The sequence below is a fragment of the Curtobacterium sp. MCBA15_008 genome, from assembly GCF_001865065.1.
In the GTDB taxonomy this organism is placed as follows: Bacteria; Actinomycetota; Actinomycetes; order Actinomycetales; family Microbacteriaceae; genus Curtobacterium.
Map to the genome: position 1 here is coordinate 90761 of NZ_MJGN01000001.1, position 57671 is coordinate 148431.

Here is a 57671-nt window from a genome sequence, read left to right on the forward strand (position 1 = left end):
ACCGTGCCTCCCGTCCGTCATGCGTCACCCACCGCACGTTCCTGCCCATCGCACTCGACCTGGGTTGCCGTTTCGCGCGTAGGGGGCCAGAAGATCCGACCTCCTACGCTCGATTCGACATCCCACGCGCGGATCGGCCCCGCCCACCCTGTCCGTCAACTCAGGTTGACAGATGTCGGAGCGTCAATGTAGGTTGACAGCCATGGACCGACCGACCATCACGAGCCTCGCCGCGGGGGCCTCCGGAGACGACCCGTTCTCCGCCCTCGCCAGCGTGCGCGAGCTCCGACGTGAGCTCGAACGGACCGAGGAACTCGCTGCCCGCCGCGCCCGGAACGCCGGCGCCTCGTGGCAGGAGATCGCGACGCTCCTCGGCGTCAGCCGACAGGCAGTGCACAAGAAGTACGGCAGAAACTAGGACCACGATGAGCTCCCCCTTCGCACGACCCAAGAAGACCGACGGCCCCCGCGCCAGCTTCGGCCGACTACTGGGCTACCTGTTCGAGAACAAGCCCGCGATGGTCGTCATCATCGTGCTGAGCATCCTCGGCGCGGGTGCGTCCCTCGCCCAGCCGCTCCTGGTGAACCAGGTGGTCACCGCGGTGCAGCACGGCAACACGCTGAGCATGCTCGTGTGGGCCCTCGTCGCCCTCGTGCTCGTCTCCGGGGTCCTCAACGGTGTCCAGCACTTCCTGCTCCAGCGCGCGGGTGAGGGTGTGGTCCTCTCCACGCGCCGCAAGCTCATCGCCCGCATCCTCAACCTGCCGATCTCCGAGTTCGACACGCGTCGCACCGGCGACCTGGTGTCCCGGGTCGGCAGCGACACCACGCTGCTCCGTGCGGTGCTCACGCAGGGGCTCATCGAGTCCATCGGCGGCGCGCTCACCTTCATCGGCGCGGTCATCGCGATGGCGATCATCGACCCGCTCCTGCTCGGCATCACCGTCGTCATCGTGCTCGTCGCCATCGTCGTCGTCGGCGGCCTGAGCCGACGCATCCGCATCGCGTCGAAGAAGGCGCAGGAGAAGGTGGGCGACCTGACCGCCGCGGTCGAGCGCGGCATCGGTGCCGTCCGGACGATCCGCGCGGCCGGCGCCACCGAGCGCGAGGTGCACGAGGTCGACTCGCACGCGACCGAGGCCTACAGGCGCGGCCTCGACATCGCGAAGATGTCGGCGTTCGTCGTGCCGGTCGCGAGCATCGTCATGCAGGTGGCGTTCATCGCCGTGCTCGGCGTCGGCGGCGCGCAGGTCGCCGCCGGCACCATCACGATCGCGACCCTCATCACGTTCATCCTGCTGCTGTTCATGATGATCATGCCGCTCGGCCAGGCCATGGGTGCGGTCGTCGCCGTCGCCCAGGCTCTCGGCGCCCTCGGGCGCATCGAGGAGATCCTGCACCTGCCGACCGAGGCCCAGGACGACGGCGCGGTCCGCGTCGCCGCCGCCGTCGAGACCGACGACGCCATCACCTTCGAGCACGTCTCGTTCCACTACCGCGGCTCCGCGGATGCCTCCGGTCCCGACGGCGCGGTCGCGTCCGCCGGGTCGACGGGCGGGCCTGGAGGCACGACTCGCTTCCCCGACACCGCCGACGACGAGCAGGCGGTGCTGCACGACGTGTCCTTCCGGGTGCCGCGCGGTTCGCGGGTCGCCCTGGTGGGGCCGTCCGGTGCCGGCAAGTCGACGACCCTCGCGCTCATCGAGCGGTTCTACGACCCGACCGACGGGGTGATCCGGCTGGGTGGCGTCGACGTCCGCGGCCTCGACCGCGCCGAGCTCCGCGCCCAGATCGGCTACGTCGAACAGGACGCCCCGGTGCTGGCCGGCACGATCCGCGCGAACCTGCTGCTCGGGTCGCCGAACGCGACGGAGGACGACTGCACCCGCGTGCTCGAGGCGGTGAACCTCGGCGAGGTCCTGCACCGCGATCCCCGGGGGTTGGACGCACAGGTCGGCGAGGACGGCGTCATGCTGTCGGGTGGTGAGCGCCAGCGTCTGGCGATCGCCCGTGCACTGCTCGCCGCGCCGCCGATCCTGCTGCTCGACGAGTCGACGTCGTCGCTCGACGGGGTGAACGAGCAGAAGATGCGGCTCGCGATCGACGCCGTCGCCGAGGACCGCACCCTGCTCGTCATCGCGCACCGGCTCTCCACCGTGGTGGACTCGGACGTCATCGTCGTGCTCGAGCACGGGCGGGTCGTCGGGGTCGGGACGCACTCAGAGCTCGTCGAGTCGACGCCGCTCTACCGCGACCTGGCGAAGCACCAGCTCCTCGTCTGACGCGCCCGTTCCGCAAAACGCAACGTCGGCGGTTCCTCGCAGCGGTATCTCGCTGCGAAGATCCGCCGACGTTGCGTTTTGCGAGGGGGAAGGGGTCAGGCGGCGAAGGGGTCCGGCGTCAGCACGTAGACCGTCTCGAGGTACTCCTCGATGCCCTCGTGCGACCCCTCACGGCCGAGCCCGGAGGACTTCACGCCACCGAAGGGGAACGCCGCGTTCGAGACGACCCCGGTGTTGAGGCCGAGCATCCCCGTCTCGAGGCGTTCCGCCAACCGCTGGCCACGGGCGAAGTCCGTCGTGTACGCGTACGCGATGAGTCCGAACTCGGTGTCGTTCGCCAGGCGGATGCCCTCTTCCTCCGTCGTGAACCGCGTGATCGAGACGACCGGCCCGAAGATCTCGGTCGTGAGGATCTCCGATCCGGGCTGCACGTCGTCGAGCACCGTCGGCGCGTAGTACGTGCCGGGCCGGTCCACGCGCTGCCCACCGGTGACGAGCCGGGCACCACGGGTGACGGCGTCGTCGACCAGCCGTGCGGCCTTGTCCACCGCGCGGTCGTCGATGAGCGGTCCCATCGTGGTGCCGTCCTCGCTGCCGCGGCCGATCCGGAGCTCTTCGACCTTCGCGGTGAGCGCCGCCGTGAAGGCGTCCGCGATACCCTCCTGCACGAAGAACCGGTTCGCGGCGGTGCAGGCCTCGCCCACGTTCCGGAACTTCGCCAGCATCGCGTTCGTGACCGCCGTGTCGAGGTCGGCGTCGTCGAACACCAGGAGCGGGGCGTTGCCGCCGAGCTCCATGCTCGTCTTGAGGACGTTGTCAGCCGCCTGCTTGAGGAGCGCCGACCCGACCGGCGTCGATCCCGTGAAGGTCAGCTTCCGCAGCCGTCGGTCGGCGATGATCGGCTCGGACAGGCCCTTCGCATCGAGTGACGGCACCACGTTGAGGACGCCGTCGGGCAGCCCGGCGCGACGGAACAGCTCGACCAGGAACAGGGTCGTCAGCGGGGTGAGTTCGGCCGGCTTCACGACGACGGTGCACCCGGCGGCCAGCGCCGGGCCGATCTTCCGCGTCGCCATCGCCAGCGGGAAGTTCCACGGCGTGATCGCGTAGACCGGGCCGGCGGGGCGCTTCAGGACGATGGCGCGGCCGGTACCCTCCGGGTTGGTGCGGTAGTCCCCGTGGATCCGCACGGCCTCTTCGGAGAACCACCGGAGGAACTCGCCGCCGTACGTCACCTCGCCGCGGGCCTCGGCGAGCGGCTTGCCCATCTCGAGCGTCATGAGCGCGGCGAGGTCGTCGGCGTGCTCGCGCACCAGGTCGAACGCCCGGCGCAGCAGGTCGGACCGCTGCCGGGGCGGGGTCGCCGCCCAGTCGTCCTGCGCGGCGACCGCGGCGTCGAGGGCCGCGATGCCGTCCTCGGGGGTGGCGTCGGCGACCTCGGCGAGGACCGCTCCCGTGGAGGGGTCCCGCACCGGGAACGTCCGGCCGCCGGAGGCCGCCCGCCAGCTGCCGCCGATGAAGAGCCCCGTCGGGACCCCGGCGACGGAGACGTTGTCGTCCGCGACAGTGGTGGTGGGTCCGGTGGTCGTGGTGGTGTCGGTCGTTCGGGTGTCGGTCACAGTACTGCTCCTCCGGGGTTCGCGAGCCCCTCGTCCATGTCGCTCGTGCCGATGTGGCCGCCGGCCGTCCGGATCTCGTCGAGGGCTCGCTCGCTGCGCTCCGGGTCCACACCGGCGACCAGGTCGTCGATGACCTCGACGGCGTACCCGGCGGTGAGCGCGTCGAGCGCCGAGGCCCGGACGCAGTGGTCGGTGGCGATGCCCACGACGTCGACGGACGTGACGTGGTGCTCGACGAGGACGTCGGGCAGCGGCACGCCGCCCTCGGTCCGGCCCTGGAAGGCCGAGTAGTCCGGCGTCCCCTGCCCCTTGAACACGTGGACGTCGATCGGCGCGGTGTCGAGGTCGGGGTGGTAGTCGGCCCCAGGGGTCCCTGCGACGCAGTGCACCGGCCACGTCGTCACGAAGTCCGGCGCCGCCGTGCCGGCGAAGTGGCCGCCGTTGTCGTCGTCGCCGTGGTGCCAGTCGCGCGAGGCGACGATGAGGTCGTACTCGTCGGCGTGCCGGCCGAGGAACGCGGAGATGCGACGAGCGACCGCCGCTCCCCCGGTGACACCGAGGGGACCGCCCTCGGTGAAGTCGTTCTGGACGTCGACGATGAGGAGTGCCCTGGCCATGGAGCCATCCAACACCCCGCGGATCAGGACCCGGTGAGCTTGCTCCCGCACGAGTAGGTGGCCGCGGTGACCCGGTCGAGTGCCGGCAGCGCAGCGGCACGCGAGGACCCGATCGCGTAGAACGCGAAGGTCAGCCGGGAGCCGTCCGCGGCGTCGATGTACCCGCCGAGCGTGTTCGCGCTGTCGATCCAGCCGGTCTTCGCGTGCACCTTGCCGCGCGCGACGGCGTTCGCACCGGTGAACCGGCTGGCGAGCGTGCCGGACTGCCCGGACACGGGCAGCGCGTTCGCGAGCGTGCCGAGGCCCTTCGCCCCCGCGGCGACCTGCACCATCAGGTGGGCGACGAAGTTCGGGGACACCGCGTTCGCCGCGCTCTCACCCGAACCGTCCTTGATGACGATGCCGGCCGGGTCGACCCCGTACGAGCCGAGGGCCTTCTGGTAGACCGACGTCAGCGATGCTGCGGACCCGTCCGAGCCGGACTGCTTCGACGACACCCGTGCGAGCATCTCGGCGAGGGTGTTGTCGGAGTTCGGGATCATCTGGCCGATGAGCGTCGAGACCGGCTGCGACGACACCGTCGCGATGGTGTCCGAGCTCGTCGTGGCGCGCTTGACGATCTGCGCGTTCGCCGCCCCGGCCACCCCGGCGTTCGCCAGCGCGGTGCGGAAGAGGGTGCCCGCACGACCGACCGGGTCGGTGGAGCGCGGCGAGGTGGCGGCACCGGGGTTCGCCCGGTCACCGTCGACCATCAGCGCGGTGACGTTCGGCTGGTACCCGATCGTCCGCTCGCTGACGGGCCAGGTCGGGTCCCACGCGTCGCCGTCGTTCCAGTACGTGTCGTCCGTGACGATCGTGGTGACCGGGGCGTTGCCGAGCTTCGCCTTCACCTGCTGGGCGAGCTGGCCGAGCGTCGGTGCGCCCGGGTAGACCGTGGCCCCGCCCGCCGACAGGGTCGCGTCCCCGTGGCCGACGAGCGCGATCGCGCCACCGGACTCCTTCGTGACGGTGGTCGGGATCCGGTACCCGCCGCCGACGACGGCCAGCGCGGTCGCCGTCGTCAGGGTCTTCATGACGCTGCCGGTCTGTGCTGCCTTGTCGCCGTTGCGCGAGAACAGCACCTGGCCGGTCTTCGCGTTCATGACGTAGCCCTCGAACGCGCCGAGGCCGCTCGCCGAGGCGGCACCCGAGATCGTGCAGGTGCGGAGGGCGGAGGGCCCGGTGGTCTTCTCGGGGACCGTGCGGCCCGTCGGTGTCGGGGTGCTCGACGGCTTCGTGGTGGTCGGCGAGGCGGTCGGGGTCGGGGTCCGTGTCTCCTGCTCGGCGACGGCGGACGCCGAGGACCGGGGCGCGGGCATCGTGGCAGCGGCCACCGCGACGGCGCCGCCCGAACCGAGCACGAGGACGGTCGCCAGGCCCCCGGCGATCCACGGCACCGGACGGCGGGCGGCGGAGCTGCGGGCGGCGGTGAGCGCGTGGCGGAGGCGGTCCGCGACGGAGCGCGACGGAGGCTGGTGGTCGGACATCGCGATCGATCCTACGGAACTGCGGGAGGAGCCTCCAGGCCGTCGACCGGATCCGTCGTGACGGGACGGTCGTCGGCGGCGTACCGGACGCCCACCTGGCGACGTGCCTCGTCCATCAGGGCCATGATCGCGATGGTCTCCTCCGGGTCCATCGGACCGCCCTCGTGGGTGCCGGACGTCACCATCGACTCGAACGCACGGGCCTCGTGCGCGTAGCCGGTCAGTTCCTCGCGGCCGTCGTACTCCTCGACCACGACGCCGTCACGGTCGCGGATCCGCCACGTCGTCGGCGTGTACCAGGTCGCGTCGAGGTCGATGCGACCGTCCTCGCCGATCACCGACGCGGTGTTCGGGCTGCGGAGGTCGAGCCCGAAGTGGATCATCGACTGCGTCCCGCCCGGGTGCGTGAGGACGAGGCCCATCTGGGTGTCGACGCCCTGCTCGCTCAGCGTCCCGGCGGCGACGACCGACGTCGGCACCCCGAGCACGTCGACCGCGAACGAGATCGGGTAGACGCCGAGGTCGAGGATCGCGCCGCCGCCGAGCTCCGGGTCGTTGAGCCGGTGGTGCGGATCGGAGGGCAGCGCCTGGTGGTGGGTGGCCTCGACCACCCGGACGCGGCCGATCCGGCCCTCGGCGACGAGCTCGCGGATCATCGACATCTGCGGGAGGAAGCGGGTCCACATCGCTTCCATCACGGCGACGTCCGCGCGTCGGGCCGCGTCGACCACGCGGCGTGCCTCGTCGGCGGTGATCGTGAACGCCTTCTCGACGAGGACGTGCTTGCCGGCCTCGATCGCGAGCAGGGCGTCCTCGGCGTGACGGGAGTGCGGGGTGGCGACGTAGACCGCGTCGACCTCCGGGTCGGCGACGAGTTCCTCGTACGAGCCGTGCGCCCGCGGGATGCCGAACTCGTCGGCGAACGCCTGCGCCCGGTCCGCCGTGCGGCTGCCGACCGCGACGAACTCCACCCCCGCGGGGACGCAGTCCCCCACGAAGGAGCGTGCGATGCCGCCCGTGCCGATGACTCCCCAGCGAACCGTCATGGTCCCTGTCTACCAGCGGGGTGGGCCGCCATGCCGTTGTCCTTCTGCAGCACTTTGGTATGGACTCCACGGACGATTGCCAGCTAGCGTGCTGCCAGGTCCCCCGAACAGGGGTGCCGCTTCCCCCGGGCCGGGCTCCGGCCCGGGGCCCTTCCCCGAGATCCGCCCAGCAGAAAGCGATCAGGTCTCCATGCGCCGATCCGTCCTGTCCGTCGTCGCCACGAGCGCGGCGATCGTCCTCACCTCCACCCTCGTCGGCGTGAGCCCGGCGAACGCACACGGATGGGGCGCACCGGGTCACTCCCCCGGACACTCCGCCGATGCCCGTCTGACGCCGCGGACGCACTTCACGATGGCGGCCGACGGCTCCTCGGGTGCGACGCAGGGTGGCGAGGGCATCCCGAACATCGACTCCGTGAAGAAGACCATCGCCACGTACTACGGCGACCCCGGCACCGGTCTCGCGAACCGCACGGACTCGCCGTACATCCGCGAGATGCGCTCGATCGTCGCGCGGCAGTCCGCCGGCCTGCAGCGCATCCACGACCAGGCCGTCCGCCACGGTGAGAAGCCGGCGATCGTGCTCGACGCCGACGACACCACGCTGTGGACGTACGACATGGAGGTCGCGGACATGCACTTCGTCTTCGACCCCGCCCGCCAGGACGAGTGGGTGCAGGACGAACGCTTCCCCGCCACCCCGTCGATGGTCGGCTTCGTCAACCGCGCACAGGCGATGGGCTTCACCGTCTTCGGGCTCACCGGTCGGAACGACGACCAGAAGGCCGCGACCGTGCAGAACCTGACGAAGGTCGGGTACACCGCCTTCACGCAGGACCGCTTCTTCACGAAGTGGACCGGGGTCGGTGCGTCCCAGCAGCCGTCGTACATCACCTGCGCCACCGCGAAGTGCACCACGGTCGAGTACAAGGCACTGACCCGGAAGCACATCGAGCAGGACCTCGGCTACGACATCACGCTCAACATCGGCGACCAGTGGAGCGACCTGCAGGGCGGGTACGCCGACCGGTCCCTGAAGCTGCCGAACCCCACCTACTACCTGCCCTCCGCCGACCTGCCCGGCGTCTCCGAGCCCCGGCTGTCCCCGCGGACGCAGTTCACCATGGCGGCGGACGGCTCCTCCGGCGCGACCCAGAGCGGTGAAGGCATCCCGAACATCGACTCCGTGAAGTCCACCATCGCCACGTACTACGGCGACCCCGGCACCGGACTCGCGAACCGAACGGACTCGCCCTACATCCGCGAGATGCGCGCGATCGTGTCCCGCCAGGCGCCCGTCATCGCGGCCCAGTGCGCCGTCGGACGGAAGCTCCACCGCAACCCGGCGATCGTCCTCGACGCCGACGACACCACGCTGTGGACCTACGACATGGAGGTCGCCGACATGCACTTCGTCTTCGACCCCGCCCGCCAGGACGAATGGGTGCAGGACCAGCGCTTCCCCGCCACCCCGTCGATGACCTCGCTCGTGTCGATCGCCCAGCGCTCCGGCTGCACCGTCATCGGGCTCACCGGACGCAACGACGACCAGAAGACCGCCACGATCGCGAACCTCGTCAAGGTCGGGTACCCGCAGTTCACCGCCACGAAGCACGGCACCCAGACGTACTACACGAAGTGGACCGGGGTCGGCGCCTCCCAGCAGCCGTCGTACATCACCTGCGCCACGGCGAAGTGCACCACCGTCGAGTACAAGTCGCAGACCCGCGCGCACATCGAGTCCCGCTCGGGTGGACGCTACGACATCGTCGCGAACGTCGGTGACCAGTTCAGCGACCTGCTCGGTGGCTCGGCGGACCGCAGCATCAAGCTGCCGAACCCGACGTACTACCTGCCCTGAGCGGCCAGCCCCGGCACAACGGGAAACGGCCCCGATCCCCACTCTGGTGGGGATCGGGGCCGTTCGCGGAGCCGCCTGTCGGAATCGAACCGACGACCTATTCATTACGAGTGAATCGCTCTACCGACTGAGCTAAGGCGGCGGACGCCCCGGTCAGACCGGAGCGGCACGGGTCACGACTATACAGGTTCAGACGAGAGAACGCGAAACGAGCGCGTCGAGGTCGGCGAAGGACCGCTCGAGCTCGTCGACCAGATGCGTGTCGCTGTCGCCGTCCGACCACTCCCACCACGCGTGCCGCAGGGTCGCGAGGGCGACGAGGGACGCGAGCCGCGCCCGGCGACGCAACGTGGTCGGGTCGGCCCCGAGCACCGGGTCCGGCCCGATCACCGGTTCGGCCTCAGGTCCGGCCAGACGTTCCACCACGGCTCGTTCGACCTCGGCCTGGAACTCCTTCATCGACTCCATCCGACGGCTGAACAGCTCCGGCGCCGCGCGGAGCACCTGCTGCCGTTCCTCGATGAGCCCGCGTTCCTCGATGAGCTCGCGGGTCGAGTGGACGAGCAGCGTGCCCAGGTCCGCCAGGAGGTCGCCCCGGGGCCCACCGGCCACGAACGCCGCACGGGCCTGGTCGTCGGGCAGGGTCGGGTCCTCGCCGAGGATCGCGCCTTCCTTGTTCGGGAAGTAGTTGAAGAACGTGCGCGGGGAGACGTCGGCGCGGCGTGAGATCTCGTCGACCGTCACCGCCTGCAGGCCGTCCTCGATCGCGATGCGGAGCGCGGCCTGCTGGATCGCGAGTCGGGTGGCGCGGCGTTTCCGCTCGCGCAGGCCGGGTTCTGCGTCGGACATGTCGCGATTGTCCCATGCTGGGCAGCGTCTCGGCGGGCGTTCTGGCTGGCGTTGCGGCTGGTGTTGCGGCATGCGTTGCGGCTGGCGTTCCGACTGACGTTCCGGCTGGCGTTGCGGCCGGCGTTCCGGCTGGCGCTGCGGCTGGCGTTCCGGCTGGCGGACGGCCGGGCCTGGAGGCGCGGCTCGGCTCCGGGGCGCACGCTCGGTCAGGACGTGGTGGCGGTCAGGACGTCGGTGCGGCCCGGACGGTTGGTCCGGCAGGTGCGGCCCGAGCGGTGCGGCCGGGCGGGTGCGGCCGGGCTGGGGCAGCCGGGCAGGTGCGGCCCGGGCGGTCGGGTCGGGCGGGTGCGGCTTGGCCGGCGCAGCCGGGCGGGTGTGGTCTGGCCGGCGCAGCCGGGTCAGTGCGGCGCGGCCGGCGCAGCCAGGTCAGTGCGGCGCGGCCGGCGGTCAGCGGCTGGCGCGGGCGACCGTGACGAGCAGGGCCTCGAGTGCCAGGAGCGCCGCCACGTTCGCCGCGATGCGCTGCCGTGCGAGCGCGATCGCGTCGAGGACCTCGAGCGCGGCCGCCGGCGTCACCGACTGCAGCGCGTGGTCGAGGTGCTCCCGCATCGCGAGGTTCACCGGTTCGGCCGGTGCACCGAGCCCGAGGAGCAACAGGTCGCGGTACAGCGAGGAGACGTCGACGAGGATGCGGTCGAGGCCGTCCCGGAGGCTCCGGGTCGCCCGACGCTTCTGGTCTTCCTCGAGGCCGCGGAGCTGCGATCGGAGCGCCGGCGGGACCGTGCCGCCCGGCTCGACACCGAGCGAGCGCAACGCCGCGTCGCGCTCCTCGGAGTCGCGCTGCTCCGTGATGGCCTTGGCGTCCTCGTCGGCAACGGCGAGGAGGTCGGCGGCGGCCATGACGGCGTCGCCGACGGTGCGCACACCGAGCACGGTGGTCAGGGTCCGGCGCCGGCGGTCGCGGGCGTCCGGGCTGGTGGCGAGGCGCTGGGCCATGCCGATGTGGCTCTGCGCCTGCCGCGCTGCGTCCATCGCGAGGACCCGGTCGACCCCGGTGCGCGCGACCAGCAGGTCGGCGACGGACTCGATGCCGGGCACCCGCAGGCGCACCGAACGGACGCGGGACCGGATCGTCGGCAGCAGGTCCGCCTCACTCGGGGCGCAGAGGATCCACACCGTGCGCTCCGGCGGTTCCTCAAGCGCCTTGAGCAGCAGGTTCGAGGTGCGCTCGGTCATGCGGTCGGCGTCCTCGATGATGACCACGCGGTAGCGACCCACCGAGGGCGAGTAGTGCGACGAGGTCACGAGCTGCCGGATCTCGTCGATGGTGATGATGACCCGCTGCGTCGTGAGGACGGACACGTCCGGGTGGGTCTTCGCGGTGATCTGCCGCAGGGTGTGGTCGTCGTCCGGTCCGCTGCCGACGAGCGCCGCCGCGAACGCCGACGCGACGTTCGACCGACCGGAGCCAGGCGGGCCGGTGATCAGCCAGGAGTGGGTCATGCCACCCGTGCCGTCCGGGGACTCGGCGGCATGCCGGAGCGACGCCACCGCTTCCTCTTGCCCGGTCAGGCCGTCCCACACGCTCACGACGTCATCCTGTCAGCCACCACCGTCATGTCGCGTCGATGCCGACGAGCGGGCCGACCCCGGCACGGATGGCGCGCTGGACCTCGGCCGCCGGCGCCTCGGCGTCGACGACGAGGAACCGCTCGGGCTCTGCGGCCGCCATGTCGAGGAAGGCGTACCGGACGGTCTCGTGGAACGCGGCGGCCTCGGACTCGAGCCGGTCGAAGGTGTCCCCCCGGGCCGCGGCGACGCGAGCGCGGCCCACGGTCACGTCGAGGTCGAGCAGGATCGTGCAGTCGGGGACGAGTCCGTCGGACGCCCACTCCGAGACCGACCGGACGTGCTCGGCGCCGAGGCCCCGAGCAACACCCTGGTACGCCACCGACGAGTCGATGTAGCGGTCCTGCAGCACGACGTCTCCGCGGGCGATCGCGGGTCGAACCAGCGTCTCGACGTGGTGTGCCCGGTCGGCCGCGTAGAGCAACGCTTCCGCACGCGGTGCGATGTGCCCGCGTTCGTGCAGGACGATCTCGCGGATCCGGACGCCCAGCTCGGTGCCACCGGGCTCGCGGGTGCGGACCACGGTGCGGCCGTGCTCCTCGAGCCAGGCGGTCAGGAGCTCGGCCTGCGTGGTCTTCCCCGCACCGTCGCCGCCCTCGAGCGTGATGAAGCGGCCGGTCACTTCTTCTTGGCAGCCGGCTTGCGGGCCGGAGCCTTCTTCTTCACCGGGCCCTTGGCGCGCTTGTCCGCGATGAGCTGGACCGCGCGGGCGTGGTCCACCGCCTCGACGTCCTCGCCGCGCGGGATGGTCGCGTTCGTCTCGCCGTCGGTGACGTACGGACCGAAGCGGCCGTCCTTCATCTTGATCGGCTTGCCGGACACCGGGTCGGCGTCGAACTCCTTGAGCGCGGCGCTGGCGGCACGGCGTCCGCCGTACTTCGGCTGCGCGAAGAGCTCGAGCGCCCCGGGCAGGTCGACGTCGAAGATGGCGTCCTCGCTCGGCAGGGTCCGGGTGTCGGTGCCCTTCTTGAGGTACGGGCCGTAGCGACCGTTCTGCGCGGTGATCTCGTCGCCGGACTCAGGGTCGTTGCCCACGGTGCGCGGCAGCGCGAGCAGCTTCAGCGCCGTCTCGAGGTCGACGGTCTGCGGGTCCATCGACTTGAAGAGCGACGCGGTGCGCTCCTTCGGCGCCGCGGCCTTCTTCGTCGTCTTCTTCGCAGGGGCCTTCTTGGCGGCGGTCTTCGTCGCGGTCGCCGTCGCGCCGGCTTCGGCCGGCGCAGCCGCGGTCGCGCCAGCCGTGGTCGCTGCCGCCGTGGTCGCGTCGAGTACCTCGCCGGTGGTCGGGTCCACAGCGGGCCCCGGCTCGGGGGTGCGCTCGGTCACGTACGGGCCGAAGCGACCGTCCTTCGCGAGGACTTCCTTGCCGGACTCCGGGTTGATGCCGACGACGCGGTCGCCGAGCACCGGGGCGTCCACGAGCTCGCGGGCCTTCTCGGCGGTGAGCTCGTCGGGTGCGAGGTCCTCGGGCACGTTGACGCGCCGGGGCTTCTCGGGGTCGTCGCTCGGGACCTCGATGTAGGGGCCGTAACGACCGATGCGCAGGGTCAGGCCGGGCGCGAGCTCGACCGAGTTGATCTCGCGCGCGTCGATCTCGCCGAGGTTGTCGATGACCGTCCGGAGGCCGCGCTGGTCGCCGCCGCCGAAGTAGAACTCCTTGAGCCAGTCGACCCGGTCCTCGTCGCCGCTGGCGATGCGGTCGAGGTCCTCTTCCATGCCCGCGGTGAAGTCGTACTGCACCAGGTCGCCGAAGTGGTCTTCCAGCAGCCGGACCACGCTGAACGCGATCCAGTTCGGCACGAGGGCACTCCCGCGCTGCGTCACGTACCCACGGTCCATGATCGTCGAGATGATCGCGGCGTAGGTCGACGGACGCCCGATCCCGAGCTCTTCCAGCGTCTTGACCAGGCTGGCCTCGGTGTAGCGCGGCGGAGCCGACGTGTCGTGGCCCTTCGCCTCGACGTCGGTGACACCGAGGTGGTCGCCCTCCGCCATCTGCGGGAGCTTCGCGTCGTCGCCGCCGCTGTCGCCTCCCGAGGCGCCGTGGCGGTCCTCGTCGCGGCCTTCCTCGTACGCGTTCAGGAAGCCGCGGAAGGTGATCACGGTGCCGGACGCGGTGAACTCCACGTCGGTGCCGGACACCGTCGACGGGATCCCCTCCACCGACTCGGTCGACGTGACGCCGAGCACGACGGAGGCCGTCGAGCCCTTCGCGTCTGCCATCTGCGACGCGACGGTGCGCTTCCAGATCAGGTCGTAGAGGCGCCAGTCGTTGCCGCGGAGCACGCCCTCCATCTCGGACGGCGTGCGGAACGTGTCGCCGGCGGGACGGATGGCCTCGTGCGCCTCTTGCGCGTTCTTGCTCTTGCCGACGTAGCTGCGGGGCTTGTCCGGGATCGTCTCGGCGCCGTACAGGGATGCGGCCTGCTTGCGTGCCGCGGTGACCGCCTGCTGCGAGAGCGAGGACGAGTCGGTACGCATGTAGGTGATGTGCCCGTTCTCGTAGAGCGACTGCGCGACGCTCATCGTCTGGCGCGCGGAGAAGCGCAGCTTGCGAGCTGCCTCCTGCTGGAGGGTCGACGTCGTGAACGGTGCGGCCGGGCGACGGGTGTACGGCTTCGAGTCGACGCTGCGGACGGTCGCGTCGCCAGCGCGCTCGAGCACGGCGGTCAGTGCTGCCGCCGCGCCCTCGTCGAGGCGGACGATGTCGCCCTTCAGCGCACCGCGGTCGTCGAAGTCACGGCCGGAGGCGACACGGGTGCCGTGGATGCGTGCGAGTCGAGCGGTGAAGGCGGTGTCGCCCTCCTTCTCGAAGCGCGCGCTGAGGTCCCAGTAGTTGGCGGACACGAACGCCAGGCGCTCGCGCTCGCGGTCGACCACGAGGCGGGTCGCAGCGGACTGCACGCGACCGGCAGACAGGCCGGGGCCGATCTTCCGCCAGAGGACCGGCGAGACCTCGTACCCGTAGAGACGGTCGAGGATGCGGCGGGTCTCCTGCGCGTCGACGAGGGCGGTGTCGAGTTCACGGGTGGCCTCCTGCGCACGCTGGATGGCCTCCTTCGTGATCTCGTGGAAGACCATGCGCTTCACCGGCACCTTGGGCTTCAGCACCTGGAGGAGGTGCCACGCGATGGCCTCGCCCTCGCGGTCCTCATCAGTTGCGAGGTAGAGCTCGTCGGCGTCCTTCAGTGCTCGCTTGAGCTCGGAGACCGTCTTCTTCTTCGCGTCGGAGACGACGTAGTAGGGCTCGAACCCGTTGTCGACGTCGACCGAGAACTTGCCGAGGGAGCCCTTCTTGAGCTCCGCGGGCAGGTTCTTGGGCTCGACGAGGTCCCGGATGTGTCCGACGGACGCCTGGACCTCGTATCCGTCCCCGAGGTATTGCGCGATCGTCTTCGCCTTCGCGGGGCTCTCGACGATGACGAGCTTCTTCGTGCCTGGCACGTGTCTCCTTGATCGATGGTGCGCGTCGGCCCTGGACGACGAACGCGTCCGGGTCGACCGGGGCACCGGTGACCGGGGGCCGACAGGCACACCATACACATAGTGTTCGGGCTGGTCGTCCGCCGGACCGGCGACCGCGACTGCGCCCACGGCGAACGGTCCGCCGTCGACCACGACCCCGACCCGGGCGCTCGCAGCGGCGGTCGAACAAGCCTCGACGACGGCGCCGTTGGCGCGGGCGACGGCCTCGGCGACCCGGCAGGGATCGCCCGGTACGAGGCCGACGAGTGCGGACGCGGTGGCGAGCGCGGCGGCGTCCGCAGCGGCCTGCGCCCGGACTGTCCCGACACGCACACCGGCGGCCGCGAGCGCGGCGGACACGACCAGCAGCGCGACGGCGACCGCAGCCGTGACGAGCAGCGTGGCCGACCCGCGCTCCGAGGCCGTCCGGTCCGGGGCCGTCCGGTCCCGCACGGTCACCGACCGCCCTCGGCAGCGCACGCCGTCGCGCGCAACGGCACGGCTGCGAACGGTCCGGCCGCGCCGCGCGATGCCTCGACGCACACGACGTCTCCCCCGCGCCGCACGGTGACCGACGCCCCCGGCGCGATCCGTTCGGCGGCGGCACGACCGCCACCGTCGTCCCCGCGGCCGATCGCCCGTGCCGCCGTCGAAGCGGCCAGCTGCAGACGGCCCACCCCGTCCACGACGATGACGGCCGCGACCAGCGACGTCAGCACCAGGGCGACGACGGGGAGCACGACCGCGAACTCGACGCTCACGGTGCCGCGCTCCCCGGCCGCCGCGCCGTGACCACGCCGGTCAGAGGGAGAGCGCACCGCGGACGAGTTCGGTGAGGATGTCCTGCACCTCGCCGGAGCGCATCACCGCGACGAGCACGCCGGCGAAGGCGACCGCGGCGAGGATCACCACGGCGTACTCCGCCGTGGCCGAACCGCGGTCGTCGCCGAGTCGTCGCCGGAGTCCGGCACCGCGGGCGGTGCCGGTGCGCGAGCGGCGCGGAGTGGGTGTAGTGGTGGTCGGTGTGTCGGTCATGGTCCGTCCTTCCTGAAGGGGTGCACCCAGCCTCGCGTCCGGCAGTGTCCGATCGGGCCGGTCGCTGCGATCTGTGGACGGTTCAGCCGACGTCCACGACGGTGGAGGAGAGGACTCCTACCACCACGGGCACGACCCCCACGAGGACGAAGGCCGGCAGCACGCAGATCCCGAGCGGCAGCACGAGCCGGACCGCCAGGCGTTCCGCGGCGGCGAGGCCCGCGGCGGCGGCATCGTCACGGACGTCCTCTGCGGCGGCTCGCAGCAGGGTGGCGGCGGGGACTCCGGCACGTCGGGCGAGCTGCAGGACCTCCTGCAGGCGTTCGCCCTCGGCGTCGCCGACCCGGGGTGCCCCGGACACCCCGACCCCGTCGAACGCCGCCTGGACGGCCGCGCCGCTCGACACCCACGACCCACCGCCGGACACCGCGACCGCCCAGGCGTCGAGCAGCACACCGGGCACGTGCCCGTCCGGGGTGGCCGCGCGGACCAGCCGTGCCGTCCACGTCCGGCCGAGACCGACCAGGACGGCGGCCACGACGCAGCACGTCCACCCGACGGGCGTGGCGAAGAGGACCTCGACGGCGCCCGCTCCCCAGGTCGAGCCGAGCGCGAGCCCGAGGGCCGGGAGCGCCAGCACGACCCGGGCACTCGCGCGCGGTCCGGCGAGCGCCACCCGCACCGCCCGGTCCGAGGCAGCCGTCCGGCGGAGCGCTCCGGCGAGCGCACGGAGCGCCACCGCGGCCGGCGCCCCGGTGTGCGCGGCGACGCGGAGCACGGCGGTGACGTCCTGCCACGCGGGCTCGTCGTCCCTCGGCAGCCCGCCGACCAGGTCCCAGGCGCGCGGCGGCGGCACACCGGCTCCGACCAGGGTCGCCACGCGGTCCAGTGTCCGAGCGGTCGCCGCGGCACCCTCCGCCCCCTGCGCACCGGAACGACCTGTCCCGGACCAGCCCGTCCTGGATCGGCCTGCCCCGGACCGACGCTCCCCGCCGCCCGGGCGAGCCGCGCGCCCGCGCGCCGCACCCCGGGAAGTCGCCGAGGGCTCTGGAGCCGCTCGCCGTCTCACCGCAGCCGGTCCACCGGGCGGACCTCGAGCCTCCCGTCCGAGCCGACGCGGAACGTCCCCACACCGCTCAGCCGTCGTCGCCCACCGCGCCGCTCCACGTGCAGGACCGAGTGGAAGGCGCTGACCGCCTGTCGGGCGAGCGCCTCGGGGCCGAGTCCGGCGAGCGCACCGAGCGCTTCGAGTCGCGCCGCGACGTCGGTGAGGCCGTTCGCGTGCACGGTGCCGGCGCCGCCGTCGTGGCCGGTGTTGAGCGCGGAGAGCAGCTCGCGGACCTCTGCGCCCCGGCACTCCCCCACGACGATCCGGTCCGGACGCATCCGCAGGGCCTCGCGGACGAGGCGATCGAGCCCCAGTGCTCCCGCCCCCTCGGCGTTCGCCTGACGGGCCTCGAGCGAGACGACGTGCGGGTGGTCGATCCGGAGTTCTGCCAGGTCCTCGACCGTGACGATCCGTTCGGTCCGGGGGACGGCGCCGAGCATCGCCGCGAGCATCGTGGTCTTGCCGCTGCCCGTGGCCCCCGTGACGAGGACGTTCCGACGCTCGTCGATGACCCGCTCGACGACCGACCGCGGCACCCGCGAGAACGCACCGAGCCGTTCGAGCGCTGCGAGGGTCGGCAGCTCCGGGCGGGGCAGCCGGATCGACACTGCGGTCCCGCTGACCGAGACGGGAGCGAGCACGACGTGGACGCGGATCCCGTCGCCGTGCCGGACGTCGGCGCAGGGCGTGGTCTCGTCGACGTGTCGACCACCCCGCGCGACGAGTTCCGTCGCGAGGTCGCGCACACGGCGTTCCGGGAGGTCGGGCGCCACGCGTTCGAGCCCACGCCCTCGGTCGACCCAGGTGCCCTGCCCGCCGAGGACGAGCACGTCCGTGACGGTGGCGTCACCGACGAGCGCCGCGAGTTCTTCGAAGTCCGCCGCGGCGAGTTCCCGCCGTCGCGCGGGTCGAGACGCGCCGGGCAGGAACGGTGTGGCGGCACGGTGTCGGTGCATGCCTCAGAAGGTAGGTGCGGACGGTGCCCCGACGGTCACAGTGGTCAGCTCGGTGCAGAAGCGACGCGGACCCACAGCAGCGGACAGATTTGTACCCCGAACCACATTGCCGTACCCCACTCGGTGCCAGCGGGTCCAGCACGCTCCCGGCACCGCGAGGGGCGTCACCATCGGGTTGCCGAAGACAACAGCAGGGGCGAGGTACGAGGACGAGGTCTATGCAAGAGCATGGACAGGTCTGTCCACGCTTTGGCTTGCCCATGCGGATCGAGGGCGTTCGTCCGACGCGGGAGACGCCCGTCAGAGTGGTACGCGTCCCGGAAAACAGAAGAGGCGGCACCGGTTGGGGGGAACAGGTGCCGCCTGGACATCGGTGGATTGGGGGGAATCCGAACCGTTGCCGCCGGAAACGAGTCCGGCGGGTACTACTGTACCCCATGAACTGCCCCACCGGGCAACCCCCGACCCGACTTCCGGGCGCGCCGGGCGCCCGCTGAGCGCGATGCGGGCCATCGACGATGCGGAGTACTGGCGATCGACGATGCGCGATGCCGGGCGGACCATCGGCATCACGACCGCCGGCACCGGGCTGGACGCCTGCCGGCACCGGGCTGGACGCTTGCCGGGTCGCACCCCCGTGTGGACGTCGCACCCCCGCACCTCGGGGCGCGATGTCCGTGGCGGGGTGCGACCCGCAGCCGACCCCGCGACCCCCGCACCCGCACCCGCACCCGCACCCGACCCGCAGCCGAGCCCGCACCCCCGTGTGGACGTCGCACCCCCGCACCTCGGGGCGCGATGTCCGTGGCGGGGTGCGACCCGCAGCCGACCCCGCGACACCACCGCCGCACGGGCCACGCCGGCCTCCGGCCGAGGGGTAGTCTCCCGACTGCACCACCGCAGCAACAAACCACCCGCACCACAGCACCACCCGCACCACCGCACCACCCGCCGCAACGACGCGAAAGGACATCGATGTCCACTCCGACCCAGACCGATCCCCGTCACGACGACGATGCCGCGACCTTCCCGCCACCCCAGGAGTTCGTCGCCGACGCGGTCGCGCACGAGGACCTGCACGAAGCCGCCGCCGCCGACCGCGAGGCGTTCTGGGCCGAGCAGTCCCGCACCCTCCTGGACTGGCGCACGCCGTTCACGCAGACCCTGGACTGGTCCGGCGCACCGTTCGCGAAGTGGTTCGCGGACGGCACGCTCAACGTCGCCGAGAACTGCCTCGACCGCCACGTCCGCGCGGGCAACGGCGACCGGGTCGCGATCCACTTCGAGGGCGCGCCCGGCGACACCCGTCGGATCACCTACGCCGAGCTCACCGCCGAGGTGCAGCGCGCCGCGAACATGCTCACCGACCTCGGCGTCGGGCACGGCGACCGCGTGGTCGTCTACCTCCCGCTCATCCCCGAGGCCGTCGTGACGATGCTCGCCGTCGCCCGCATCGGCGCCGTGCACTCCGTCGTCTTCGGCGGGTTCAGCGCCGAGAGCCTCCGCGCCCGCATCGAGGACGCCGGCGCGAAGCTCGTGGTCACGGCGGACGGCGGCTGGCGCCGCGGCGCGGTCTCAGCGCTCAAGCCCGCGGTGGACGAGGCGCTCGAGGGCGAGGGCACCGACAGCGTCGAGCACGTCCTGGTCGTCAAGCGCGGCGGCAACGAGATCGCCTGGAACGACCGCGACCGCTGGTGGCACGACGAGCTCGCGAAGGCGGCGCCCGACCACACTGCCGAGGCGTTCCCGGCCGAGAACCCGCTCTTCATCCTCTACACCTCGGGCACGACCGGGAAGCCGAAGGGCATCGTGCACACCTCCGGCGGGTACCTGACCCAGGCCGCGTACACGCACAGGAACGTCTTCGACATGCACCCGGAGAAGGACGTCTACTGGTGCACCGCCGACATCGGCTGGATCACGGGGCACTCCTACGTGGTCTACGGTCCGCTCGCGAACGGCGTCACACAGGTGCTCTACGAGGGCACCCCGGACGAGCCGAAGCCCGGTCGCTGGTGGGACCTCGTCGACGCCTACGGCGTGACGGTCCTCTACACGGCGCCGACCGCGGTGCGCGCGGCGATGAAGGCCGGCCGCGAGATCCCGGAGGCGCGCAGCCTCGAGACCCTCCGCCTGCTCGGCAGCGTCGGCGAGCCGATCAACCCCGAGGCGTGGAACTGGTACCGCCAGGTGATCGGCCACGACCGCACGCCCATCGTCGACACGTGGTGGCAGACCGAGACCGGCGCGATCATGATCTCCGCCCTGCCCGGCGTCACGAAGCTCAAGCCCGGCGCCGCGCAGACGCCACTGCCCGGCATCGTCGCCGAGATCGTCGACGACGACGGCAAGCGCGCCGACCCCGGCGAGAGCGGCTACCTGACGATCACGGAGCCCTGGCCGTCGATGGCACGCGGCATCTGGAACGACCCGGACCGGTTCGTCGAGACGTACTGGTCGCGCTTCCCCGGCCGCTACTTCGCGGGCGACGGCGCACGGCTCGACGGTCAGGGCGACATCTGGATCCAGGGCCGTGTCGACGACGTGATGAACGTCTCCGGCCACCGTCTCTCGACGGCCGAGATCGAGTCGGCGCTGGTCGGGCACGAGGGCGTGGCCGAGGCCGCCGTCGTCGGTGCCGCCGACGAGACGACCGGGCAGGCGGTCGTGGCCTACGTCATCCTGACCGCCGAGGCTGCCGCGGACGTCGACCGCGACGCGGCCGCCACGGAGCTCCGGAACTGGGTGGGCAAGCGCATCGGTGCGATCGCGAAGCCCCGGCAGGTCGTCATCGTGCCCGAACTGCCGAAGACGCGTTCCGGCAAGATCATGCGGCGCCTCCTCCGCGACGCGGCCGAGGGCCGCCGCATCGGTGACACGACGACGCTGGCCGACCCGACGATCATGGCGACCATCGCGGAACTCATGTGAGTCCGCTCACGTGAGCAGGGCCTCCAGTCGGTACGGACTGGAGGCCCTGCTCACGTTCGCGGTGCAGCTGACGGTCCGTCAGTCGGTGAGCTCCACCACCAGCTCGACCTCGACCGGCGCGTCCAGCGGCAGGACCGCGACGCCCACCGCGCTCCGCGCGTGGACGCCGGCGTCGCCGAAGACCTCGCCGACGAGGGTGGAGGCGCCGTTCGCGACACCGGGCTGCCCGGTGAACGACGGGTCGGAGGCGACGAAGACCGTCACCTTGACGACGCGGGCGACGCGGTCGAGCGAGCCGGCGACCGACTGCACGGCGGCGAGCGCGTTGAGCGCCGCGGTGCGGGCCTCGGCGGTGGCGGTCTCGGCGTCGACCGACTGGCCGACCTTGCCGGTGACCGGCAGCGCGCCGTCGACGAAGGGCAGCTGCCCGGCCGTGTAGACGTACCGTCCGCTGACGACCGCGGGGACGTAGGCCGCCACCGGCGCGGCGACCGGCGGCAGGGTCACCCCGAGCTCGGCGAGGCGCTCCGCGACGCTCATGCGTCGGCCTTCGGACGCTTCAGGTACGCGACGAGCCCGCCTTCGGGACCGGTGACGATCTGGACCAGCTCCCAGCCCTCGTCCCCGTAGTTGTTGAGGATGGCGGTGGTGTTGTGGATCATCAGGGGCGTGGTGAAGTACTCCCAGCGAGTCATGCGGTTCCTTGCCAGCCTTTCAGTCGGGGGTGTCGTTTAGGCTGCATCCTATGTCTGCCCAGAAGACGTCTGCCTCGCGGACCAAACCCGTCTCAGCAGTCGGCGCCTTCATCGGTTTCGTCGGTTTCAGCGTGCTCGCCGGTCTGCTCGTCACGATCGGTGTCACCCCTGCGATCGCGGTCGCCGGTGTCACGACGACGTCGACGATCGGCGTGTTCGAGTCCCTGCCGGAGTACATCGAGATCGGTGACCTCCCGCAGCGCAACGAGCTGTACGCGTACCAGGGCGGCAAGTCGGTGCACTTCGCGACGGTCTACGACCAGAACCGTCAGGAACTGAAGTTCGACCAGATCAGCGACCAGCTGAAGAACGCGGCCATCGACGGCGAGGACAAGCGCTTCTACGACCACGGCGGCGTCGACATGACCTCGCTGGTCCGCGCGGGTGTCGGCTCGCTCGCCGGTGGGCTCGGCGAGTCCGGTGGTGGCTCGACGCTGACGATGCAGCTCGTGCGCAACATCAAGATGAACCAGGCGCTCGAGCTCCCCACGAAGGAAGCGCAGCAGAAGGCCTACAACGAGGCGGTCGAGCAGACCATCCCCCGCAAGCTCGAGGAGATGAAGCTCGCGATCGGCCTCGCGAAGAAGTACACCCACAAGGAGATCCTGACCGGGTACCTCAACATCGCCTACTTCGGCGACCAGACCTACGGCGTGCAGGCCGCCGCGCAGCACTACTACAACAAGAGCGCGACCGACCTGACCCCGGCAGAGGCCGCCTCGATCCTGGCGATCGTGCAGTCCCCGAACACCCGCAACCTGTCGAACCCCAAGTACTACGAGGCGAACGTCGCGCGACGCAACGTCATCCTCAAGTCGATGTACGCGCAGAAGCACCTGACGAAGGCCGACTACGACAAGGCCGTCGCGTCGAACCCGAAGGACTACGTCCGTCTGACCGAGCCGTCGCAGGGTTGCCGCGCCTCGGTCGGCGACGGCTCGCAGTTCTTCTGCGACTACGCGGTGCAGGTCGTCAAGGAGATGTCCCAGCTCGGAGCCACGCAGAAGGAGCGCAACACCGCGTGGCGCAACGGTGGCTACAAGATCCAGACGACCCTCGACATCGACGGCAACGCGACCCAGAAGAAGGTGCTCAACACCTACGACAACAAGGCCGAGACCGCGTTCAAGCTCGGCGCCGCACTCGACTCGGTCGAGGTGGGCACCGGCCGCATCCTGACGATGGCGCAGAACAAGGACTACGACCAGGCGCTGCAGTCCCCGCCGACGTCGACCTCGATCAACTACAGCGTCGACAAGAAGTACGGCGGCGGCATCGGCTTCCAGGTGGGCTCGACCTACAAGGTCTTCACCCTGCTCGACTGGCTCAAGGCCGGGCACGGGCTGAACGAGGTCGTCAACGGCACCCCGCACAACACGGCCGTCTGGCAGCACTGCGGCGAGCCGACCTACACGAACTGGGCTCCGAAGAACGACTCCGCCGGAGAACGCGGCAACTTCACGGTCGCCCGTGCCACCGCGCTCTCGGTGAACGCCGCGTTCGCCTCGATGGCCGCCAAGCTCGACCTGTGCGACATCAAGCAGACCGCCCAGGACCTCGGCGTCCACTCCGGTGACGACAAGACCGAGCTCAACTCGTACCCGTCGTCGATCCTCGGCACGAACAACATCGCGCCGCTGACGATGGCCGCGGCATACGCCGGCATCGCCAACAACGGCACCTTCTGCGCGCCGATCGCGATCGACAACGTGACCAACGCCGACGGCAAGAGCCTCGGTGGTCAGCCGAAGAGCTGCAAGCAGGTCCTCGAGCCGGCCGTCGCCCAGACCGCGATCTACGCCATGAAGGGCACGATCTCCGGCGGGACCGCCGTGGGCGCCCAGACCCCGGACGGCACGCAGCTGTTCGGCAAGACGGGCACCACCGACGACGCCGACCAGATCTGGCTCGTCGGTGCGAGCTCCCGCGTCGCGACCGCGTACTGGCAGGGCAACACCGACGGCGGGAAGAACAACCTGCGTCACTACAGCAACGGCGTCAACGGCACCTACGCCGGCGCCCGTGCCGGAGTGTGGCGCGAGGCCCAGACGCCGATGAACGCCCACTACCCGGCCGGACCCTTCACCGACCCGTCGGCATCCGCGCTCCGTGGCAACAGCAAGGCCGTCCCGGACGTCAGCGGCAAGAGCGCAGCGGACGCGAAGGCGACCCTGGCGGCCTCCGGGTTCACCTACGTCGACGGCGGCGCCCAGCCCGGCGCGCAGAAGGCCGGCACGGTCACCTCGACCTCGCCGTCACCCGGGTCGCTGCTCTCCAACGGCTCGAGCGTCACGGTGTACACCTCCGACGGCTCGCAGATCGTGATCCCGTCGGTGCCCGGCAAGAGCGTCGACGAGGCCCGGTCGCAGCTGAACCAGGTCGGCTTCACGAACGTCGAGATCTCTGACCGGTACGCGAAGGGCGGCGGCGGCAAGGAGTGCCGTGTCGCCGCGGTCGACCCCGGTGTGCACACCAACGCCGGCAAGGACTCCACCATCACGCTGACCCTGTACGGCGACAAGAACGGCAAGGCGCCCAAGGACTGCAAGTGACCCGCGGTCGCGCAGCGCTCGGGGTCGCCGCAGCGGGCGCGGCCGTCGGTGCTGCGACGGCCGCCTGGGGCACGCTCGTCGAACGACGTCGCTTCGGCATCCGGTGGGAGACCGTCCCGGTCCTCCCGCCGGGGTCGCGCGACGTGACGGTCCTGCACCTGTCCGACATCCACATGGCTCCGTGGCAGGCCGACAAGCAGCAGTGGCTGCGCGACCTGAGCCTGGTCGAGCCGGACTTCGTCGTGAACACCGGGGACAACCTCGGGCACGCCACGGCCAACGCTGCGGTCGAGTACGCGCTCGAGCCGTTCCGCGGCGTGCCGGGGGCGTTCGCGTACGGGTCGAACGACTTCTACGGCCCGACGCCGCGGAACCCGTTCAAGTACTTCTCCGGGCCGAGCCGGCACCACTCCGACAGCCGTCCGGTCGAGCTCGACATCGACCGCCAGACCGCGTTCTTCGAGTCGTTGGGCTGGCTCGACGTGAACGACCAGGCGCACGCGATCGAGCTCCGCGGCTCGCGGTTCGAGCTGTTCGGCACGTCGGACGCCCACCGCGACTGGGACCGGCTCGACCTGCTCCCCACCAACGTCGACGAGATGCGCAGCGACGTGCCCTGGTCGGAGGACGAGGACGGCCCCTCCCCCGTCGCGATCGGCATCACGCACGCGCCGTACCGCCGGGTGCTCGACGCCTTCGTCACCCAGGGCGCCGACATCGTCTTCGCGGGGCACACCCACGGCGGCCAGGTGCAGGTGCCCGGCGTCGGTGCCCTCGTCACGAACTGCGACCTGCCGCGTCGCTACGTCAGCGGCCTGCACAAGTGGCAGCACCGTGGGCACTGGTCGTGGCTCGAGGTCTCGGCGGGCCTCGGCACGTCGATCTACGCGCCCGTCCGGTTCTCCTGCCGGCCCGAAGCAGTCGTCGTCACGCTCACCGCGCGCACCGCCTGAGACGCCCCGGCACGACGCGCCCGGGAGTTCCCCCGGTGTCACGAGCACGTGTGATCATCGGGTAGACTTCTGGGGTTGCTCCGGTACGGAGTGACCACACCGCGGGGTGTGGCGCAGCTTGGTAGCGCGCCTCGTTCGGGACGAGGAGGTCGCAGGTTCAAATCCTGTCACCCCGACACTGTGTTGAGACAGTACGAAGTAGGCCCTGGTTCTCCGGAACCAGGGCCTACTGCTTTGTGTCCCGAGGTACATCCGCCGGCTGCGCCCGCTGGGGAGCACGGACACCGGGATACGCTCGGGACGCCATGGAGATCTCCGCACCGCTGACCGCCGTCCTGACGCAGATCGGCGCCCGGTTCCCCGAGCTCGCCCACGACCCGGTCCTCGCGCAGAACCTGTACGAGAACGTCACGTCGATGGTGGCCGAGGCGCACGAACGGTACGCCGCCGGAACGGACGGCAGTGTGGTGAGCGACCGGTACCTCGACCCGGCGCACCTCGCGACAGGTGCGCTGCACGCCGAGCACGCGCAGCACCCCGCCGGTGCGATGCTCGCCGCCGAGGTCCTGTACGACGCGTACCTGCCGGTGTTCGTCGACGAGGTCCGGGCGACCACGACCGACGAGGTCCTCCGTGCCACACGCGCCCTGCACGCGGCGATCTGGAGCCGCTTCCCCGCCGGGGCGATCGCCTACACCGAAGCCCTCCGGCAGCGCGTGACCACCGCGAACCTCGACTCCCGGACCCGGATCGCCCGCGACCTGCACGACCGCGTCGCCCACGGCGTCCTGGCGGGTCTGCAGCGGCTCGACCTGGTCCTGCTGACCGACCCGCCCGCCGACGGCCGCACGGAGCAGCTGGAGGCCGCCGGGCGTCTCCTCCGCGGTGCTCTCGCGGACGTGCAGGACCTCGCGGTCGCCCTGCACGCCCGCGTCGGGGACGACCTGCTCGACGACGCCGTCCGCCGCCACGTGGCCGACCTGTTCCCCGACGACGAGCGGCTGACGGTCACCACGGCTGGATCCCCGACGCCGCTGCCGAACTGGAAGGCCGAAGAGGCCCTCACCATCGTGCTCGAGGCGCTCACCAACCGCCGGAAGCACGCCCCGGGCTCCCGGTGCCGTGTGACCTTCACCTGGTCCGACGAGGACGTGGTGGTCGCGGTCGCCGACGACGGCCCGGGCTTCGACGCCGGCAGCCGCCCCGACGGCCGACTCGGTCAGCACACGATGCGGGAACGCGCGGCGGTCATCGGTGCCGTCCTCGACGTCGAGAGCACGCCCGGCGCCGGTACCACGGTCCGCCTCACCGTCCCGAAGGGCTCGATGTGACCACCGCCACCGCCACGCAAACGCCCGCGGTCACGCACGTCGCGATCGTCGACGACCACCGGCTCTTCCGCGAGGGGCTCGCGACGATCCTGTCCGCCGTGCCGACGATCCGCGTGGTCGCACACGGCGAGCGTCCGGCCGACGTGCTCGACTCCCCCGAAGCGGCCGCCATCGACGTGCTGCTCCTCGACGTCGAGCTCGACGGACCGCCGGCGCGCACCACCATCGCGACGGTGCGGCGGAACCACCCGGGCATCGCCGTCGTCGTGCTGACGATGCACCGCGACGCCGTCCTGCGGCGGACACTGCTCGACGTCGGTGCGGTCGACTTCGTGACGAAGGACACCCCGAGCCGCGAGCTCGTCGACCGGATCGTCCGGGCAACGAGCACGGACGCGGCGCCGGTCACGTTCCCGATCGACCTCGTCACCGAGGCGCGGGCGGGGACGCCGTTGAGCGACCGCGAACTCGAGGTCCTGGGACTCGTCGCGGCGGCACGCTCCAACGCCGAGATCGCCGCGGACCTCGGACTGGCGATCGGCACGGTGAAGCGCCACGTGTACAACGTGTTCCGGAAGCTCGACGTGGGCTCCCGGGTCGCCGCGGTGGCCGCCGCGACCCGTCTCGGCCTCCTGGCTTAGACGCTCCCGACAGGGGTCGAGGGAGCAGAAATCGTCGGCTCTCTCGCGGCGACCAGACGATTTCTGCTCCCTCGACGCGGCGGCGACCGCATCGACCGCGGCGCCGCGGCGCGCACTAGACCGAGGCGCCAGCCCCCGCGGGCACGAGCCGACCGGCGGCGTGCAGCCCGGCCACGACGTCGAGCGCCTGGTGCCGGTACCGCGCCTGCGCGGCCCCGGGCGAGACGATCACGCCGTTCGCACCGGTCGACTCGACGAGCGCGTTGATCTTCGCCGCGACCTCGTCGGCGTTGCCGTACGCCTGGCGCTCGGTGCGAGCGGCGATGAACCGCCGCTCGAGGTCGGAGAACTCGTACGCGCGGGCCTCGTCCATGGAGACCGGTTCGGGCTTCGCACCCTGGCGCATCCGGATGAACGAGATCATCCCCGGGGCGCTCTGCTCCTCGATCACGGCGGGGTCCTCGTCGGTGACGACCTGCACGCCGATCAGGGCGTTCGGCGTCTGCCGGAAGCGCGAGGGCCGGAACGAGTCGCGGTAGAGGGCGAGCGCCGCCTCGGTGTTGTCCGAGGCGAAGTGGTGGGCGAAGGCGAACGAGACGCCGAGCGCCCCGGCGACCTGCGCGCTGTACCCGGAGGACCCGAGCAGCCAGAACTCGGGCACGTCGCCGTAGCCGGGCACCGCGCGGATGCCCGACAACGGGTTGTCCGAGGACATGCCGGTGAAGAACCCGATCAGGTCGGCCAGCCGGTCGGGGAAGTCGTCCACGTCGAGCCGGTCGGTGCGGCGGAGGGCCATCGCGGTCGCCCCGTCGGTGCCCGGCGCACGGCCGAGCCCGAGGTCGACCCGGTCCCCGTAGAGCGCACGGAGGGTGCCGAACTGCTCCGCGATCACGAGCGGTGCGTGGTTCGGCAGCATCACGCCGCCGGAGCCGATCCGGATCGTGGAGGTCGCGGCCCCCACGGCGCTCAGGAGCACCGCCGGCGCGGACGACGTGATGCCCGGCATGCCGTGGTGCTCGGCGACCCAGAAGCGCTCGTAGCCGAGCTTCTCGGCGTGCACCGCCATGTCGATGGAACCCTGCAGGGCCTCGGTGTTGGACTGGCCGTACTCACGCGTCGCCAGGTCCAGGACGGACAGGTGCAGGGTGTCGTCGCTCATGTGGTCAGCAACGCGCCCTGCGGCGCGCGCATTCCACGTGCCCTGGACGCACCCGACAGGCGGACGGGAGGCCCGTGGCGGGGCCGCAACGGGCCTCCCGTCCGGCTGCCGGTCACCCGCAGGACGCCACTCGGCAGATCGGGTCAGGCGCCGTCGAGCCGGCCGCCGGACTCCGTCAGGTAGCAGTTCGCGCAGAGCGACTCGTAGGTGACGTCGACGCCGTCGATGGCGACCTGCGAGCCGTCGAAGACGAACCGGCCGTCCACCTTGCGGGCGTTGAAGACGGCCTTGCGGCCGCACCGGCAGATCGTCTTGAGCTCCTCGAGGGAGTGCGCCACCTCGAGCAGGCGGGCGCTGCCGGGGAACGCCTCGGTCCGGAAGTCGGTGCGGATGCCGTAGGTGATGACCGGGACCTCGTCGAGGACGGCGATCCGGAGCAGGTCGTCGACCTGGCGAGGTGTCAGGAACTGCGCCTCGTCGACGAGCACGCAGCTCACCGGCCGGACCATGCCGTCGAGCCGGTCGGACTCGGGGTCGGTCGCACCCGCCTCGGTCACCGCGGCGCGGACGTCGGCGTCGGGACCGAACACGATGTCGACGGTCCGGGTCACCCCGAGCCGCGAGACGATCTCACGGTCGCCCTTGGTGTCCACCGACGGCTTCGCGAGCAGGACGCGGTGGCCCCGCTCCTCGTAGTTGTAGGCCGCCTGTAGGAGCCCCGTGCTCTTGCCGCTGTTCATCGCGCCGTAGCGGAAGTAGAGCTTCGCCACTACGCGAGGAACCCGTCCTCGGCGGCACGACGGATGAGGTCGGACTTCTTCGACGCCGGACGCCCGACCTTGCTGTACTTCTCGCGCACGCGACGCAGGTAGGTCTTCGCGGTCTCGTACTGCACGTTCATCTGCGCGGCGACCTCGTTCGTCGAGTAGCCCGACACGTAGAGGCGCAGTGCCTCTTCCTCGCCGTGGCTCAGCTTCGGCCGCTGGTGCGCGTTCGCCCCGGTCGGCAGCGGTCGCCAGTCGCGCTGCGGCGGGGTCTCGCGGGCGACGCCCATGATCTCGCGGGCGACGTCCATGACCTCGCGCATCGGCAGCGACTTCGACAGGAACGCGGCAGCTCCGGCGGCGAGTGCGCGGTCGCGGGACTCGCGGCTGTCGACGCTCGACAGGACGATCACCTTCGCGCCGGCGGCACGGCAGGTGCGCACGCGGGCCTCGATCGAGACGGGCTCCTTGAGCTGGAAGTCGAGGAACACCAGGTCGGTCGGGAAGTTCTCGCTGTGCACCATCTCGAGCCACGTGTGCGCCGTGAGGGCCAGGTCGAAGTCGAAGGCGTTCACCGCGATCCAGCTCGACAGGCTGTCCAACAGCACCTCGTGGTCGTCAAGGATCGCCAGCCGCACGCGTCGTGTCCCCGGGTTCGGCAGGGCGGGCGTGCCCTCCGTGATCCGGCTCGGGTCAGTGCTGGTCATAGGAGAACCTTAATGCGAGGGCGGAGGGTCGGACGGCGACGTCCAGATCGGGGAACGTCACGCGGAGCACCGCGAAGTACGGGTCGAAGGTGCGGTGGATGCCGACGTCGGAGGCAGCGACGGCGAGGTCGATGGCGACCGCGACGCGGCGACTGCTCGGGCCGCCGGGGCCGTCCGGGCCGTCGAGCGGGTCGGGGCCGCGCACCGGGGTGCCGTCGGCACCGGCCGCGCGGATCACGGCGCGGAAGCCCGCCGGGTCCACGGCGGAGGCGCGGAGTGCCGCTCGGACGAACGTCCGGAGCACGGTCCGCTGGTCGACGTCGAGCGTGGCGATGAGGCCGTCCGGGTCGTCGACGTGCGCCTTCCCGTCCCCGGCGACGGTCACCGCCTGCTCGAACCAGGTGCGGTCGGCGTCGGCGACCATCGAACGGCGGATGCCGTCCGCGATCGCCCGGGCCCGCGCCCGGTCTGCGTCGGTGATGACGTCCTTCGTGCGGAGCTCGGCGAAGAACGGCGCGACGTCACGCGTGAGGATCGTCGACCGGTCCTGCTGCACGCTCGCCGCGATGCCGTCCCGCTCGGCACGCTCCACCGAGTACGACCCGGCACGGATCTGCACGCGTTCGGCGAGCCCCGCGAACGTCCACGCGAACACCACCGACGCCGCGGTCAGCACGAGCGTCGGCGCCGCGGCGAGGAACGCGGCGACGGCCACCGGCACGTGGTGCGGGAACACGGAGGCCGACGCGCCCGCGGTCACCCCGGCGACGACGGCGAGCACCAGCCCGCCCACCGCCAGGTCGGCCCACGGCCGGTACGGCGCCGTCATCACGATGCCGGTCGCCGCGAGCAGCGTCATGAAGTCGTTGAGGGCGCTGCGGTCCGGGCCCCACTGCGCTGCGACGCTCGTCACGGTCGCCGCGGCCAGGAGCGCGACGTGCAGGACGAACGCCCACCGCGGGAACGGCGCGCGGAACGGGCTCGAGGCGACGAACACGACGGCTCCGGACGCGGCCACGAGCAGCACCGTCAGGGCGCTCAGCGTCGGGCTGCCCGCCACGTCGCGGCTGAACACCGACACCAGGAGCGCCCACAGGACGCCACCCACCCCGAGGACGATCGCGAGCGGTCGTGAGCCCATCGCGCCGAGCGGGTCGTACTGCTGCGCCGTGCGGGTCACCGGTCGGCCTCGTCACGGGCGACGGGGGTGACCGCGGGGACGGCGCCGGTGAGGGCGCCGTACGGCACCGACATCATGACGCTCGTGCCGGACCCGGGCGACGACCACACCTGCACGTCGCCGCCGACCCGGCCGATGCGCTCCCGGACGGAGCCACGCAGGCCCATCCGGTCGGGGCTCGTCTCGGCCTCGTCGAAGCCACGGCCGTCGTCCACGACCATCACGGTGCAGGCCACACCGTCGTCGAACACGCTGACCTCGGCCGCGTCCACGCCGGCGTGCTTGTGGACGTTCGCCAGGCACTGGGACACCGCACGCAGCACCGCCGTCATCGCGGGCTGGTCGAGTCGGGTGAACGCTGCGGGGTCGCCGGTGACCGTCACGTCGAGCCCGGCGTCGCGGTGCTCGTCGACCATCCGCTCGAACGCCTGCACCGCCACCCCGGGACGGGGCCGCTCCGGCGCCGCCTCGGGAGCGAGCCACTCCTTGCCGGTGAGCATCGCCACGTCGGCCTCGACCGTGCGCGCGAGCTGCGGGTCCATCGGGCCGTCCGGGGCGAGCGCGATCGCGCCGAGGTGGTTCAGCACCGTGTCGTGCAGGATCGCCGCCGCCTCGGCCTCGACGCCGGCGCGGTAGGCCGAGACGTGCTCCTCGCGCGCGGACCGGAGGAGCTCCGGCTGGACGCGCTCGGACCGCGCGGTGTTCCGGCTGGTGAAGAGCACCAGGGCGATGACGAACGCCAGCGTGATCCACGCGAGCACCAGCGGGCGGGCGGGACCGCCCTCTTGTGCGATGGCGATCGAGGTCGCCACACGACCGACGAGGAACCCCGCGACCGACCACAGCACCACCCGACCGGCGACCGCACCGGCGCCGCCGACCAGCACGAGCGGGACGATCGCCAACGACAGCAGGTACGACCCCACCCAGCCGGGCGGGACCTCGCGCTGCACGACGACGGCGAACCACCAGGCGCAGACCCCGCCGACCACGAGGAACGCGACGGCGGACCGCCAGGTGCCGAACTGCACGTGGACCGCGATCATGCCGAGCATGGGCACCAGGGCCAGCACGGCGCCGACGGCACGGACGTCGGGGTCGGCCAGCCGGAAGAGCAGGAGGGCGATCGCCGCGGCCACCACGGACCCGATCGCCGCCGCGTGGAAGGCCCGCACGGTCGACCACGCGTTGACCCGCGGAGCGAGATGCGTGGGGATGCCGAGCACGAGGAGTGGGTCCTTCCGGACGAGTGGGAACGCCGCCCACGATCCAACCACCGTTGGCGCGATCGTGTACCCCGAATGACAGAGCGATCGGCGACCCGCTCGATGATACCGGCAGCGCGATGATCCAGGTGTCCCCCGAACGCGGACCGACGAGTACTCAGAAGAGTCGCGGTGAACCCACGGTCACCGGGGGCGTGCGACGCCCGTCGAAGCCCGGATCGGCACGCTTCAGCGGCGACGTGACCGGCACGGACTGCTCGACGAACTGGTCCGGTCGTCCGGCCCGCCCGTCGCCGGCTCCGGTCCCCCCGCCGGCACTCGCTGCATCGGCGCGTGCGCCTGCGATCGGACCCGGGCGGTCTCCCGCTCGGTTCGAGAACCCCATCGAGCCGGTCGCCGGGTCCACCCGGCCGAGCCCCAGCCCGTGCGCCCGCAGGATCGGCCGCACCCGCTCGGCGAGCCAGCGCCGGTAGTCCGCCGGGGCGTACGTGTTGTCGAGGTACATCGCCCGGTACCGCGCGACCAGCTCGGGCCGGGTCCGCTGGAGCCACTCGAACCACCACGGCTTCACCCCCGGCCGAAGGTGCAGCGCGGAGTACATCACGCTCGACGCCCCGGCCGCCGCCGCCCGGCCGACGGCGTCGTCGAGGTGTGCCCGGGTGTCGGTGATGTACGGCAGGACCGGCATGAGGAACACCGAGCAGTCGAGCCCGGCGTCGCGGATCGCCCGCACCGTCGCCAGCCGCGCGGTCGTCGTCGGGGTGCCCGGCTCGACCTGCTGCTGCAGCTCGTCGTCGTACACGGCGATCGACATCGCGAGGTCGACCGGTACCGACTTCGCTGCCTCGACCAGCAGGGGCAGGTCCCGCCGGAGCAGGGTGCCCTTCGTCAGGATGCTGAACGGCGTGCCCGACTCGGCCAGGGCGCGGATCACGCCGGGCATCAGGCGGTACCGGCCCTCGGCACGCTGGTACGGGTCGGTGTTCGTGCCGAGTGCGACCGGGTGCCGGTCCCACGTCGGCTTCGTGAGCTCGCGGTGCAGGACGTCGGCCACGTTCGTCTTCACGACGATCTGCTGGTCGAAGTCCGCTCCCCCGTCGAACTCGAGGTAGGTGTGCGTCGGCCGGGCGAAGCAGTACACGCACGCGTGGCTGCACCCGCGGTACGGGTTGATCGTCCAGCCGTAGGTCCCGCTGCCGTCGGCCGCCGGCACGCGGTTCAGGGCGCTCTTCGCCAGGACCTCGTGGAAGGTGACATCGGCGAACTCCGGTGTCGTCACACTGCGGACGAACCCGCTGTTCGACTCCATGCCCGGGAGCGCGTCGCTCCGCGAGGCATCGATCGCCTGACCACTCCACCGCATGCCGTCATTCGAACACATGTTCGAACGCCGCGCAAGACGAGGAGCGCCGCGTGGGCCGCTCAGTGGTGCAGGCCCAGCACCTTCGCCGTGCGCTCGAGGGTCTCGTCGGCGAGCTGCGGGTCGCTGCCGAGGTCCTGCCCGTACGTCGGCACCATGACGCGCACCGCCGACTCCCACCGGTCCCAGCGGTCCGGGAAGCACTTCTGCAGCATGCTCAGCATGATCGGCACGGCGGTGGACGCCCCCGGGCTGGCGCCGAGGAGCCCGGCGATGGAACCGTCGGCCGAGGTGATGACCTCGGTACCGAACTGCAGCACGCCGCCCTTCGCCTTGTCCGGCTTGATGACCTGCACGCGCTGGCCGGCCGTGATCCGGTGCCAGTGCTCGGGCTCCGCTGCCGGCATGAAGTCCCGCAGGGCGTCGAACTTCGTCTGCTTCGACGCGAGCAGCTGCCCGATCAGGTACCGGACGAGGTCGAAGTTCGAGAACGCGACGCTCAGCATCGGCCGGAGGTTGTGCGGCTTGATCGACTTGACCAGGTCGAGGATCGACCCCTGCTTCAGGAACTTCGGGCTGAACCCGGCGTACGGGCCGAACATCAGCGAGGCACTGCCGTCGACGATGCGGGTGTCGAGGTGCGGCACCGACATGGGCGGTGCGCCGACGCTGGCCTTGCCGTACACCTTCGCCGCGTGCTTCTGCACGACCTCGGGGTCGTCGGTGCGCAGGAACTCGCCCGACACCGGGAACCCGCCGTAGCCGCGGATCTCCGGGATGCCGGACTTCTGCAGCAGGTGCAGCGCCCCACCGCCCGCACCGACGAAGACGAACTTGGCGGCGATGCGCTGCGTCGAGCGTCCGACGTCGTTGCGGACGTCGAGCACCCAGCCCTCGCTGACCTTCGACCGCGTGAGCTTGGTCACCTGGTGCGACGGCTCGAACTCGACGCCGTCGATCTCGAGCTGGTCGAACAACTGCCGCGTGAGCGACCCGAAGTCGACGTCGGAGCCGGCGGCCGAGTACGTCGCCGCGATCGGCTGGTCCTTCTTGCGGCCCGGGATGAGCGCGGGCGCCCACTGGCGGATCTGCGTCGGGTCGTCGGAGTACTCGATGCCGGCGAACAGCGGGTGGTCCTTCATCGCCTCGTACCGCTTCCGCATGTACTCGACGTTGTCGGCGCCCCAGACGAAGGAGATGTGCGGGGTGGGGTTGATGAAGTTGGTCGGCTCGGGCAGCGCACCCGTCTCGACGAGGTGCGCCCAGAACTGCCGGGACACCTGGAACTGCTCGTTCACCGTGACGGCCTTCGCGATGTCGACACGGCCGTCCGGGAGCTCGGGCGTGTAGTTCAGCTCACAGAGCGCGGAGTGGCCGGTCCCCGCGTTGTTCCAAGGGTTCGAGCTCTCCTGCGCGACGCTGCCGAGGCGCTCGTAGACGCGGATCTTCCAGCTCGGCTCCAGCCGGTGGATGATCGCGCCGAGCGTGGCGCTCATGATCCCTCCCCCGACCAGGACGACGTCGATCGGGTCCACCTGCTTCTCTGCCACCCGTCGATCCTAGCGGCGCGGGCTGACAAGGCGGCCACCCGACGGACTGGAGGCGCGGTGCCAGCTGGCACCGCGCCTCCTGTCCGGCAGCTCGTCGCGACCTACGCGGCGACCGTCCGACGCGCGACGATCGCCTCGGCGATCTGCACCGCGTTCAACGCGGCGCCCTTCCGGAGGTTGTCGTTGCTGACGAAGAGCGCGAGGCCGTGGCCCTCCGGTGCGGACTGGTCGGCGCGGATCCGGCCGACGAAGGTCGGGTCCTGCCCGGCGGCCTGCAGTGGCGTCGGGACCTCGGACAGCTCGACGCCCGGTGCGTCGGCCAGGATCTCGGTCGCCCGCTCCGGCGTCAGCGGCCGGTCGAACTCGGCGTTCACGGAGATCGAGTGTCCGGTGAACACCGGCACGCGCACGCACGTCCCCGCGACCAGGAGGTCGGGGAGCTCGAGGATCTTGCGGCTCTCGTTGCGGAGCTTCTTCTCTTCGTCGGTCTCGCCCAGACCGTCGTCGACGATGCTGCCCGCGAGCGGCACCACGTCGAACGCGATCGGTCGCACGTACTTGACGGGTTCGGGGAACGTCACCGCCGAGCCGTCGTGGGTGAGCGCCGCGGTGTCCTGCTCGAGCGCGGCCCGCGCCTGGCCGAGGAGTTCCTCGACACCGGCCAGCCCCGAGCCCGAGACGGCCTGGTACGTGGTCGCGACCAGTCGACGCAGCCCGGCCTCGGCGTCGAGGACCTTCAGGACCGGCATGATCGCCATCGTCGTGCAGTTCGGGTTCGCGATGATGCCCTTCGGAGCGGCGTCGATCGCGTGCGGGTTGACCTCGCTCACGACGAGCGGGACCTCGGGGTCCATGCGCCAGGCGCTGGAGTTGTCGACGACGAGCGCACCGGCGGCGGCGAACTTCGGCGCGAGCGCACGCGAGGCGGTGGCCCCGGCGGAGAACAAAGCGATGTCGATGCCGGACGGGTCGGCGAGCTCGGAGTCCTCGACGAGGATCTCCTCGCCGCGGAACGGCAGGGTCGTGCCGGCGGACCGGGCGCTAGCGAAGAACCGGACGTGGTCCGCCGGGAACGCGCGCTCCTCGAGGAGGCGACGCATGACCGCGCCGACCTGCCCGGTGGCGCCGACGACGGCGACGGTGAGGGTGCTCATGGACTGCTCCTGCTCGTTCAGCGGCCGGTGCCGGCGTAGACGACGGCTTCGGAGTCGGCGTCGAGACCGAACGCGTTGTGGACGACGCGCATCGCCTCGTTGAGGGTGTCGGCCCGGGTGACGACCGAGATGCGGATCTCCGACGTGGAGATCATCTCGATGTTGATCGACGCTTCGTGCAGGGCACGGAAGAGCGCCGCCGAGACGCCCGCGTTCGTGCGCATGCCGGCACCGACCAGCGCGAGCTTGCCGATCTGGTCGTCGTACTGGATGCCCTCGTACCCGATGTCGGCCTTGGCCACCTCGAGCGCGGTGAGGACTCCCTGTCCCTGGTCCTTCGGCAGCGTGAAGGAGATGTCCGTGCGACCGGTGACGGCCTCGGACACGTTCTGCACGATCATGTCGATGTTCGCGCCGGCGCGGGCGACGATCGTGAAGATCTCAGCCGCCTTGCCGGGGGTGTCGGGCACGCCGACGACGGTGATCTTGCCCTCGGAGAGGTCTCCGGCGATGCCGGTGATGATCGGTTCTTCCACGGTTTCCCCCTCTGCAGGGTTGTAGACGATGGTTCCCTCGGCGTTGCTGAAGGAGGAGCGGACGTGCAGGGTGACGCCGTGCCGACGGGCGTACTCGACGGCACGGATGTAGAGGACCTTCGCACCAGAGGCTGCGAGTTCCAGCATCTCCTCGCTGGTGATGCGGTCGACCTTCTGCGCCTTCGGCACCACGCGCGGGTCGGCGGTGAAGATGCCGTCGACGTCGGTGTAGATCTCGCAGATGTCCGCGTCGAGGGCGGCCGCGAGCGCGACCGCGGTCGTGTCCGAACCGCCCCGACCGAGCGTGGTGATCTCGCCCGTGGTGCGGTTGAAGCCCTGGAACCCGGCGACGATCGCGACGTGCCCGGCGTCGAGTGCTTCGCGCACGCGCTTCGGGGTGACGTCGACGATGCGGGCCTTGCCGTGCTGGGCGTCGGTGAGCATGCCGGCCTGGCTGCCGGTGTACGAGGACGCTTCGACCCCGAGGCTCTTGATCGCCATCGCGAGGAGCGCCATCGAGATGCGCTCCCCCGCGGTCAGGAGCATGTCGAGCTCACGGCCGGCGGGGATCGGAGTCACGGAGTGCGCGAGGTCGACGAGCTCGTCGGTGGTGTCGCCCATCGCCGAGACGGCCACGACGACGTCGTTGCCGGCCTTCTTCGTCTGGACGATCCGCTTCGCCACGCGCTTGATGCTCTCGGCGTCCGCGACGGACGATCCACCGAACTTCTGCACGATCAGGGCCACTGGCTGGTACTCCCGGGGACGACGGTTCCGCGAGGGTGACGCGGTCTGACAATGGTAGTCGGTGTTTCGCGGATGTTGCGTCGGAGCGGGGGCAGACGCAACGATCCTGCGTGGGCTGGAACGCCCGACGCCCGTCGCTTGGGGGCCCGGACAGGGCCGGGTCAGCCGCCGACGACCCGGCGTCCCTCGAAGGCGCGCCCGAGGGTGACCTCGTCGGCGTACTCCAGGTCGCCGCCGACCGGCAGCCCGGACGCCAGCCGGGTGGTCCGGATGCCCATCGGGACGAGCAGCCGACTGAGGTAGGTCGCCGTCGCCTCGCCCTCGAGGTTGGGGTCGGTCGCGATGATGACCTCGTCCACGGTGCCGTCGGCCAGCCGCGTCATGAGCTGCTGGATGCGGAGGTCGTCCGGGCCGATGCCGTCGATCGGGCTGATCGCGCCGCCGAGCACGTGGTACAGCCCGCGGAACTCACGGGTGCGCTCGATCGCCGCGACGTCCTTCGCTTCCTCCACGACGCAGATCGTGGCCGGCGACCGGCGCGGGTCGCGGCAGATGCTGCACTGGACGTTCTCGGTGACGTTGCCGCAGATCTCGCAGAAGCGGACCCGCTCCTTGACGTCCGCCAGGAGCTCGGACAACCGGCTCGGGTCGAACGACTCCGTCTGGAGGATGTGGAACGCGATGCGCTGCGCCGACTTCGGTCCGATGCCGGGGAGGCGACCGAACTCGTCGATGAGGTCCTGCACGATGCCGTCGTACATCAGGCGCCTTCCTCGTGGAGGGAGGTCTCCTCGATGAACTGGGCGTTCAGGATCTCACGCACGACCGCTTCGCCGTACCGACCGGCCACCGGCGTGCGGCGGACCTGGTGCGGAGCCTGGCGCTGCGGCGCTGCCTGCGACGCTGGAGCCGTCGCGGGGGCCGGTGCGGGCTGCCCCGCGGCTGGTGATCCGACGGCGGGTGCACTCGGCGCGTTCGTCGCGGGAGCCGCAGCGGCCGGCGCGTCCGGGTAGGGATCGCCGTCGCCGTAGGGGTCGTCGTCGAGCGGGTAGTCGTCGACGGGCACGTCGTCGGCTGGCGGTCCGGCCGGAGGCACGGCACCCGTGGTCGTCGCCTGCTGCGGTGTGGTGGTACCAGGGGCCGGGGCGGCGTCCGGACGCGTGGGCGCTGCGGGAGCAGCCGGGGCCGTTGCCCCGAGCGAGGACGCCGGGCGGAGCTGTGCCGCGAGGGCAGCGTCGACGTCCGGATCGGACACGGTCGGCGCGGGGGCCACCGGTTCGCCGGTGTCGGTGGTGCCGAAGGGGGCAGACCACGAGGGTTCGACGTGCTCGGGCACCGCACCGACGGTCGGGTCGGTCGCGGGGATGGCCGCGACGGCCCACTCGGTGACCGGGGCGCCCGTCGGCTCGGGGGAAGCCGGCTTCGCTGCGGGGGCCGACGCTGCCGGGGCACTCGGCGCATCCGGTGCCGACCGCTGCGACGCGGACCGCTCGGGTGCCTGCTGCTGCGCCTGCTGCTGCGGCGCCGAGGACTGGGAGGTCGGAGCTGCCTGACGCGGAGCGGACGCGGACGCCGGCGCTGACGCCGTCTGAGGTGCACGGTCCTGCTGCTGCGCCGGCTGCTGCTGCGACTGCTGTGCGGGCTGTGCCTGCGCCGGCTGTGCCTGCGCGGACTGCGCCTGCGCGGGCCGCTGCTGCCCCGGACCACCGGGACCGCGCGCCACGAACTTCACGCGGAGCCCGAGGACGTCGACGATCGCCGAGCGCAGGAGTTCGCTCACGCTCGTGGCGGGGTCGGACATCTCCTTGAACGAGGCCACGTCCTGCTGGCTCGGGAACGTCAGGGTGAGCACGTCCTCGCGCAGCGCGGTCACCTGTGCGGTCACCACGACGGACCACGCCGAACGCTTCGCGCGCTGGACGTGCTCGACGATCTGCGGCCACGAGTCGCGGAGCTGCTGGAACCCGACGGCCGCGACGGGTCGCACCGCGGGCTCGTCCCCCGCGGCGGTGCCCTGCCCGGTCGACGACGCGTTGGCGGTGCCCGACGGCGCGGGCGTGCTGGTCGGAGCAGCAGTGCTGGTCGGCTGCGCGGCATCCGACGGCGCTTCGGGAGCGCTCGGGACGGCAGCGGCCCACGAGGCTGCTGCTGCTCGCGCGGCGGATACGGAGTCGGTCGTCGGCGTCGCGGCAGCGGCCGGCTCGGGTGCTGCCGACGCCGGCGCAGCAACAGGAGCGGCGGCCGGTGCCGGCGCCGGTGCAGGTGCAGGTGCAGGTGCAGGTGCAGGTGCAGGTGCAGCGGACGCACGCGCACCCGGCGCGGGCGCAGACGCAGCCGCAGCCGCAGCCGCAGCCGCAGGCATCGTCTCGGGTCCGGCCTGGTGCCCACCGGCGTCCCCGACACCGACCCGGCGCTCGAGCCGCTCGACGCGGGCGAGTGCGCCGCGCTGGGTGTCGTCCGCCTCGGGCACGAGCATGCGTGCCGTCATCAGCTCGAGGTGGAGCCGCGGCGACGTCGCCCCGGTCATCTCGGTGAGCGCACGGTTCGCGATGTCGGCGGCTCGCGAGAGCCCCGTCGCGCCGAAGACCCCGGCCTGACGGGACATGGTGTCGAGCTCTTCCGGTGAGACCCCGCGCAGCACGGCGGCCGCGCTCTCGTTCGTCGCCGCGACGACGATGAGGTCGCGGAGCCGTTCGAGCAGGTCCTCGACGAAGCGCCGCGGGTCCTGCCCGGTCTGCACGACGCGGTCGATCGCTGCGAAGGCCGATGCCGGGTCGGCGACGGCGAGCGCGTCGACGACGTCGTCGAGGAGCGCGGCGTCGGTGTACCCGAGCAGCGCGACGGCCCGCTCGTAGGCGATGGCGCCGTCTTCACTGCCGGCCATGAGCTGGTCGAGCAGGGACAGGGTGTCACGGACGGACCCGCCACCGGCACGGACGACCAGCGGCAGCACGCCCGGGGCGACCGTCACCGACTCCTGCGTGCAGAGCTGCTCGACGTACTCGAGCATCGCGGCCGGCGGGACCAGACGGAACGGGTAGTGGTGGGTGCGCGACCGGATCGTGCCGATGACCTTCTCGGGCTCGGTCGTCGCGAAGATGAACTTGACGTGCTCCGGCGGTTCCTCGACCAACTTGAGGAGGGCGTTGAAGCCCTGCGGCGTCACCATGTGCGCCTCGTCGAGGATGAAGATCTTGTAGCGGTCGCGGGCGGGCGCGAACACGGCGCGGTCGCGGAGGTCACGGGCGTCGTCGACACCGTTGTGGCTGGCGGCGTCGATCTCGATGACGTCGAGCGATCCGCCACCGCCGCGTGCGAGCTCGACGCAGCTCGGGCAGACGCCGCACGGGGTGTCCGTCGGGCCCTCGGCGCAGTTCAGGCAGCGCGCCAGGATGCGGGCGGACGTCGTCTTGCCGCAGCCGCGCGGGCCGCTGAAGAGGTACGCGTGGTTGACCCGGTTCGTGCGCAGGGCCGTCCGGAGCGGATCGGTGACCTGCGACTGACCGATCAGCTCGGCGAAGTTCTCGGGCCGGTAACGGCGATACAGGGCGGTGACCACGCCCCAAGGGTAGCCGGGACGACCGACACCCCGCGGCCGGACGTGACCACCTGTGGGAAGCGGGTGGTGCGCACGGACGGCACCGCGCCTCCCGTCCGTGCAGATGACGGACGAGAGGCGCGGTGCGAGCGGTGCGCGGGGTGTCAGGCGCGGCGGCGACGGCGGAGGCCCCGCGCCAGACGGGACAACCCCAGCAGGAGGAACCCGAGGACCACCAGGCCGCCTGCGGCCCCCGCGAGCGGGGCCACGTCGGCACCGGTGAAGGCGAGCCCGCCCGAGCCGGACCCGACCGCCGGACCCGACCCGACGCTCGAGCCGATCCCGGCTCCGGACCCGGTCCCGGGTGCACCCGGCAGTCCCGGCGCGCCCGGCGTACCAGGCGTACCAGGCGTACCAGGCGTGCCCGGCGTACCGGGGTCACCCGGCGTACCGGGGTCTCCCGGCGTACCGGGCCCGCCCGGTGTGCCAGCGTCGACCACCACGGCGACCGACTGCACGGCCGAGGTGGCCCCGTCGACGGTCTGGGTGACCCGGATCGTGTGCCGCCCGACGCCGAGTCGGAGCACGACCGACCAGGCGCCGGTGTCGTCCGCGGTGGTGGTGACGGGCGTCCCGTCGTCCGCCACGACCGTCACGGTCGCACCCGGCTCCGCGGTGCCCGTCACACGCCAGTCGACGGTCCCCGTGGCCGAGGCGGTCTGGTGCGCGCCCGGGGTGGGCGACGTGACCGCGAGCGGGTCCACGTCGGCGACCACGATCGGCACCGGCTGCGCCGAACTGGTCGTGCCGTTGACGGACTGGGACGCGGTGATCGTCCAGTCCCCCTCCGGCACGCGGTCGAACGTGACGCTCCAGTCCCCGTTCGCGTCCGCGGTGGTGACCCGGACCTGACCGTTCGACAGGCGGACGGTCACCGTGGCACCCGGCGTGGCGTGGCCGGTCACCGTGAAGGAACCGGTGTCACCGGTGCCGTCCGCGGGGAACAGCTGGCCCGGCTGCGGGTTCGTGATGGTGACGTCGCCCGGCTGGGCGACGACCACGCGGATGCTGCTCGTCACCGGCTCGGAGGTCCGTCCGCCGACCGTCTCGGTGACCGACACCGTCTGCGTCCCCGTCGGGACGTTCCCGACGGTCGCGGTCCACGAGCCGTCGTCCCCGGCGGTCGTCGAGACCGTCCGGCCGCCGACGGACACGGTCACCGTGGCACCGGGCTCCGCCGTGCCGCTCACCGGGATCGACGTCGTGCTCCCCGTGATGGGGAACACCTGGCCGTCGGCCGGGCTGGTGACCCGGACCGGCGTCGCCGCGGCCACGGAGATCCCGACCTGGGGGGCTGCGGTGGTGTCCCCGTCGACCGTCTGCGAGGCGACGATGGTGTGCGTGCCGGTGCCGACACGGGGGACGGTCACCGCCCACGCGCCGTCGTCGTCCGCCGTCGTCGTGACGGGGGTCCCGCCGTCGATCCGGACCGAGATCGCGGCGTTCGGTGCGGAGACGCCCTCGACGCGGACGTCGGTGGTGCCGCCGATGACGCGGTACGCGGTGCCGTTCGCCGGCGAGGTGACCACGATCGCGTCCGCCGGGGCGACCTCGACCGTCAGGTCGCGCTCGATCGGCGACGACGTGGTGCCGTTCACGACCTGCGTGACGACGATCGTGTGGTCGCCCTCGTCGAGGCCCGTGAGCTCCGTCGTCCACCGGCCGTCGGGACCGACCGGGACCACGACGGGCGTCCCGCCGTCGACCACGACGCGGACCGTGCCGCCGGCCTGGCCCTGCCCGCTGACCGGGACGGTCGCGCTGGTGGTGCCGGACGGGACGGTGACGGTGTCGCCGTCCGCGGGGGTGTCCACGGTGAGCGCCGTGCCCGGGGCGACCGTGAAGGTGCTGCTGACCGGAGCGGACGTCGATCCGTCGACGGTCTGGGTGGCGCGGACGGTGTGCTCGCCGACCCCCAGGCCCTCGAGGTCGAGCGACCACGTGCCGCCGGTCGCGGTCACGGTCACGGGGTCGTCCCCGTCGATCGAGACCCGCACCGCGGCTCCGGCCTCGGCTGCACCGTTCGCGGTGACGGTCGCGACCGAGTCGCGCTGGGCGACGCGGACCGTGGAGCCGTCGGCCGGGGTGGCGATGGTGATCGGGTCCGCGACGAGCACCCGGATGCCGACCGTGACCGGGGCGGAGACGGTGTCACCGATCCGCTGCGTCACGCTCACCGTCGGGGTCCCGGCCGGTACGTCCGGCACGGAGACGCTCCAGGCGCCGGTGCCGTTCGCCGTCGTGGACTCGCTGCGTCCGCCACCGAGGTCGACGACGACGGTCGCGCCGGGTTCGGCGGTCCCGCTGACGGCGACCGTGGTGGTCGCGCCCTCGCCGGCGACGGTGTACTCCTGGCCGGCCGTCGGCTCGGTGATCCGGACGGGTGCCCCCGCCTCGATCTCGAACGTGGTCTCGACCGGGGTGGTCGACGTGGACCCGTCGACGGTCTGCGTGACGCTGACGTCGTGCGAGCCGACGCCGAGGTCCTCGACGTCGAGCGTCCAGGTCCCGTCGTCGCCGACGGGCACCTCGACCGGGTCGCGGTCGTCGACGGTGACCGTCACGGTGGCGCCCGGCTGGGCGTCGCCCGCGACCGTCACGGTCGTCGTGGCGTCACCGTCCGCGACGGTGATCGGGTCGCCGCCCGGCTGGCGGATGGTCAGGTCGGCGGCCGCGACGACGGAGACCGGGCGTTCGACCGCGGCGCTCGTCGTCCCGTTGACCGCCTGCGTCACCGCTGCCGTGTACGAGCCGGTCGGCACGTCCTCGACGGTGGTGGACCACTTGCCGTCCTGGCCGACCGGCGCCGTCGCGGTGCCGCCCGCTCCGAGGTCGACCGTGACGGTCGCCCCCGGCTGACCGGTGCCGGCGAACGCGACGTCGGTCGTCGCGTCGTCGTCGGCGACGGTGACGGACGTCGCCCCGCTGGGCGTGGTCACCTCGAGCGGTGCGCCGGCCCGGACGGAGACCCCGGCGCTGACCGGTGTCGACGTCTGACCCTCGACGACCTGGGTCGCGCGGACCGTGTAGTCGCCGACGGCGACGTCCTCGAAGGTGGTCGCCCACGAGCCGTCCGTCGCGGCGGTGACCTCGTCGGACTCGCCGTTCGACAGGGTCACGGTGACCGTGGCCCCGCCCTGGGCGCGGCCCGTGACGCGCACGTCGGCCGCGCCGGCCGCGTCCGCGACCGTCAGGACGTCGCCGTCCTCCGGTGCCGTCAGCGTCAGCGCGGTCGCGGCGCGGACGGTGACGGTCTGCTCCGGACTGGAGGCAGTGGTCCCGTTCACCGTCTGACTCGCGGTGAGCGTCGGGGTGCCGACACCGACCCCGTCGAACGTGACGGTCCAGTCGCCGTCCCCGTCCGCGGTCGTGGTGAGCTCGTCGTCGCCGAGTCGCACCGTGACCGGGGCGCCCGGCTCCGCCGTGCCCGACACCGTGACGTCGCGCGTCGCGTCGGCGTCCGGCACGAGGAGCACGTCGCCCGTCTCCGGGGCGGTGACGGTCACCGCGTCGGCAGCCTCGATCGTGACGGTGCGGGTGACCGGCTCGGACGTCGCGGGGTCGGAGACCGACCCGGGCAGCGTCTGCGTGACCGACACGGAGTGCGTGCCGACCCCGAGGTCCGGGAACGTGACCGACCAGGTGCCGTCGGGAGCGACGGTCGTCGGCTGGTCGGCGGCGTCGGGCGTCGTGGCGACCACGGTGGCGCCGGGCTGGCCGGTCCCCGTCACGGTCACGTCACGCACGACGTCCTCGCCCGCGACCGGGATCGCCGCCGTGGTGGGGGTGGTGATCGCGAGCGGGTTCGCCGCGACGACCTGGAAGGTCGTCGGGATCGCCGTCGTCACGGTGCCCGCGACGCTCTGGCTCGCGTTCACCGTGTAGGTGCCCGTCGGTGCGAGGCCCGTGGCGTCGACCGTCCACGCGCCGTCACCGTTCGCCGTCGTCGTGAACGTGGTGTCCGGGCCGAGCGAGACGGTGACGTCGGCGTTCGGTTCGGAGGAGCCGGCGATCGTCACGGTCGCGGTGGCGTCCCCGTCGACCACGACGAAGCGCGACCCGACGGCCGGCGACTCGATCGTGATGGCCGTCCCCGGCACGACCGTGAAGTCGCGGGTGACGGTCGGACCGGTCGTGCCGTTCACGGTCTGCACCGCGGTGACGGTGTGGTCACCGACGGCGAGGTCGACGGCGTCGGTCTCCCAGTTGCCCGAGGCGTCCGCGACGACGTCCACGGGGTCGCCGTCGTCGACCGTGACGGCGACGCTCGCGCCGGGCTCCGCGGTGCCCCGCACCACGATGCCGACCTGGCCGTCCGAGCCGGCCGGGACCTGCTGCGCGTCGGTGGGCGACTCGATGACGAGCGCGTCACCGGCCTCGACCGAGAAGTCGCGGTCGACGGGTGCGGAGGTCGCCCCGCCCACGGTCTGCGTGACCGCGGCGGTGTGGTCGCCGGTGTCGACGTCCGGCAGGGTGACGGTCCACGTGCCGTCCGTCCCCGCGGTCGTCGTGACCGGGTCGTCGGCGCCGTCGAGGACCACGCTGATGTCCGCGCCCGGCTGCGCCGTGCCGGAGACCGTGACGTCGATGGTCGAGTCGTCGGTCGCGACGGCGGTGGTGCTCCCCTGCGTCGGCGTCGACACGACGAGACCGGCACCGGCGGCGACGGTGATCGTCTGCCGGACCGCCGGCGAGGTGGTGCCGTTCACGGTCTGCGTGGCGGAGATCGTGTGACGGCCGACCGGGACGTCCTGGACGGTGGCGGTCCAGTCCCCGTCGTCGTTCGCCGTGGTCGTCGCGGTCAGTCCGCCGCCGAGCGACACCGCCACGTCCGCGCCGGGCTCGGCGGTGCCGACCAGGTCGAGGTCCGTCGTGGTGCCCGCGTCGAGGACCGTCACGGTGGCGCCGGGCGCCGGGGTCGTGATGGTGATCGGCGCGCCGGCGGCCACGGTGAAGTCCGTGGTCACCGGGCCCGAGGTCGTGCCGGCGACGGTCTGTCGCGCGGTGACGGTGCGGTCGCCGACCGGGACGCCCTGGAAGGTGGCCTCCCAGTCACCGTCGTCGTCCGCCGTGACCGTGGCGGTGAAGGACCCACCGATGCCCACGGTGACCTGCGCGTTCGGCGCTGCCGTGCCGGACACGGTGACGGGCGTCGTCGACGTGGTGTCGGCGACGGTGATGGTGCTGCCGTCCTCCGGCCGGTCGATCGTCAGGCCGGGGGCCGCGGTGACGGTGAAGTCGCGTGCGACCGGGGCGCTCGTCGAGGCCCCGACCGTCTGGGTCACGGTCGACGTGTAGTCGCCCGCGGGGACGCCGGTGATCGTGGTCGACCAGGTCCCACCGGCGTTCGCGGTGGTCGTCGCGGTCCGGTCGCCGCCGTTCACGGAGACGTCGACCCGGGCACCGGGCTGCGCCGAGCCGGAGAACGGGACGTCGCGGGTGGCACCGGCGACCAGGAAGTCCTGGTCCTGCGTCGGCGTGTCGACGGTCAGCCCGGCGGCGGCGACCACGCGGAACGCGCGGGTGACCGGTGCCGAGGTGCTGTCGCCGACCGTCTGGGTGACGCTCGCGGACTGGTTGCCCACCGGGACCTCGGGAACGGTGACGCTCCACGCTCCGGAGGCGTTCGCCGTGCCGTTCGCAGTCAGGCCGCCGCCGAGGTCGACGTCGATCCGGGCGTTCGCGGTGGCGGTGCCGGTGAGGGTCACCGGAGCGGTGGTGCCGGTCGTCGTGAAGGTCTGTCCGGCCGTCGGCGTCGTGATCGTCAGCGCCTGCTGCGCGACCACGGAGAACTGCTGCGTGGCCGTGCCCGCCGCGGTCCCGCCGACGGTCTGCGTCGCGGTGGCGGTGTACTCGCCCGTCGGGACGTTCGCGACGGTCGTCGTCCACGTGCCGTTCGCGGCGACCGTCGCGGTGCCGGTGCGGCCGTTGCCGAGGCTCACGGCGACGGTGGCGCCGGGTTCTCCGGCACCGCTCACGGTGACGCTGCGGGTCGACGTGGCCGTCGGCACGCTGAACACCTGGTTCGCGGTCGGAGCGGTGATCGTGGGTGCGACGAACGCGGTGGCCCGGACCGTCGAGGTCGCCAGGTCCACCGTCGCGGCGTTCACACCGGGCAGGACCGACAGGCGCAGGGCGTGGACGCTCCGCGAGCCGGGGTCGTACCCGCGTCCGTCGCGGAACCCGGTGGTGGTGTCCTGCGCGTTGACGGTCAGGTCGATCACCTGGCGGAGGAGCAGCACGACCGGGGACAGCAGGGTCGAGACGGCCGTCGTGGTGGTCGTCAGTGTGGTGCCGAGGGCGGTCAGCGCGGTGCCGCCGACCAGGGGCCGGAGGGCGGTCTGGAGCGTCGGCACGAGGATGCCGCTCACCACCGGCGCGAGCACGGTGCCGAGGGGCAGCGGCAGGCCGAGCAGGTTGCCGGTCGCGGTGATCACGGGCGTCGCGGTGGTGGTGCCGGCGAGCGCGCCGAGCGTGGTGTCGGCCCGGAGACCGATGGCGACGGCCGCCGCACCGGCGACGGAGACGTTCGTCGCCACGTCGACCCGGACGGCGGTGGAGTTGATCGTGTTCACGACCGCGGTCTGCAGGGCCGTGGGCAGCTGCGTCCCGAGGATCGTCGCGATGCTCTGGTTGATGGTGTTCACCGCGGCGGTGGTGAGCACCGGGGTGTTCGCCGGCTGGCCGTTGAGCGCCGTCAGCTTGTCGAGGTCCACCGTGATCGTGCCGGTCGACGGGGTGATCGTGACCGCCCCGTCGGTGAGCGGCTGCTGCAGCACCTGCGCCAGGGTGTCGTCCAGGTTGAGGTTCGCCGTGGCGGTCACCGTGGTGCCGTTGACCGTGACGAGCCCGAGGAGCGCCTGGCGGAGCAGCTGCTGGATCTGGTTCGTCACCGCGGTCGTCGTCCCGGGGAGCACGCCGTTCGTGCCGAGCACACCGTTGACCGAGCTCGACACGTTCCGCAGCTGCGTGCGGAGGGACGTGGTCAGTCCGGCGACCGCCGGGCTGGTGAGGTTCAGGTTCGCCCCGGCGATCCGGTAGTCGCTGGCGGTCGTGACCGTGGAACCGCGGGTTGCCGACAGTCGCGAGGCGAGGGCCCCGACCTGCAGCTGCGCGTTCGAGAGCACCGTCGTGTCGGCTCCCACCCGCGAGAACAGCGGGTTGAGGTTCAGCGTCGCCGCGCCGGTGCCCGACCCGGTGCCGACGCCGATGCCGCCGTCGTTCGTGAGCAGGCCGGACGACGCCGTCGCCCCGTTCGCCGAGGTCGTGGCGTACTGGCCGTCGACCCCGAGAGTGAGGATGCCGTTCGGCCCGAGCAGGTCGACGTCGTTGCCGAGGTCCACCCCGACCGCGTTGAGCGCCGTCAGGTTGAGCGGCTGGTTCGTCGTGCCGCCGCCGCTGGTGGCCCCGCGCGCGGAGTACGCACCGCCGAGCTGGGCGATGGAGTCCACGTTCACGATGCCGGAGCCGCTGAGCAGGACGCCCTCGGCCTCGGCGACGTCGGTCTGGGCGGCCGCGGCGGGCTGGATCGCCACGGTGGCGGCGACCAGCGCCGTCACCGTGGCGATGACGCCGCCACGCAGGAGGAGACGCCGGTCGTCCGAAGCTCGTCGTCGAGCTCGGCCGCCAGCAGCGATGATCCGTCGTGTCCAGTCGTGCGCTGTCGCGGGTACACGGGTACCCCGAAGCGACGCGTGCCTGCGCATGCGTGTCTCTTTTCCTGGCGGGCGAACCCACCACCTGATCCGGAACTCCCCCGCTGGTGAGGCAGAGGAGGTGCAGGAACCCTGGTTGGGAGTTCCTGGAGGTGATCTTTACACACGATCAGGGTGATGTCCGCTCCCCGTTACGGAATGGACACCTTGCGTGTCGGCCACGCCCGGGGAAGCCGGGCGGGAAGGGCCGCGCAGGAGACGCAAAGACTCCTCACGCACCCGCCAGAGCCCGGTTACCCTTGCTGCGTTTCCGCCCTGGGGGAGTTGGCCTGGATGGCGTCACGTGAGGAGCCTCCGGAAGTCTACCGGACGGAACGGGCAGACTCGGACACATGAAGATCGCCATCGCCGGAGGACACGGCCAGATCGCACTGCTCCTCGCCCGCCTCGTCACCGACGCCGGCCACGATGCCGTCGCCATCGTCCGCAACCCCGCACACGTCACCGACGTGGAGCAGCAGGGCGCCCGGGCGATCGTCGCGGACCTCGAACAGCTCGACGACGACGAACTCGCGCTCCGCCTGCGTGGCGTCGACGCCGTGGTCTTCGCCGCCGGGGCCGGGCCGAACAGCGGCGCCGAACGCAAGCTCACGGTCGACCGCGACGGCGCGATCCTGCTCGCGGACGCCGCCGAGCGCGCGGGGATCCGGCGCTACGTGATGATCTCGGCGATGGCGGCGGACTCGTACGACGCCGAGCGCGCCGTGGTGCCCGCCCGCAGTGAGGACGACGTCTTCCAGGTCTACCTGCGGGCGAAGTCCGAGGCGGACGCGAACCTCCGGGCCCGGAGCCTGCGCTGGACGATCGTGCGGCCGGGCGGCCTCCTCGACACGCCGCCGCAGGGCACGGTCGACGTCGGCCGGACGGTGCCGCGCGGCTCGATCCCCCGCGCGGACGTCGCCGCGGTGGTGCTGCACGCGCTCCTCGACGACACCGCGGTGGGGGTGCAGTTCGAGGTGACGAGCGGCGACACCCCGATCCCCGCCGCGCTGGCCGCGCTCGGCTGACGTCGGCACGCCCGGCGCCGGCGCCGCGCGTGCCACCGCCTACAGCGCGACCGCAGCCGACTGCCGGGCGATCTCGAGCTCCTCGTTCGTCGGGATGACGAGCACCGCGACACGGGACGCGTCCGTGGAGATGAGCCGCGCCTCCTTGGAGTGCAGCTCGTTGCGGTCCGGATCGATCTCGATGCCGAGGTGCCCGAGCCCGGCGAGCACGCGCCGGCGCAGCAGCGCGTTGTTCTCCCCCACGCCCGCCGTGAAGACGACCGCGTCGAGCCCACCGAGCTGCGCCGTGTAGGCGCCGACGTACCGGCGGATGCGGTGCCGGTAGACGGCGAGCGCCGCCTCGGCCTCGTCGTCCCCGTTGAGGGCGGCGTCCTGCACGTCGCGCATGTCGCCGTTGCCGGTCAGCCCGAGCAGCCCGGACTCCTTGTTGAGCATGGTGTCGAGCTCGTCGAAGGACAGCCCGGCCTCGCGGTGCAGGTGGATGAGGACGGCCGGGTCGAGGTCGCCGGACCGGGTCCCCATGACGAGGCCCTCGAGCGGGGTGAGCCCCATCGACGTCTCGATCGACCTCCCGCCGTCGATCGCCGCCGCCGACGCCCCGTTGCCGAGGTGCAGCACGATGGTCTTCAGCTCGCCGAGGGGACGGCCGAGGAACTCCGCCGCCTGCTCGGAGACGTACTTGTGGCTCGTGCCGTGCATGCCGTAGCGGCGGATCCGGTACCGCTCAGCCAGGTCCGCGGGGATCGCGTACGTGTACGCGTGCGGCGGCATCGTCTGGTGGAACGCGGTGTCGAACACGGCGACCTGCGGCACGTCGGCGAAGACCTGCTTGGCGGCCCGGATGCCCTCGAGGTTCGCGGGGTTGTGGAGCGGCGCGAGGCTGCTCAGTTCCTCGATCTCACGCTCGACGTCGTCCGTGACGATGGTGGCCCGGTCGAACGAGGTACCACCGTGCACGACGCGGTGCCCGACCACGGCGGGCGGGTACTCGTCGAACGAGGGACCGACCTTCGCGAACGCGTCGATCATCGCCTGGAACCCGGCGGCGTGGTCCGCGACGGCGGCCGATTCGTTCGACGAGGACTCCCCCGTGAGGGCGTTCGTGTGCTTCCACGCGCCGGTCGACTCGCCGATGCGCTCGACCAGTCCGGAGGCGAGCGTGCGCTCCCCCTCGAGCTCGATGAGCTGGTACTTGAACGAACTCGAGCCGGAGTTGACGACGAGGGCTGCGGTCACGGGGCGGTCGCTTTCTGTAGGGGCCTGGAGGCGCGGTGCGGGTAGGTCGGTCAGGCCGCGTCGGACGCGGTGCCGGCCTGGATCGCGGTGATCGCGACGGTGTTCACGATGTCGCCGACGAGCGCCCCGCGGGAGAGGTCGTTGATCGGCTTGCGCAGGCCCTGCAGCACCGGGCCGATGGCGACGGCGCCGGCCGAGCGCTGCACGGCCTTGTACGTGTTGTTGCCGGTGTTGAGGTCGGGGAAGATGAACACCGTCGCCCGCCCGGCCACCGGGGAGTCGGGCATCTTGGTGCTCGCGACCGTCGGGTCCGCTGCGGCGTCGTACTGGATCGGTCCCTCGACGAGCAGGTCCGGGCGGCGTTCCCGCACGAAGGCCGTGCCGGCGCGGACCTTGTCGACGTCGGCCCCGGTGCCGCTGTCGCCGGTGGAGTAGCTGAGCATCGCCACGCGCGGGTCGATCCCGAACTGCGTCGCGGTCTCGGCGGACGAGATCGCGATGTCGGCGAGTTGCTCGCTCGTCGGGTCCGGGATGACCGCGCAGTCGCCGTAGACGAGGACCCGGTCGGCGAGTGCCATCAGGAACACGCTCGACACGATCGAGGTGTCCGGCCGGGTCTTGATGATCTCGAAGGACGGCCGGATGGTGTGCGCCGTGGTGTGCTTCGCGCCGGAGACCATGCCGTCGGCCAGGCCGAGCTGCACCATCATCGTGCCGAAGTACGAGACGTCGGTGACGGTGTCGCGGGCGAGCTCGATCGACATGCCCTTGTGGGCACGGAGCCGGGCGTACTCCTCGGCGAAGCGTTCGCGGAGCTCCGGGTCGAACGGGCTGACGAGCTGGGCGGCCTCGAGGTCGAGGCCGAGCTCCGTCGCCCGGGTGCGGATCGCGGCCGGGTCGCCGAGGATCGTCAGCTCGCAGACCTGGCGCTGCAGCAGCGTCGAGGCGGCGCGCAGGACGCGGTCGTCGTCGCCCTCGGGCAGCACGATCCGCTTGCCGTACCCGCGGGCCCGGTCGAGCAGCCCGTGCTCGAACATCAGCGGCGTGACGACGCCGGACGGGGTGAGCTGCAGCCGGTCGCGGAGCGCGTCCGCGTCGACGTGCTGCTCGAACAGCGCCAGCGCCAGGTCGGCCTTCCGCGGGGAGTCCGCCGCCAGCCGCCCGCGCGTCTGGGTGATCCGGAGGGCGGTGTCGTACGTGCCGAGGTCGTTCTGGGCGATCGGCAGCGAGCTCGACAGCCCCTCGAGCAGCCGGGAGATCTGCGGCGCGGTCTCGAACCCGCCGTTGAGGATCACGCCGGCCAGGCTCGGGAAGGTCTCGGACTGGTTCGCGAGCAGGGTGGCGATGAGCACGTCGCTGCGGTCCCCCGGCACCACGACGATGCCGCCCTCGATCAGGCGGGGCAGCACGTTCTCCATGCTCATGCCGGCGACGACGGTGCCCAGTGCCTCTCGGTCGAGCAGGGCCTCGTCGCCGCGCACGAGCGTGGCGCCGGTGGCCTGGAGCAGGGCCCGCACGGTCGGGGCGACGAGGACGCGGTCCTCGGGGATGGCCCAGACGGGCAGGTCCGGGTGGTGGTCGCGGACGGCCTGCTGGACGCTCGACACGATCGCGGCGAGGGCCCCGGGGTCGGCGCGGTTGACGACGATGCCGAACACCTGCGCGTGTGCCGCCCGCAGCTCGCTGGTCGTGACGTCGGCGACCTGCGCCATGTCCTCCGGGGTGCGGGCGCCGTGCTCGGCGGCGTCGCGGCCACCGAGGACGAGCAGGACGGGCGCGCCGAGGTTCGCGGCGACCTTCGCGTTGAACGACAGCTCGGTGGGGCTGCCGACGTCGGTGTAGTCCGAGCCCAGGACCACGACGGCGTCGCACTGCCGCTCGACCTGGGCGAACCGGGTGATGATCGTGGCGAGGGCGGCGTCCGGGTCGGCGTGCACGTCGTCGTACGTCACGCCGACGGCGTCGTCGTAGGAGATGCCGACCGCGGTGTGCTGGAGTAGCAGCTCGAGCACGTAGTCGGGTTCGTCCACCGACCGGGCGACCGGCCGGAACACGCCGACCCGTCCGACCGAGCGCGCGAGGGTCTCGAGGACACCGAGGGCGACGGTGCTCTTGCCCGTGTGTCCTTCTGCTGACGTGATGTAGATGCGGGTCGACACGTGCCCAGGGTAGCCGCGCCCTTGTCGTGACATCTGGGAGCGGGGACGTGTGGACGGTCGTGGTCGTGCGCACTCCGGAAGACCTGTACCATTGGGTGTCGTCGTCGCGAGACGGCACCAGGAGAATTCGCCTAGTGGCCTATGGCGCACGCTTGGAAAGCGTGTTGGGTGCAAGCCCTCGGGGGTTCGAATCCCCCATTCTCCGCCACCACACCGAACACCCCGGACCGAAACGGTCCGGGGTGTTCTGCGTTCCGGGGTGTTCTGTGTTCCGGGGTCGTCCGGTCCCCCACGCGGTGGACCACGCTGCCCCCCGTCCGCCATGGACTGGCCGCGAAACGAGGAACCGGGGTGGAACGGGCTGTCCCCGATACCCACGGGTCGCCTAGACTGCGCAGACGGACGATCCCGGGACGGGTCGGACACGGTGCACGGAGCGGCAGGGGCGTCGCTCCCCGGGCGGACGATCAGTGCTGCCCGGGCACCCGAAGGACGAGGAGTCCACGTGGGGGACCTGACGGCGCCGGTGACGACACGCCCGCGCAGCACCGCCTACGACGTGGTCGTCCGACCGCGTCGCTCGCTGGTGCGGTCGACGATCCTCAGCGTCGTGTTCTCCGCGGTGCCGCTCGCCGTCGCACTGGTGTGGGTGTCGCTCCCCCTGCGCCTCTGGACCTTCGTTGCCACCGTCGTGATCGTCGTCGCCGTCCTGGTCGGCATCGTGTTCGTCCGGCTCGGCACGGCCTTCGTCGGCATCGACCCCGCGGGCATCACCGTGCACGGCGTGGTGACACCGAACCGGCGGATCACTCGCGAGCGCGTGCACAGCCTGGTCCTCGCGACCACCTACGGCAGCACCGTCGAGCGGACCACGCGCGAGCTCGTCGCGTTCGACGCCGCGGGCGCGCACCTGTTCCGGTTGCGCGCCGACGTGTGGGGCGACGACGGCATCGACCGCGTCGTCGAGGCGCTCGGGGTCCGGGTCGCCGACGACGCCCGACCGGTGCCGGCGCGGGAGTTCGCCCGCCGCTACCCGGCCAGCCGCGCCTGGTACGAGCAGCGCGGGGCGTACGTCGTGGTCGGTGCCGTCGCGGTCGCCGCCGTGGCCGGGCTGCTGGTCGTCGAGACCACGGGCCTCATCGGCGGCTGACGGCGGCCGTCGACGCCGAGAGCGCGTCGCTCAGCGCCGCCGGCGCAGCGTCGAGAAGATCCCCTGCACGACCTCCTTGGCGATCGTGCCGCCGAGCCCCGACCCGAGCAGGTCGGACAGCGGGTCGTTCGCCTTCCGCGAGGCCGTCGTCCGCGTGGACGTCCGCGACGACGTCCGCTTCGTCCGCCGTGCGTCGGCAGCCCGCTCGGCGCGCTCGAACTCCCGCTGCGCCCGCTCGTACTCCTTCTGCGCCGCGGCCCGCTCGCGCGCTTCCTGCTTCTCGACGGCGGCCGCCTCCTTCGCGGCGGCCGCGGTGGCACGCGCTGCGTCGCGCTCGGCCTCCGCCGCCCGGGTCGCCGCTTCCGCCCGCTCCTCCGCTGCCGCGGCCTCGGCTGCCGCCGCCTCCATTCGGCGCGCGAGCATCTCGTACGCGGAGTCCGGGTCGAGGCGGGTGCCGTAGGTCGCCAGGAGCGGCGACGCCTGCACACGCGCGGTCATCTCGGCGGCGGGCATCGCGTCCATCGACCCCTCGGGGGCACGGAGCCGCGTCCAGGCGACAGGAGTCGGCGCACCCTTCTCGTTCATCACCGTGACGATCGCCTCGCCGGTGGCGAGCGAGGTGAGGACCTCCCCCAGGTCGTAGTCGCTCGTCGGGTACGTCGACACGGTGGCCCGGAGCGCCTTGGCGTCGTCGGGGGTGTGCGCCCGGAGCTGGTGCTGGATGCGGGACCCGAGCTGCGCGAGCACGTCGTTCGGGACGTCCTTCGGGGTCTGCGTCACGAAGAAGACGCCGACGCCCTTCGACCGGATGAGCCGGACGGTGCGGATGATCTGGTCGGTGAAGTCCTTCGACGCCCCGTTGAACAGCAGGTGCGCCTCGTCGAAGAAGAACACGAGCTTCGGCTTGTCCTGGTCGCCGACCTCGGGCAGCTCGTTGAACAGGTCGGCGAGCAGCCACATCAGGAACGTGGAGAAGACCTCGGGCTGGTCCTGCACGCCGGGCACCTCGAGCAGGCTGACGATGCCGCGGCCGTCGGCGGCGGTGCGGAGGAACACCTGCGTGTCGATCTCGGGCTCGCCGAAGAACTGGTCGGCTCCGGCGTCGGCGAAGGTGATGAGTTCGCGGAGGATGACCCCGGCCGTCTGCTTCGACAGGCCGCCGAGCTCGGCGAGCTCGCCCTTGCCTGCGTCGCTCACGAGGAAGGTCAGCACGCTCCGCAGGTCGGACAGGTCGACGAGCGGCAGCCCGGCGCGTTCCGCGTAGTGGAACACGAGGCCGAGCGAGGACTCCTGCGTCTCGTTCAGGCCGAGCACCTTGGACAGCAGCAGCGGCCCGAACCCGGACACGCTGGCCCGGATCGGCACGCCGGTCCCCTGTCCGCCGAGCGAGTAGAACTCGGCCTCGCTGTCCACACCCTGCCACGCCTGCCCGATGCCGGCCGTCCGTGCGGTGAGCTTGTCGTTCGCCTGCCCGGCCACCGCGAGGCCGGACAGGTCGCCCTTGACGTCGGCGGCGAACACGGGCACGCCGTTCGCCGCGATCTGCTCCGCCAGGACCTGCAGGGTGCGGGTCTTGCCGGTGCCGGTCGCACCGGCGACGAGTCCGTGCCGGTTGAGCATGCCGAGCGGGATGCGGACCTGCACATCGGGCAGCGCCTCGCCGTTCACCAGTGCGCCGAGCTGCAGGGCGCTGCCCTCGATCGCGTAGCCGTCGCGGATCGCGGTCACGGCTGCCGCGTCGAGCGGCCCGTCTGGAGGCACGGTGCCGGTCTCCAGCGCTCCGTCCGTCGCCGGGGTGGTCGCGCCCACCGCCGTGGTCGCGGGCTCCGCGTCGGGCGCGAGTGGTGCCTCCAGGCCGGTGGGTGCCGGCGACGCTGCGACCGCTGGTTCCGCGTCGGGCGCGAGCACCGGCGGTGCCGCCACGTCGGATGCGGGCACCGGCGGTGCGGCCGCCTCGAGCGCCGCGGCGAGTGCCTCCGCCCGCGCGGCCGCCTCGTCGGCCAGTCGTCGTGCCTCGTCGGCGGCGGCGCGCGCCGCCGCTGCTGCCGCTCGGGCCTGGTCCACCGCGTCGCTCATGGGCACAGCCTATGGACGGGCGGCCCGCGACGGAACGGATCCGTCAGTGCGTGAGGGCCGGGACGGTCCGCGGTCGGACGACGCCCCACAGGATCGCGATCGCGACCGCCGACGTGCACGCCATCACGGCGGCCATCGGGGTGGCGGTCGTGATGCCGATCCAGCCGACGATCGGCGAGATGAGTCCGGCGACGCCGAAGTTCAGCGCACCGAGGAGCGACGCGGCCGTGCCGGCTTCCTTGCCGTGGGCGGCGAGGCCGATGACCTGCACGAGCGGGAACGAGAACCCGCACGCCGCGATGAAGAACCAGAGCGGGACGAGGACACCGACGAGACCGGCCCCGGCCTGGTCGAGCACCATGATCGCCACCGCGGCGAGGAACAGGGTCGCGGTCGAGCACGCCAGGATCCACTGCGGGCCGACACGCTGCGCCAACCGTGCCGACACCTGCACGCCGATCACGACGCCGACCGAGTTCACCGCGAAGAGCAGCCCGTACTGCTGCGCGTCGAGTCCGTAGAGGCCCTGGAACAGGAACGGCGACGCGCTGAGGTACGAGAACAGGCCGCTGAACACCATCGCACCGATCAGGGCGACCCCGACGAAGATGCGGTCCGAGAAGAGCGCCTTGTACCGCTGGCGCATCGTGGAGTGGCCGGACTCGTGCCGGCGGGCCGGCGGGAGGGTCTCGACGATGAGGAGCACCGCGGCCAGCACCACGGCCGCGCCGTAGCACGCGAGGAACACGAAGACGCCGTGCCAGCTCACGAACCGGAGCATCTGGGAGCCGATGAGCGGCGCGAGGATCGGTGCGAGGCCGTTCACCATCGCCAGGCGCGACAGCATGCGCACGAGCGGTTTGCCGCCGAAGAGGTCGCGGACGGTCGCCATCGCCACCACGCCGCCGGCGGATGCCCCCATGCCCTGCAGCACGCGGAAGAGCGCGAGGACCTCGACGTTCGGTGCCAGGGCAGCCCCGACCGAGGCCCCGACGTGCACGGACGTCGCGATGATCAGCGGCAGGCGGCGGCCGACCTTGTCGCTCCACGGACCGACGAGCAGCTGTCCGATCGCGAAGCCGAGCGTGGTCGCCGTCAGGGTGAGCTGGACCGCACCGTCGGTGATGCCGAACTGGTCCTTGATGGACGGGAACGCCGGCAGGTACAGGTCGATGGTGAACGGCCCGAGCGCGG

General features: G+C 72.0%; 40 protein-coding genes, 3 tRNA genes and 1 other RNA gene (1 of these 44 cut by a window edge). 12 read left to right on the plus strand and 32 right to left on the minus strand.

Translation table 11 applies throughout. The annotated features are described in order from the left end of the window. The first annotated feature begins 202 nt into the window (after window positions 1–202). Complete coding sequence (locus BIU96_RS00425) at window positions 203–418, plus strand: hypothetical protein (RefSeq protein ID WP_071290646.1); 216 nt, start codon at window positions 203–205, stop codon at window positions 416–418. 7 nt (window positions 419–425) lie between these two features. Next, window positions 426–2282, plus strand: coding sequence for an ABC transporter ATP-binding protein (locus BIU96_RS00430; RefSeq protein ID WP_071290647.1), 1857 nt, complete (start codon window positions 426–428; stop codon window positions 2280–2282). Window positions 2283–2377: 95 nt separating this feature from the next. On the opposite strand, the gene BIU96_RS00435 is transcribed toward BIU96_RS00430, so the two are convergent. The 4 genes from BIU96_RS00435 to BIU96_RS00450 all read right to left on the minus strand — a co-directional run bounded on the left by BIU96_RS00435 (window position 2378) and on the right by BIU96_RS00450 (window position 7090). Continuing rightward, the gene (locus BIU96_RS00435; protein WP_071290749.1) at window positions 2378–3799 is read right to left on the minus strand and encodes an NAD-dependent succinate-semialdehyde dehydrogenase; all 1422 of its coding nucleotides are present in this window, start codon (window positions 3797–3799) and stop codon (window positions 2378–2380) included. Window positions 3800–3897: 98 nt separating this feature from the next. Continuing rightward, the gene (locus BIU96_RS00440) at window positions 3898–4518 is read right to left on the minus strand and encodes an isochorismatase family protein (RefSeq protein ID WP_071290648.1); all 621 of its coding nucleotides are present in this window, start codon (window positions 4516–4518) and stop codon (window positions 3898–3900) included. A gap of 23 nt (window positions 4519–4541) precedes the next feature. After that, a complete protein-coding gene (dacB, locus tag BIU96_RS00445; protein ID WP_083402533.1) occupies window positions 4542–6044 on the minus strand; it encodes a D-alanyl-D-alanine carboxypeptidase/D-alanyl-D-alanine-endopeptidase in 1503 nt (500 codons plus the stop codon). An 11-nt stretch (window positions 6045–6055) separates the two neighbouring features. Further along, a complete protein-coding gene (locus tag BIU96_RS00450; RefSeq protein ID WP_071290649.1) occupies window positions 6056–7090 on the minus strand; it encodes a Gfo/Idh/MocA family protein in 1035 nt (344 codons plus the stop codon). A 190-nt stretch (window positions 7091–7280) separates the two neighbouring features. Between BIU96_RS00450 and BIU96_RS00455 the strand changes: the two genes are divergently transcribed. Beyond that, window positions 7281–8951 (plus strand): HAD family acid phosphatase, encoded by a 1671-nt coding sequence (locus BIU96_RS00455; RefSeq protein WP_071290650.1) that lies wholly within the window; start codon window positions 7281–7283, stop codon window positions 8949–8951. A 69-nt stretch (window positions 8952–9020) separates the two neighbouring features. Here the strand turns inward: BIU96_RS00455 and BIU96_RS00460 are convergent. The 9 genes from BIU96_RS00460 to BIU96_RS00500 form a co-directional block, all read right to left on the minus strand. After that, window positions 9021–9093, minus strand: a tRNA-Thr gene (locus BIU96_RS00460). A 47-nt stretch (window positions 9094–9140) separates the two neighbouring features. Next, on the minus strand, window positions 9141–9800 hold the full coding sequence (locus BIU96_RS20035) for a TetR/AcrR family transcriptional regulator (RefSeq protein ID WP_071290651.1): 660 nt from the start codon (window positions 9798–9800) through the stop codon (window positions 9141–9143). A gap of 447 nt (window positions 9801–10247) precedes the next feature. Next, window positions 10248–11390, minus strand: coding sequence for a DNA polymerase III subunit delta' (locus BIU96_RS00470; protein ID WP_071290652.1), 1143 nt, complete (start codon window positions 11388–11390; stop codon window positions 10248–10250). Window positions 11391–11415: 25 nt separating this feature from the next. After that, window positions 11416–12051 (minus strand): dTMP kinase, encoded by a 636-nt coding sequence (gene tmk, locus BIU96_RS00475; RefSeq protein ID WP_071290653.1) that lies wholly within the window; start codon window positions 12049–12051, stop codon window positions 11416–11418. Continuing rightward, window positions 12048–14870 (minus strand): type I DNA topoisomerase, encoded by a 2823-nt coding sequence (gene topA / locus BIU96_RS00480; protein ID WP_071290751.1) that lies wholly within the window; start codon window positions 14868–14870, stop codon window positions 12048–12050. Before topA ends, tmk begins: the two co-directional genes overlap by 4 nt. A gap of 476 nt (window positions 14871–15346) precedes the next feature. After that, on the minus strand, window positions 15347–15652 hold the full coding sequence (locus BIU96_RS00485; RefSeq protein WP_071290654.1) for a TadE family type IV pilus minor pilin: 306 nt from the start codon (window positions 15650–15652) through the stop codon (window positions 15347–15349). 40 nt (window positions 15653–15692) lie between these two features. Next, window positions 15693–15926, minus strand: coding sequence for a DUF4244 domain-containing protein (locus tag BIU96_RS20160; protein WP_071290655.1), 234 nt, complete (start codon window positions 15924–15926; stop codon window positions 15693–15695). 82 nt (window positions 15927–16008) lie between these two features. Beyond that, window positions 16009–16806 carry a type II secretion system F family protein gene (locus BIU96_RS00495; protein ID WP_175477417.1) on the minus strand — a complete coding sequence of 266 codons (798 nt, stop codon included), beginning with the start codon at window positions 16804–16806 and terminating at the stop codon, window positions 16009–16011. A gap of 185 nt (window positions 16807–16991) precedes the next feature. Further along, complete coding sequence (locus tag BIU96_RS00500) at window positions 16992–17990, minus strand: TadA family conjugal transfer-associated ATPase (protein WP_083402536.1); 999 nt, start codon at window positions 17988–17990, stop codon at window positions 16992–16994. Window positions 17991–18965: 975 nt separating this feature from the next. On the opposite strand from BIU96_RS00500, the gene acs reads away from it, so the two are divergent. Further along, a complete protein-coding gene (gene acs / locus BIU96_RS00505) occupies window positions 18966–20921 on the plus strand; it encodes an acetate--CoA ligase (RefSeq protein ID WP_071290656.1) in 1956 nt (651 codons plus the stop codon). A 78-nt stretch (window positions 20922–20999) separates the two neighbouring features. On the opposite strand, the gene BIU96_RS00510 is transcribed toward acs, so the two are convergent. Continuing rightward, entirely contained in the window at window positions 21000–21461 is a 462-nt protein-coding gene (locus BIU96_RS00510; RefSeq protein ID WP_071290657.1) for a RidA family protein, read from the minus strand. Beyond that, the gene (locus BIU96_RS19270) at window positions 21458–21616 is read right to left on the minus strand and encodes a DUF4177 domain-containing protein (RefSeq protein ID WP_017888699.1); all 159 of its coding nucleotides are present in this window, start codon (window positions 21614–21616) and stop codon (window positions 21458–21460) included. The genes BIU96_RS00510 and BIU96_RS19270 overlap by 4 nt, the downstream gene beginning before the upstream one ends. A gap of 50 nt (window positions 21617–21666) precedes the next feature. Between BIU96_RS19270 and BIU96_RS00515 the strand changes: the two genes are divergently transcribed. The 5 genes from BIU96_RS00515 (at window position 21667) to BIU96_RS20045 (ending at window position 27153) form a co-directional block, all read left to right on the plus strand. After that, the gene (locus tag BIU96_RS00515; protein WP_071290658.1) at window positions 21667–24228 is read left to right on the plus strand and encodes a transglycosylase domain-containing protein; all 2562 of its coding nucleotides are present in this window, start codon (window positions 21667–21669) and stop codon (window positions 24226–24228) included. Next, window positions 24225–25181 carry a metallophosphoesterase gene (locus tag BIU96_RS00520; protein WP_071290659.1) on the plus strand — a complete coding sequence of 319 codons (957 nt, stop codon included), beginning with the start codon at window positions 24225–24227 and terminating at the stop codon, window positions 25179–25181. The genes BIU96_RS00515 and BIU96_RS00520 overlap by 4 nt, the downstream gene beginning before the upstream one ends. A gap of 102 nt (window positions 25182–25283) precedes the next feature. Further along, a tRNA-Pro gene (locus BIU96_RS00525) sits at window positions 25284–25357 on the plus strand. Window positions 25358–25486: 129 nt separating this feature from the next. Further along, a complete protein-coding gene (locus BIU96_RS00530; protein ID WP_071290660.1) occupies window positions 25487–26512 on the plus strand; it encodes a sensor histidine kinase in 1026 nt (341 codons plus the stop codon). Next, window positions 26509–27153 carry a response regulator transcription factor gene (locus BIU96_RS20045; RefSeq protein ID WP_071290661.1) on the plus strand — a complete coding sequence of 215 codons (645 nt, stop codon included), beginning with the start codon at window positions 26509–26511 and terminating at the stop codon, window positions 27151–27153. Before BIU96_RS00530 ends, BIU96_RS20045 begins: the two co-directional genes overlap by 4 nt. Before the next feature lie 115 nt (window positions 27154–27268). Here the strand turns inward: BIU96_RS20045 and BIU96_RS00540 are convergent, their stop codons facing one another. The 13 genes from BIU96_RS00540 to ffs form a co-directional block, all read right to left on the minus strand. Beyond that, a complete protein-coding gene (locus tag BIU96_RS00540) occupies window positions 27269–28312 on the minus strand; it encodes an LLM class flavin-dependent oxidoreductase (protein ID WP_071290662.1) in 1044 nt (347 codons plus the stop codon). Window positions 28313–28455: 143 nt separating this feature from the next. Then, window positions 28456–29082: a thymidine kinase gene (locus BIU96_RS00545; protein WP_071290663.1), complete on the minus strand. Its 627-nt coding sequence runs from the start codon at window positions 29080–29082 to the stop codon at window positions 28456–28458. After that, on the minus strand, window positions 29082–29783 hold the full coding sequence (locus BIU96_RS00550) for a response regulator transcription factor (RefSeq protein ID WP_071290664.1): 702 nt from the start codon (window positions 29781–29783) through the stop codon (window positions 29082–29084). Before BIU96_RS00550 ends, BIU96_RS00545 begins: the two co-directional genes overlap by 1 nt. Further along, window positions 29770–30963 carry a hypothetical protein gene (locus tag BIU96_RS00555; RefSeq protein WP_071290665.1) on the minus strand — a complete coding sequence of 398 codons (1194 nt, stop codon included), beginning with the start codon at window positions 30961–30963 and terminating at the stop codon, window positions 29770–29772. The genes BIU96_RS00550 and BIU96_RS00555 overlap by 14 nt, the downstream gene beginning before the upstream one ends. Continuing rightward, complete coding sequence (locus BIU96_RS00560) at window positions 30960–32240, minus strand: sensor histidine kinase (RefSeq protein WP_071290666.1); 1281 nt, start codon at window positions 32238–32240, stop codon at window positions 30960–30962. Before BIU96_RS00560 ends, BIU96_RS00555 begins: the two co-directional genes overlap by 4 nt. Window positions 32241–32346: 106 nt before the next feature. Further along, the gene (locus tag BIU96_RS00565; RefSeq protein ID WP_071290667.1) at window positions 32347–33552 is read right to left on the minus strand and encodes an Rv2578c family radical SAM protein; all 1206 of its coding nucleotides are present in this window, start codon (window positions 33550–33552) and stop codon (window positions 32347–32349) included. A 59-nt stretch (window positions 33553–33611) separates the two neighbouring features. Beyond that, window positions 33612–35099: a malate:quinone oxidoreductase gene (locus BIU96_RS00570; RefSeq protein ID WP_083402538.1), complete on the minus strand. Its 1488-nt coding sequence runs from the start codon at window positions 35097–35099 to the stop codon at window positions 33612–33614. Window positions 35100–35200: 101 nt separating this feature from the next. Further along, a complete protein-coding gene (locus BIU96_RS00575) occupies window positions 35201–36253 on the minus strand; it encodes an aspartate-semialdehyde dehydrogenase (RefSeq protein WP_071290668.1) in 1053 nt (350 codons plus the stop codon). A 17-nt stretch (window positions 36254–36270) separates the two neighbouring features. After that, window positions 36271–37536: an aspartate kinase gene (locus tag BIU96_RS00580; protein WP_071290669.1), complete on the minus strand. Its 1266-nt coding sequence runs from the start codon at window positions 37534–37536 to the stop codon at window positions 36271–36273. A gap of 161 nt (window positions 37537–37697) precedes the next feature. Continuing rightward, window positions 37698–38297 carry a recombination mediator RecR gene (gene recR, locus BIU96_RS00585; RefSeq protein ID WP_071290670.1) on the minus strand — a complete coding sequence of 200 codons (600 nt, stop codon included), beginning with the start codon at window positions 38295–38297 and terminating at the stop codon, window positions 37698–37700. Further along, window positions 38297–41095, minus strand: coding sequence for a DNA polymerase III subunit gamma and tau (locus BIU96_RS00590; RefSeq protein WP_071290671.1), 2799 nt, complete (start codon window positions 41093–41095; stop codon window positions 38297–38299). The genes recR and BIU96_RS00590 overlap by 1 nt, the downstream gene beginning before the upstream one ends. A 143-nt stretch (window positions 41096–41238) precedes the next feature. Continuing rightward, a complete protein-coding gene (locus BIU96_RS00595; RefSeq protein WP_071290672.1) occupies window positions 41239–48693 on the minus strand; it encodes a choice-of-anchor G family protein in 7455 nt (2484 codons plus the stop codon). A gap of 355 nt (window positions 48694–49048) precedes the next feature. After that, an RNA gene (ffs, locus tag BIU96_RS00600) (signal recognition particle sRNA small type) lies at window positions 49049–49145 on the minus strand. 36 nt (window positions 49146–49181) lie between these two features. Between ffs and BIU96_RS00605 the strand changes: the two genes are divergently transcribed. Continuing rightward, window positions 49182–49856 (plus strand): SDR family oxidoreductase, encoded by a 675-nt coding sequence (locus tag BIU96_RS00605; RefSeq protein ID WP_071290673.1) that lies wholly within the window; start codon window positions 49182–49184, stop codon window positions 49854–49856. A 39-nt stretch (window positions 49857–49895) separates the two neighbouring features. Here BIU96_RS00605 and BIU96_RS00610 read toward each other — a convergent pair whose 3' ends face one another. Further along, complete coding sequence (locus BIU96_RS00610) at window positions 49896–51092, minus strand: acetate/propionate family kinase (protein WP_071290674.1); 1197 nt, start codon at window positions 51090–51092, stop codon at window positions 49896–49898. Window positions 51093–51142: 50 nt separating this feature from the next. Next, complete coding sequence (gene pta / locus BIU96_RS00615; protein WP_071290675.1) at window positions 51143–53251, minus strand: phosphate acetyltransferase; 2109 nt, start codon at window positions 53249–53251, stop codon at window positions 51143–51145. 120 nt (window positions 53252–53371) lie between these two features. Here pta and BIU96_RS00620 point away from each other — a divergent pair. Then, a tRNA-Ser gene (locus BIU96_RS00620) sits at window positions 53372–53459 on the plus strand. A gap of 297 nt (window positions 53460–53756) precedes the next feature. Beyond that, entirely contained in the window at window positions 53757–54401 is a 645-nt protein-coding gene (locus BIU96_RS00625; RefSeq protein WP_071290676.1) for a hypothetical protein, read from the plus strand. Between the two features lie 30 nt (window positions 54402–54431). Here the strand turns inward: BIU96_RS00625 and BIU96_RS00630 are convergent, their stop codons facing one another. Next, window positions 54432–56477, minus strand: a complete 2046-nt coding sequence (locus BIU96_RS00630; RefSeq protein WP_071290677.1) for a helicase HerA-like domain-containing protein — start codon at window positions 56475–56477, stop codon at window positions 54432–54434. A 43-nt stretch (window positions 56478–56520) separates the two neighbouring features. Continuing rightward, window positions 56521–57671 carry the 3' portion of a multidrug effflux MFS transporter gene (locus BIU96_RS00635; RefSeq protein ID WP_071290678.1) on the minus strand. The gene runs 106 nt beyond the window's last position, so 1151 of the gene's 1257 nt are visible here — the last part of the coding sequence; the start codon falls outside the window, past its right edge; it ends in the stop codon at window positions 56521–56523.

Excerpts from the sequence above, each read along its gene's own strand:
- BIU96_RS19270 (WP_017888699.1), bottom strand. The coding sequence starts at position 21,616 with ATGACTCGCTGGGAGTACTTCACCACGCCCCTGATGATCCACAACACC.
- BIU96_RS00510 (WP_071290657.1), bottom strand. The coding sequence starts at position 21,461 with ATGAGCGTCGCGGAGCGCCTCGCCGAGCTCGGGGTGACCCTGCCGCCG.
- BIU96_RS00515 (WP_071290658.1), top strand. The coding sequence starts at position 21,667 with ATGTCTGCCCAGAAGACGTCTGCCTCGCGGACCAAACCCGTCTCAGCA.
- BIU96_RS00450 (WP_071290649.1), bottom strand. The coding sequence starts at position 7,090 with ATGACGGTTCGCTGGGGAGTCATCGGCACGGGCGGCATCGCACGCTCC.
- acs (WP_071290656.1), top strand. The coding sequence starts at position 18,966 with ATGTCCACTCCGACCCAGACCGATCCCCGTCACGACGACGATGCCGCG.
- BIU96_RS00440 (WP_071290648.1), bottom strand. The coding sequence starts at position 4,518 with ATGGCCAGGGCACTCCTCATCGTCGACGTCCAGAACGACTTCACCGAG.
- recR (WP_071290670.1), bottom strand. The coding sequence starts at position 38,297 with ATGTACGACGGCATCGTGCAGGACCTCATCGACGAGTTCGGTCGCCTC.
- BIU96_RS00575 (WP_071290668.1), bottom strand. The coding sequence starts at position 36,253 with ATGAGCACCCTCACCGTCGCCGTCGTCGGCGCCACCGGGCAGGTCGGC.
- BIU96_RS00430 (WP_071290647.1), top strand. The coding sequence starts at position 426 with ATGAGCTCCCCCTTCGCACGACCCAAGAAGACCGACGGCCCCCGCGCC.
- BIU96_RS00455 (WP_071290650.1), top strand. The coding sequence starts at position 7,281 with ATGCGCCGATCCGTCCTGTCCGTCGTCGCCACGAGCGCGGCGATCGTC.
- dacB (WP_083402533.1), bottom strand. The coding sequence starts at position 6,044 with ATGTCCGACCACCAGCCTCCGTCGCGCTCCGTCGCGGACCGCCTCCGC.
- BIU96_RS20160 (WP_071290655.1), bottom strand. The coding sequence starts at position 15,926 with ATGACCGACACACCGACCACCACTACACCCACTCCGCGCCGCTCGCGC.
- BIU96_RS00530 (WP_071290660.1), top strand. The coding sequence starts at position 25,487 with ATGGAGATCTCCGCACCGCTGACCGCCGTCCTGACGCAGATCGGCGCC.
- BIU96_RS00565 (WP_071290667.1), bottom strand. The coding sequence starts at position 33,552 with ATGCGGTGGAGTGGTCAGGCGATCGATGCCTCGCGGAGCGACGCGCTC.
- BIU96_RS00500 (WP_083402536.1), bottom strand. The coding sequence starts at position 17,990 with ATGCACCGACACCGTGCCGCCACACCGTTCCTGCCCGGCGCGTCTCGA.
- BIU96_RS20035 (WP_071290651.1), bottom strand. The coding sequence starts at position 9,800 with ATGTCCGACGCAGAACCCGGCCTGCGCGAGCGGAAACGCCGCGCCACC.
- BIU96_RS00550 (WP_071290664.1), bottom strand. The coding sequence starts at position 29,783 with ATGACCAGCACTGACCCGAGCCGGATCACGGAGGGCACGCCCGCCCTG.
- BIU96_RS00540 (WP_071290662.1), bottom strand. The coding sequence starts at position 28,312 with ATGAGCGACGACACCCTGCACCTGTCCGTCCTGGACCTGGCGACGCGT.
- BIU96_RS00630 (WP_071290677.1), bottom strand. The coding sequence starts at position 56,477 with ATGAGCGACGCGGTGGACCAGGCCCGAGCGGCAGCAGCGGCGGCGCGC.
- BIU96_RS00605 (WP_071290673.1), top strand. The coding sequence starts at position 49,182 with ATGAAGATCGCCATCGCCGGAGGACACGGCCAGATCGCACTGCTCCTC.
- BIU96_RS00425 (WP_071290646.1), top strand. The coding sequence starts at position 203 with ATGGACCGACCGACCATCACGAGCCTCGCCGCGGGGGCCTCCGGAGAC.